This is a genomic window from Paraburkholderia sp. GAS448 (assembly GCF_050435685.1).
Classification (GTDB): domain Bacteria; phylum Pseudomonadota; class Gammaproteobacteria; order Burkholderiales; family Burkholderiaceae; genus Paraburkholderia.
The window spans coordinates 1-56,627 of record NZ_JBNDKT010000023.1 but is presented as its reverse complement, the minus strand read 5'-3'; the positions used below and the strand labels follow the sequence as shown (position 1 = coordinate 56,627).

55 protein-coding genes and 3 pseudogenes (1 of these 58 running past the window's edge) are annotated in these 56,627 nt (G+C 59.1%); 42 read left to right on the top strand and 16 right to left on the bottom strand.

What is annotated here, in order from left to right; genetic code table 11:
• The 5 genes and pseudogenes from P3T23_RS31945 to imuA all read right to left on the bottom strand — a co-directional run.
• A protein-coding gene (locus P3T23_RS31945) for a site-specific integrase (RefSeq protein ID WP_429320074.1) crosses the window boundary here: on the bottom strand, positions 1-53 show its start. It extends 1,666 nt beyond the left edge of the window; the window shows 53 of its 1,719 coding nt (coding positions 1-53); the start codon lies at positions 51-53; its stop codon lies beyond the left edge, outside the window.
• Complete coding sequence (locus tag P3T23_RS31940; protein WP_429320073.1) at positions 46-1,134, bottom strand: site-specific integrase; 1,089 nt, start codon at positions 1,132-1,134, stop codon at positions 46-48. The genes P3T23_RS31945 and P3T23_RS31940 overlap by 8 nt, the downstream gene beginning before the upstream one ends.
• Before the next feature lie 362 nt (positions 1,135-1,496).
• Positions 1,497-2,507: pseudogene (locus P3T23_RS31935) on the bottom strand (PHP domain-containing protein); the annotation flags it as partial.
• 6 nt (positions 2,508-2,513) lie between these two features.
• Positions 2,514-3,983: a Y-family DNA polymerase gene (locus P3T23_RS31930; protein ID WP_429320072.1), complete on the bottom strand. Its 1,470-nt coding sequence runs from the start codon at positions 3,981-3,983 to the stop codon at positions 2,514-2,516.
• Positions 3,904-4,620, bottom strand: coding sequence for a translesion DNA synthesis-associated protein ImuA (gene imuA, locus P3T23_RS31925; RefSeq protein ID WP_429320071.1), 717 nt, complete (start codon positions 4,618-4,620; stop codon positions 3,904-3,906). Before imuA ends, P3T23_RS31930 begins: the two co-directional genes overlap by 80 nt.
• Positions 4,621-4,707: 87 nt before the next feature.
• Here imuA and P3T23_RS31920 point away from each other — a divergent pair, with 87 nt between their 5' ends.
• The 3 genes from P3T23_RS31920 to P3T23_RS31910 all read left to right on the top strand — a co-directional run bounded on the left by P3T23_RS31920 (position 4,708) and on the right by P3T23_RS31910 (position 9,159).
• Positions 4,708-4,992: a hypothetical protein gene (locus P3T23_RS31920; RefSeq protein ID WP_429320070.1), complete on the top strand. Its 285-nt coding sequence runs from the start codon at positions 4,708-4,710 to the stop codon at positions 4,990-4,992.
• Between the two features lie 1,158 nt (positions 4,993-6,150).
• Positions 6,151-8,124 carry a diguanylate cyclase domain-containing protein gene (locus P3T23_RS31915; protein WP_429320069.1) on the top strand — a complete coding sequence of 658 codons (1,974 nt, stop codon included), beginning with the start codon at positions 6,151-6,153 and terminating at the stop codon, positions 8,122-8,124.
• Between the two features lie 12 nt (positions 8,125-8,136).
• Positions 8,137-9,159, top strand: coding sequence for an autoinducer binding domain-containing protein (locus P3T23_RS31910; protein WP_429320068.1), 1,023 nt, complete (start codon positions 8,137-8,139; stop codon positions 9,157-9,159).
• 166 nt (positions 9,160-9,325) lie between these two features.
• Here the strand turns inward: P3T23_RS31910 and P3T23_RS31905 are convergent, their stop codons facing one another.
• Complete coding sequence (locus P3T23_RS31905) at positions 9,326-9,724, bottom strand: helix-turn-helix domain-containing protein (RefSeq protein ID WP_429320067.1); 399 nt, start codon at positions 9,722-9,724, stop codon at positions 9,326-9,328.
• 88 nt (positions 9,725-9,812) lie between these two features.
• Here P3T23_RS31905 and P3T23_RS31900 point away from each other — a divergent pair, with 88 nt between their 5' ends.
• From P3T23_RS31900 to P3T23_RS31775, 26 genes are all read left to right on the top strand, one after another.
• A complete protein-coding gene (locus P3T23_RS31900; protein WP_408373139.1) occupies positions 9,813-10,064 on the top strand; it encodes a DNA-binding protein in 252 nt (83 codons plus the stop codon).
• A 142-nt stretch (positions 10,065-10,206) separates the two neighbouring features.
• Positions 10,207-10,866, top strand: coding sequence for a lytic transglycosylase domain-containing protein (locus P3T23_RS31895; RefSeq protein WP_429320066.1), 660 nt, complete (start codon positions 10,207-10,209; stop codon positions 10,864-10,866).
• Between the two features lie 50 nt (positions 10,867-10,916).
• Entirely contained in the window at positions 10,917-11,282 is a 366-nt protein-coding gene (locus tag P3T23_RS31890) for a hypothetical protein (RefSeq protein ID WP_429320065.1), read from the top strand.
• Between the two features lie 7 nt (positions 11,283-11,289).
• Positions 11,290-11,727, top strand: coding sequence for a VirB3 family type IV secretion system protein (locus tag P3T23_RS31885; RefSeq protein WP_429320064.1), 438 nt, complete (start codon positions 11,290-11,292; stop codon positions 11,725-11,727).
• Positions 11,727-14,297: a VirB4 family type IV secretion system protein gene (locus P3T23_RS31880; protein WP_429320063.1), complete on the top strand. Its 2,571-nt coding sequence runs from the start codon at positions 11,727-11,729 to the stop codon at positions 14,295-14,297. The genes P3T23_RS31885 and P3T23_RS31880 overlap by 1 nt, the downstream gene beginning before the upstream one ends.
• A gap of 25 nt (positions 14,298-14,322) precedes the next feature.
• Entirely contained in the window at positions 14,323-15,096 is a 774-nt protein-coding gene (locus tag P3T23_RS31875) for a type IV secretion system protein (RefSeq protein ID WP_429320062.1), read from the top strand.
• Positions 15,086-15,334, top strand: a complete 249-nt coding sequence (locus P3T23_RS31870; protein ID WP_429320061.1) for a hypothetical protein — start codon at positions 15,086-15,088, stop codon at positions 15,332-15,334. Before P3T23_RS31875 ends, P3T23_RS31870 begins: the two co-directional genes overlap by 11 nt.
• Before the next feature lie 21 nt (positions 15,335-15,355).
• Complete coding sequence (locus tag P3T23_RS31865) at positions 15,356-16,270, top strand: type IV secretion system protein (protein ID WP_429320060.1); 915 nt, start codon at positions 15,356-15,358, stop codon at positions 16,268-16,270.
• Positions 16,271-16,279: 9 nt separating this feature from the next.
• The gene (locus P3T23_RS31860) at positions 16,280-16,405 is read left to right on the top strand and encodes a hypothetical protein (RefSeq protein ID WP_429320059.1); all 126 of its coding nucleotides are present in this window, start codon (positions 16,280-16,282) and stop codon (positions 16,403-16,405) included.
• A 24-nt stretch (positions 16,406-16,429) separates the two neighbouring features.
• Entirely contained in the window at positions 16,430-16,573 is a 144-nt protein-coding gene (locus tag P3T23_RS31855; protein ID WP_429320058.1) for a hypothetical protein, read from the top strand.
• An 8-nt stretch (positions 16,574-16,581) separates the two neighbouring features.
• Entirely contained in the window at positions 16,582-17,424 is an 843-nt protein-coding gene (locus P3T23_RS31850; protein ID WP_429320057.1) for a type IV secretion system protein, read from the top strand.
• Positions 17,421-18,329 carry a TrbG/VirB9 family P-type conjugative transfer protein gene (locus P3T23_RS31845; RefSeq protein WP_429320056.1) on the top strand — a complete coding sequence of 303 codons (909 nt, stop codon included), beginning with the start codon at positions 17,421-17,423 and terminating at the stop codon, positions 18,327-18,329. Before P3T23_RS31850 ends, P3T23_RS31845 begins: the two co-directional genes overlap by 4 nt.
• A gap of 18 nt (positions 18,330-18,347) precedes the next feature.
• A complete protein-coding gene (locus tag P3T23_RS31840) occupies positions 18,348-19,691 on the top strand; it encodes a TrbI/VirB10 family protein (protein ID WP_429320055.1) in 1,344 nt (447 codons plus the stop codon).
• An 11-nt stretch (positions 19,692-19,702) separates the two neighbouring features.
• Entirely contained in the window at positions 19,703-20,365 is a 663-nt protein-coding gene (locus tag P3T23_RS31835) for a hypothetical protein (RefSeq protein ID WP_429320054.1), read from the top strand.
• 54 nt (positions 20,366-20,419) lie between these two features.
• Complete coding sequence (gene virB11 / locus P3T23_RS31830; RefSeq protein WP_429320053.1) at positions 20,420-21,460, top strand: P-type DNA transfer ATPase VirB11; 1,041 nt, start codon at positions 20,420-20,422, stop codon at positions 21,458-21,460.
• Positions 21,457-21,720, top strand: a complete 264-nt coding sequence (locus P3T23_RS31825) for a hypothetical protein (RefSeq protein ID WP_429320052.1) — start codon at positions 21,457-21,459, stop codon at positions 21,718-21,720. The genes virB11 and P3T23_RS31825 overlap by 4 nt, the downstream gene beginning before the upstream one ends.
• On the top strand, positions 21,717-21,944 hold the full coding sequence (locus tag P3T23_RS31820) for a DUF3717 domain-containing protein (RefSeq protein WP_429320051.1): 228 nt from the start codon (positions 21,717-21,719) through the stop codon (positions 21,942-21,944). Before P3T23_RS31825 ends, P3T23_RS31820 begins: the two co-directional genes overlap by 4 nt.
• The gene (locus P3T23_RS31815; protein WP_429320050.1) at positions 21,941-22,231 is read left to right on the top strand and encodes a hypothetical protein; all 291 of its coding nucleotides are present in this window, start codon (positions 21,941-21,943) and stop codon (positions 22,229-22,231) included. Before P3T23_RS31820 ends, P3T23_RS31815 begins: the two co-directional genes overlap by 4 nt.
• 56 nt (positions 22,232-22,287) lie before the next feature.
• Positions 22,288-22,644, top strand: coding sequence for a hypothetical protein (locus P3T23_RS31810; protein WP_408495325.1), 357 nt, complete (start codon positions 22,288-22,290; stop codon positions 22,642-22,644).
• A gap of 2 nt (positions 22,645-22,646) precedes the next feature.
• Positions 22,647-24,428 carry a type IV secretory system conjugative DNA transfer family protein gene (locus P3T23_RS31805; RefSeq protein ID WP_429320049.1) on the top strand — a complete coding sequence of 594 codons (1,782 nt, stop codon included), beginning with the start codon at positions 22,647-22,649 and terminating at the stop codon, positions 24,426-24,428.
• On the top strand, positions 24,425-26,095 hold the full coding sequence (locus tag P3T23_RS31800) for an LPD7 domain-containing protein (RefSeq protein ID WP_429320048.1): 1,671 nt from the start codon (positions 24,425-24,427) through the stop codon (positions 26,093-26,095). The genes P3T23_RS31805 and P3T23_RS31800 overlap by 4 nt, the downstream gene beginning before the upstream one ends.
• Before the next feature lie 76 nt (positions 26,096-26,171).
• Positions 26,172-26,885 (top strand): StbB family protein, encoded by a 714-nt coding sequence (gene stbB, locus P3T23_RS31795; RefSeq protein WP_429320047.1) that lies wholly within the window; start codon positions 26,172-26,174, stop codon positions 26,883-26,885.
• Entirely contained in the window at positions 26,885-27,337 is a 453-nt protein-coding gene (locus P3T23_RS31790) for a hypothetical protein (protein ID WP_429320046.1), read from the top strand. The genes stbB and P3T23_RS31790 overlap by 1 nt, the downstream gene beginning before the upstream one ends.
• A gap of 11 nt (positions 27,338-27,348) precedes the next feature.
• Positions 27,349-27,663 (top strand): TrbM/KikA/MpfK family conjugal transfer protein, encoded by a 315-nt coding sequence (locus P3T23_RS31785; protein WP_429320045.1) that lies wholly within the window; start codon positions 27,349-27,351, stop codon positions 27,661-27,663.
• Positions 27,664-28,241: 578 nt separating this feature from the next.
• Entirely contained in the window at positions 28,242-28,445 is a 204-nt protein-coding gene (locus tag P3T23_RS31780; RefSeq protein ID WP_429320044.1) for a hypothetical protein, read from the top strand.
• A 597-nt stretch (positions 28,446-29,042) separates the two neighbouring features.
• Entirely contained in the window at positions 29,043-31,802 is a 2,760-nt protein-coding gene (locus tag P3T23_RS31775) for a hypothetical protein (protein ID WP_429320043.1), read from the top strand.
• Positions 31,803-31,921: 119 nt separating this feature from the next.
• Here the strand turns inward: P3T23_RS31775 and P3T23_RS31770 are convergent, their stop codons facing one another.
• Positions 31,922-32,290, bottom strand: a complete 369-nt coding sequence (locus P3T23_RS31770; protein ID WP_429320042.1) for a hypothetical protein — start codon at positions 32,288-32,290, stop codon at positions 31,922-31,924.
• Between the two features lie 418 nt (positions 32,291-32,708).
• Positions 32,709-33,526, bottom strand: a protein-coding gene (locus P3T23_RS31765; RefSeq protein ID WP_429320041.1) for an IS5-like element ISRme6 family transposase whose coding sequence is annotated in 2 segments (ribosomal slippage) — positions 32,709-33,178 and positions 33,178-33,526 — 819 coding nt in all. Because the reading frame shifts where the segments join, the coding sequence is not laid out codon by codon here.
• 297 nt (positions 33,527-33,823) lie between these two features.
• On the opposite strand from P3T23_RS31765, the gene P3T23_RS31760 reads away from it, so the two are divergent.
• On the top strand, positions 33,824-34,186 hold the full coding sequence (locus tag P3T23_RS31760) for a hypothetical protein (protein ID WP_429320040.1): 363 nt from the start codon (positions 33,824-33,826) through the stop codon (positions 34,184-34,186).
• A gap of 509 nt (positions 34,187-34,695) precedes the next feature.
• Here P3T23_RS31760 and P3T23_RS31755 read toward each other — a convergent pair.
• Positions 34,696-35,874 carry a restriction endonuclease gene (locus tag P3T23_RS31755; protein WP_429320039.1) on the bottom strand — a complete coding sequence of 393 codons (1,179 nt, stop codon included), beginning with the start codon at positions 35,872-35,874 and terminating at the stop codon, positions 34,696-34,698.
• Between the two features lie 625 nt (positions 35,875-36,499).
• On the opposite strand from P3T23_RS31755, the pseudogene P3T23_RS31750 reads away from it, so the two are divergent.
• Positions 36,500-36,634: pseudogene (locus P3T23_RS31750) on the top strand (IS3 family transposase); the annotation flags it as partial.
• A gap of 37 nt (positions 36,635-36,671) precedes the next feature.
• On the opposite strand, the gene P3T23_RS31745 reads toward P3T23_RS31750, so the two are convergent.
• Positions 36,672-38,486: an Ig-like domain repeat protein gene (locus P3T23_RS31745; protein WP_429320038.1), complete on the bottom strand. Its 1,815-nt coding sequence runs from the start codon at positions 38,484-38,486 to the stop codon at positions 36,672-36,674.
• Positions 38,487-39,062: 576 nt separating this feature from the next.
• Between P3T23_RS31745 and P3T23_RS31740 the strand changes: the two genes are divergently transcribed.
• From P3T23_RS31740 to P3T23_RS31730, 3 genes are all read left to right on the top strand, one after another.
• Complete coding sequence (locus P3T23_RS31740; protein ID WP_429320037.1) at positions 39,063-39,521, top strand: zinc-finger-containing protein; 459 nt, start codon at positions 39,063-39,065, stop codon at positions 39,519-39,521.
• A 117-nt stretch (positions 39,522-39,638) separates the two neighbouring features.
• Positions 39,639-39,986 carry a hypothetical protein gene (locus P3T23_RS31735; RefSeq protein ID WP_429320036.1) on the top strand — a complete coding sequence of 116 codons (348 nt, stop codon included), beginning with the start codon at positions 39,639-39,641 and terminating at the stop codon, positions 39,984-39,986.
• A 102-nt stretch (positions 39,987-40,088) separates the two neighbouring features.
• Entirely contained in the window at positions 40,089-40,466 is a 378-nt protein-coding gene (locus P3T23_RS31730; protein ID WP_429320035.1) for a hypothetical protein, read from the top strand.
• Positions 40,467-41,379: 913 nt separating this feature from the next.
• On the opposite strand, the gene P3T23_RS31725 is transcribed toward P3T23_RS31730, so the two are convergent.
• The 3 genes from P3T23_RS31725 to P3T23_RS31715 form a co-directional block, all read right to left on the bottom strand.
• Positions 41,380-42,060 (bottom strand): alpha/beta hydrolase, encoded by a 681-nt coding sequence (locus P3T23_RS31725; RefSeq protein ID WP_429320034.1) that lies wholly within the window; start codon positions 42,058-42,060, stop codon positions 41,380-41,382.
• 552 nt (positions 42,061-42,612) lie between these two features.
• Positions 42,613-43,227 (bottom strand): HAD family hydrolase, encoded by a 615-nt coding sequence (locus P3T23_RS31720; RefSeq protein WP_429320033.1) that lies wholly within the window; start codon positions 43,225-43,227, stop codon positions 42,613-42,615.
• Between the two features lie 213 nt (positions 43,228-43,440).
• Complete coding sequence (locus P3T23_RS31715; protein WP_429320032.1) at positions 43,441-43,797, bottom strand: hypothetical protein; 357 nt, start codon at positions 43,795-43,797, stop codon at positions 43,441-43,443.
• A 194-nt stretch (positions 43,798-43,991) separates the two neighbouring features.
• Here P3T23_RS31715 and P3T23_RS31710 point away from each other — a divergent pair, with 194 nt between their 5' ends.
• The 6 genes and pseudogenes from P3T23_RS31710 to P3T23_RS31685 all read left to right on the top strand — a co-directional run bounded on the left by P3T23_RS31710 (position 43,992) and on the right by P3T23_RS31685 (position 50,549).
• Positions 43,992-44,459 carry an NUDIX hydrolase gene (locus tag P3T23_RS31710; RefSeq protein ID WP_429320031.1) on the top strand — a complete coding sequence of 156 codons (468 nt, stop codon included), beginning with the start codon at positions 43,992-43,994 and terminating at the stop codon, positions 44,457-44,459.
• Positions 44,460-44,482: 23 nt separating this feature from the next.
• Positions 44,483-45,151 carry an MgtC/SapB family protein gene (locus P3T23_RS31705; protein ID WP_429320030.1) on the top strand — a complete coding sequence of 223 codons (669 nt, stop codon included), beginning with the start codon at positions 44,483-44,485 and terminating at the stop codon, positions 45,149-45,151.
• 930 nt (positions 45,152-46,081) lie between these two features.
• On the top strand, positions 46,082-47,647 hold the full coding sequence (locus P3T23_RS31700) for a methyl-accepting chemotaxis protein (protein ID WP_429320140.1): 1,566 nt from the start codon (positions 46,082-46,084) through the stop codon (positions 47,645-47,647).
• 651 nt (positions 47,648-48,298) lie between these two features.
• The gene (locus tag P3T23_RS31695; RefSeq protein WP_429320029.1) at positions 48,299-48,514 is read left to right on the top strand and encodes a hypothetical protein; all 216 of its coding nucleotides are present in this window, start codon (positions 48,299-48,301) and stop codon (positions 48,512-48,514) included.
• Positions 48,515-49,453: 939 nt separating this feature from the next.
• A pseudogene (locus tag P3T23_RS31690) lies at positions 49,454-49,801 on the top strand (DDE-type integrase/transposase/recombinase); the annotation flags it as partial.
• A 568-nt stretch (positions 49,802-50,369) separates the two neighbouring features.
• Positions 50,370-50,549 (top strand): hypothetical protein, encoded by a 180-nt coding sequence (locus P3T23_RS31685; RefSeq protein WP_429320028.1) that lies wholly within the window; start codon positions 50,370-50,372, stop codon positions 50,547-50,549.
• 65 nt (positions 50,550-50,614) lie between these two features.
• Here P3T23_RS31685 and P3T23_RS31680 read toward each other — a convergent pair whose 3' ends face one another.
• On the bottom strand, positions 50,615-52,735 hold the full coding sequence (locus P3T23_RS31680) for a Na/Pi cotransporter family protein (protein WP_429320027.1): 2,121 nt from the start codon (positions 52,733-52,735) through the stop codon (positions 50,615-50,617).
• Between the two features lie 523 nt (positions 52,736-53,258).
• Between P3T23_RS31680 and P3T23_RS31675 the strand changes: the two genes are divergently transcribed.
• Positions 53,259-53,456, top strand: coding sequence for a hypothetical protein (locus P3T23_RS31675; RefSeq protein ID WP_429320026.1), 198 nt, complete (start codon positions 53,259-53,261; stop codon positions 53,454-53,456).
• A 243-nt stretch (positions 53,457-53,699) separates the two neighbouring features.
• On the top strand, positions 53,700-54,266 hold the full coding sequence (locus tag P3T23_RS31670) for a phasin family protein (protein ID WP_429320025.1): 567 nt from the start codon (positions 53,700-53,702) through the stop codon (positions 54,264-54,266).
• A 153-nt stretch (positions 54,267-54,419) separates the two neighbouring features.
• On the opposite strand, the gene P3T23_RS31665 is transcribed toward P3T23_RS31670, so the two are convergent.
• Entirely contained in the window at positions 54,420-55,094 is a 675-nt protein-coding gene (locus P3T23_RS31665) for a c-type cytochrome (protein ID WP_429320024.1), read from the bottom strand.
• A gap of 26 nt (positions 55,095-55,120) precedes the next feature.
• Positions 55,121-56,311 (bottom strand): cytochrome C, encoded by a 1,191-nt coding sequence (locus P3T23_RS31660; protein ID WP_429320023.1) that lies wholly within the window; start codon positions 56,309-56,311, stop codon positions 55,121-55,123.
• Between the last annotated feature and the right edge of the window lie 316 nt (positions 56,312-56,627).

Below are 56,627 nucleotides of genomic sequence, written 5' to 3'. Positions count from 1 at the left end.
CCGCCGTACCTCACGGTGGGAAATGTTAGATCGGGGATGTGCTGATCAGTCATCTGCTGTGCCTTCGCGACGAGACAGCAATCCAAGAAACTCGCGAGTGAATGCGTTGGCTACATCCTCCTTGGCTGGAGCCTTCTCAACAAACCTGATGTATTTGAGTGAGGTTGCCTCATGCTTGTGCAGTAGGGCTTCCTTGACCATCGCGATTGCGTTGATGGCACCCCCAGCTCTGATGGCGATTCGAGCCAGTTCAGTTGCAAAGGTGCTGCGACTCTGGTGGAAGCGAAAACCGCGCATCGCGGCCAGCCCATTGGCTACGGCCAGTTTCTTGAACGCGTGCATTTCAACATTCATCGCGACGCACTTGTCTGAGCCCCGCTGCGCGTAGGGGTTACCGAATCGTGACAAGAAAACGAGATCCCTATGCTGGGGCATTGCCTTAGCCTCACGCTCCAGGCGACGAACGCTGTGGGCGTACTCTTCGAGCCGATTGAGATGCGTTCGCGTGATCCAGATCTGCCCGGTCACGCCGAATTTGGTTGCGACCGGTGGATCAGCGCCTGGACCAACTGCCAACCTGAAAAGCCCGGCGATCGACGGATCCGGCACTGCGTTGGAAAGAGTCCTCACTTTGAGGTCGGTAAGCGATCCGAGCCGCATGCCGGTGAAGAACCCAAGAGTCAGCATGAGGAAGAGCTCTTCCGATGCATTCTCACGCGCGAAGGCGAGCACAGCATCCCGATCTGCCGCGGTGATCGGAAGCAGGCCATCCTCCAGGCGCTCACCGACCGCTGCACGGTTGGGAATACTTAGATCGGTTGTGTTGACGGCTATGGTGCGCTCGAATCCTATTGGATTCACAAGGCGAATGCCGACGATGCGTTCCTGCCAGGTTGGCAAGGTTGAAGAAAGCAACCCTCTGGCCTTGAGCCATCGATAGAAGCTGACAACCACGCGCATCCGCTGTGAAGCGGTGGATGGAGCCAGTTCTCCGTTGGCCCGGGCTTCGATCAGAGCACCGCGATACCGAACAAGGCAGCGGTCCGCCTTGCGAGGCGGAAAATCCCACCATTCTGTTTCTGTTTCTTCGAGCCACTTCGCATAGGCATACAACGACGTTGCGCTTGTCTGCACGGTCCGGATATCGACGTCTGCGCTAGCCGCTCGCTCCAACGCCCATAAGTTTGCTTCTCGCCATGGCATGCCATTCCCCCAAAATATCTGGGGCAAGGCGTCAATTGCTTTGCCTCGAGTAATTGGCGTCCATTCCACGTGACTGTTTAGTACTGTTGATCGATGTGGAACGAAGCGAATGGACTCAAGTCTTGCCATGACCTTTTCTTCAATTGTCGCGCTTGCGCTGGAGCCAACTCCTCCTCGCGGCCACGCAAGCACGTTTTCAAGATTTCATGAAGGTAATAGGCTACATCGCGTTCGTGACATGTCCATGGCGTGAAGAAGTACTATGCGGCGTCCATAGCTCTATCTAACCCGTACGTCAGAAAGTACGGCTCGTAGCGCAGATCCCCGATCAGCGCGAGTTCATGCTCGATCTGCTGCTGTACCTGATGCGGGATGCCCGCTGGCCAGCGCCGATGCGCACCAATGTAGGTCTCCTGTCTCAGGTAGCTTGTCGGCGTATGGCCGACCGGCACCAGCTCGTCGGGATACTCATAGCGCAGCTCGTCGAGTGAAAACGTGCACAGGCGAGCGATCCGCAGCGTCTCCTCGAGCGTGCGCTGCGAATACAGGTTGGCGAGCCGCAGACGCGATCGCAGGTGCTGCTCGGCGTTGGGCGCGAGATCATAGCCGCATTCGGCGACCGGTCTGCCGACCCGGATCGCCGTCAGCACGTCCTGCAGTGGTTTGCGCGAACGCACGTGCATGACGGGCGCGCCGGTCGCGACAACGGGAATGCCGTGACGCGCCGCGACGTGTTCGACGGCGCCGCGGTGAATATCGTCCATTGCACGCGCGTGCAATGTCAGTGCGACCCACGCGCGATCGCCGAAGGTCTGGACGAACCACTCGACCTGCGTATCCAGTCTGTCTTCATCGGCGGGGTAGTCCGGTGACAGGATCGCGACGCACCCGGGCAGTCCCCGCAGGTGTCCAAAGGGCTTCTCCGGGTGCGCGAGATCCAGCGGCGCGAGCCGGTAACTGCCCTTGTGTGCGCGCATGCGGCCGAGCGTGATCAGCTCGGACAGGTTGCCATAGCCTTCGCGCGTCATCGCCAGTGCGGTGAATGACAGGGCCGGCGAGCCGTCGGCACTGGTCAGGTGGAAGTGCGACCCGACGATGAACGGCAGCCCGGCCTTCTTCGCCTCGACGTGCGCACGCACGACGCCGGCCAGCGAGCATTCGTCCGTGACAGCCAGCGCGGCATACCCGAGCTGTGCGGCGCGTGCGGCGAGATCCTCGGCGTGCGATGCGCCGTGCAGAAAGGAAAAGTTGGACGCGCACTGAAGTTCCGCATAGTCGGGCAGTGCGCCGTAGGTCGGCGCCATGGGCGATCACCCGAACAGGCCGTGCAGGAACCAGCGTGGCTCGCGTTCCTCGACGGCGCTTACGCGCTCCCGGAAGACCCAGTAGTGCACCGCGTCTTCGGACTCCGCGACAAAATAATCTCGCGTCACCGGGTGCCCATCCTGCCAGCCGACCTCGATCCGTTCGCCCGGCGAGACCATGCGTAGCGGCGTGCCGTAGAACGGGCGGTGGCCGCGCATGATGAGTTGCACCGGGTTGTCCAGAAGCCAGGTGGGTCGCGGAAGATTGGGCGGCGGCAACATGGGCCTGGCGGTCTCGCCGATGGGAAGCCAGCGTGCGGCGACTTCCGGGCGGTGGTCGGCAACCGGCGCCGCCTTGAGCACGTTCTGCGCGCCGAGCCGGGCGACGAGCAGCTCCATCAGGCGCGCGTGATCCTGCGGCGAGCCGCCGGGCTCCGGGAACAGTGACTCGCTGGGTGCGTCCGCCTCGCGGACGTCCTTTGCATCGAGGCGAACGGCGATGACCGGCGCGGGCAGTTCGACGCGACCCAGCCGTTCTTTCAGCAGGCGCACGAGGTGTTCCTCGCGTGACGTCGGTTCGCCAAGCGCGATTTCGATTGCCGTCGGCGGCACCGCCGCGCGGCCGCGTTCATGCTCGAGCTCAAGGACAAACCGCGCGATCGCCAGCTGTCGCGCCGACAGCCAGCCGGTCATCTGCAGGATCAGCCGCCGCGCCGCGAACAGCACGGCTTCCGCATGCTCGATCCGGTCGGGCAGCTCGAGCCGCGCGCTGAAGGCGGGGGGCAACTCCAGCCATTCGTACACTTCGGGCGCCGCGCCCGTCGCGCGATCGAGCGCATCCAGCAGCGCCGTGCCGCAGCGCTTCCTGAGGCCTGCGCGGGGTAGTCGCCGGACGTCGTCGACCGTTTCGCATCCCAGTCCGTCGAACCATTCGGCGTAGGGGCGCGCTGGCGGCAGGGCAGGTAACGGGACGCGACGCAGTACGCGGTCGACGGATCGCAGTGAGAGCGCAGTGCCACCCGAGAATCGGGCGAAGAGCCACGCGGCCTGCCCCGTCGGCGCAACGGCGAGTGTCGCGGTCACGCCGAACGCAGTGACCGTTTCGCGCGCCCGTCGGCGCAGTGGCCGGATGCCACCGAAGAGGCGCAGGCTCGCCGAGACGTCGGCCAGCACGACCGATTCCTCCGCCAGCACCACGTGGGGGGTGAACTGCAGCAGGGCGAACGCCACGCCACGAACCAGCTCCGCTTCACGGGTGGGATCGCGTTCCCGGATGACCGCGTCGGGGACGAGCGTCAAGACGCCACCGCGGCGCATGCCGGGCACGATCCCGGCCGAGTGCGCCGCGCGGTCGAGCGCGACAACGCGATCCTTCTCCAGCACGACAAACCCGGCCTCATTGCGTGGCGTCGACCAGCGCGGGAGAAACGACTCGAGGGCGAGGTGCGGCAGATGTACGCCGATCCAGAGTTGCATATCGGCTCAACAGGGCAGGTGAAGGTACGAGAGGAACGAAAACGGGTTCGTCGCGCTGAGGTCCGCGGCGTTTGACGAACGTCACTTCAATACCGCCCCTGGCGGCTCGCAGCGCAAGCCGCAGCGGCGCCGGCGACGTCGCCCGGGCGGCCGCGAGTGGGCGAAACAGGAACAGCAGGGTGTCCGAGGTCTGCGCGGCCAGATGCAGGCGCCGCAGCGCTTCCTGCCGGACTTCGGCCTGCCAGAAGAGCAGGGCGCCGCAGGTGCCGGCACGCAGGATCTGCTCGGCGGCCCACAGCGCATCAGCCGTGCGTGGTGCGCGCAGCACGCAGGCCTGTGCTGCGGGAACGCCCAGCCACGCCAGTCCGGCGGGTTGTAGCCGATGCGGCGGCTGCAGCAGGACCAAGGGGCGTGATCCGACGGTCGCCAGTGCGGGCTGCAGCAGACGCAGTTCACCGCAGCCCGGCTGCGGTGTGAGCAGTTCGGTGAGCGCGCCCGCGGGCCAGCCGCCGCCCGGCAATTCGGCGGCCAGCGCGGCGTGGCCGCACGACACCACCCGATCGAAGCCGGCAGCCAGCTGCGAAGCGCGCCACAGGGACGGGTGGATTGCTTCCGGAATGGGGGACGGGAGAGTCATTGAATTGCGCAAAGACCTGTATGGATGTACAGTATCCTACACGGAAATTCGTGGCGACGAACGGACACTTTATTGGGGAGAGGCGAGATGGATACAGGCGTTCGCAGGGCCGCCAGCCATCCGATGCCGGAAATCGCGGCGTTTGTTGCAGACATGAAAGCAGTGTTCGGCGAGCAGGAAATCGATGAAGCCATCCGCCGCAGCAAGGCGGGGGAACCGACGTTTTACGCGTGCGAAAATGGCCGTACTGTTGGCACCCCTACGCCGACGCAAACCAACGTCTGGCGTGTTGACGGGGCGGTGCGTAACCGTCATTACTGTGCTGGCTGCGACGGTTCATGTGTGGGCACCGCGAAATCGTGCCGGGCGTGAACGGCACCAGAACATACGGAGAGAACATGTTTCGATTTTTGAGCGCGGGTGTAATGCTGCTTGCTGTTGCATCGACCGGAGTCGCAGGCGAACACTACGTTGAAATCTGGAACCCGCCTGAGGCGCGGATGCAGCCGTCCGGAAACGGCAAGCCGAAACTAGGCAAGGTTGCGGTTCTCTCACGTCACACATCCAACGCTACACCGCGCCGGGTCGCAGACCCGCTAGTGAAATCCTTAGCGACCAAGCACGCAGGGAATGGTCTTAAAAAGGTTGCGGTGCCGCGCGCGGCAGACCTTCCCCGAATAATGACGCCCGAAGGCAATGTGCTCCGCGTAAACGACGGGGGAGCGCCGGTCGAGGTAGTTCGATAAAGAAAAAAGTCCGTCTGGGAAGGAACCCAACTCTGAGGTGTCAAGCCGGTCTTCCATTTTCTTTCGCGACAGATGTGGTTACGCATCCGCGATATTCGCCCAAGCCCAGCCGCATCGCAAAGCAGCGTCCACGCCGAATAGGGAATGCCGGCATCCTCGCTAATCCAGCGCCTGATCTGCCGGCCACTTTTGTCTGCCAGTCGAAGGAAAGCGGTGTTGTTCCTTTCCGCAGAGCAAACACCTTTTGGTCGACCGGGGCTCCGATCTCGAGAAGATGATTGGGTCGCAGGCAATATCGGTGCTGTCGATCATCTCGCATATAATCAGGATTCCGAATAAAAGTAGGGGATCTGTAAGCGCGTGTCAGAGTTCAAGTCGGGCGAATCACAGACGGCGATCTTGATCGTTATGGTGCTCGGTCCGAAATCAGTCAACGGCGTCGCGGACCTCATGCAGCGATGCGCGAAAAACTCGCCAGCCACTATGTCCCTGCATATCTCGTACGTAAGGGGGAAGTATGGAGGCGGCCCTTAGTTTGCGTGCTCTCTTTTCGCCGGTGGCCATCCGCATGTTAGCTGTCCGCGATGCGTTCAGAAGCGGTCCTTTCTGTAGGAGAGCTTCGGAAAGCATTGCACGTCGGTTCGTTCGGAGACGCATACCCGCAACGGCGATGAAGCACACATCATCTTTTTCCGCATGCGAGCCGCATAAAAATGATTGCCTAGCATGTAACGTTTTGTAAAAACGTCCTGTCCGATTCGTTAGACGATTTATGGTTATTCGGATGGACATGTACGAACACGAAGCGATAGATCTGTTCCGGGCAACGTTTGAAACGCTGAGTCCCCGCTGGCAGTTATCTCACGATAGCAATGCCCTCGAACTGAGCCCGATTACCGGGCCGGTCGCCGCAGCTGTGAAGCTGTCATCCGAGCAGGCCACACAGATCCGCACACTTGCCGGTGTCACCTCGAGCGTGACTGTCGACGCGCTGCTGTTTGAAAAGAAGTTTCGTCTTCACCTGGTCGGACGGAAAATCGATCGAACGAGGTGGGCCGGAACGGCCTCTCCGAGCATCAATGCTGAAGTTGTCGCGGGTGATCTGGCGCGCGGGCTGTCATTTGCAGAGACGGTCCTGTCGGAAGTCAATTCACTGGTTGTGATCCTGAATCGCGACGGCACTATTCAACGGTTCAACCGGTTCGCCGAAGAACTTTCCGGCCTCAGGGAAGCTGACGTAATCGGGAAGAATGCGTGGGACCTGTTCATGTCCCACGAGGACGGAAGTGAGTCCCGTCAGAACATAGAAAGTTTTTTCCTGCGCGGCGAGGCGTACGAGGTGGAACGGACGGTAAAAACGATCAGGGGTCCGCGACTGTTCCAGTTCCGCAACAAGTTCGCCAAAACGGGAGATCGTCCTGACGAGACGTTTCTGATCTGTTCGGGCATCGACATCACAGAAGAACGACAGGCTCGCGATCGCCTGGCCGAGTTGGCGAATACCGATACGTTGACCGGCTTGAGGAATCGGAACTACCTGATGGATCGCCTCGACCATCTGATGGCGAGTCCGAAATGCGTTGGTCGACTCGCGCTTCTCTTCATCGATCTCGACAACTTCAAGCGAATCAATGACTCCCTCGGACACAGGGACGGGGATCAACTGCTCAAGCAGGTGGCGAAACGCCTGCAGCGCGTCGCCGGAGATGAGCAGCAGGTCATTCGCGTTAGCGGCGACGAATTTGTGATCGTCGTTAGCGGTGACTTTGCGCGCTTCACAGCGCAGGAACTGGCAAACCGCGTCATAGAAGACTTTGAGCTCACCTACGTGCTGCGCGCGAATAGCTATCGGATGCGGGCAAGCATTGGAGTGGTCGAGCACGTGCAGCACGGAGACAACGCGTTCGATCTTCTCACACGTGCTGACCTTGCGATGTATGCGGCCAAAGCAGTTGGTAAAGGCAAGGATATCAGCGCGTGCCATCTATATACGCCAGAACTGTCTGAACTCGCTGAGCGCGGACTGGAGTTCTATCAGGCGCTGCAGTATGGGTTTCTCAGGAAGGAATTCGCGCTGGACTACCGGGACTGCTATACCGTCGACGGAACGGCACGCGGTTTTCTTGCATTGGTGCAGTGGAATCGCGACGGCGTGGCCCCCGTGGAGGGCCGCGAGCTTTTCTCAATGGTCGAGTCGTCCGGCTTCGGCGTCCAACTCGGCGAGTTCCAGTTGACCGAGGCGTGCCGCCAGTTGCAAGAGTGGCGTGCCGCTGGGCAGATTGTTCAGCACGTTACCTTGAATGTGCCGTATGCGCAGCTCATTGACGGTGACCTTGCCGGCTGCGTATCCGAATGTTTGCGTGAGCACGCGATGGAGCCGTCGTCCCTGCGGCTGATTGTCCAGAACCGCCTGGATCAAACCGCAGCACATGTTCTCGACAAGCTGGAGACGATCCGTTCCACAGGCGTGCAGATTCTTGCTGCGCTTACGACCGACTCGGCATTTCCGAATTTGGCGAAGCTGCATGTTGACGGCCTTTGCATCCACGAAGAGCTTGTGGGGCGCGTACCTTCTGAGCCGGTTTCCCGGGCACTCGTTAAAGGCATAGTCGGCGTCTGTAACGAGATGGAATTGAGCGTGCTCGTTCATGGTGTGGACAGCAAGGAGCAGTTCACGTGGCTCACGCAATTCCCCGAAGCTGAGGTTCAAGGTCGGTTTGTTACTGATGCCTTCTCCGCGACGAGTTCATCGATGTAGAGGCGTGCGTCGATGCAGGAGAAAGTGATCGAGCCGACTACACCCGCGCCACTGCATGAAGATGCATACCACATTTTCAATGAGTGCGTGGAACTGAGTCTGTCGCAGGACTCCATCCTGACGCGCAGGTTAATCCGGAGCGACGGCGCGTCATTCAGCCAGCTTGTCGCGATAGATAGCTTGGACGATCTGTCGGACTTTGCGACAGCTGATCCATATGAGACCCGCCTGCATGGGAGTTACGATCGTATTCGGCAGAAGTGCGCCGCAGCCATGGGGGGTGATCGCCCGCGGCAGGTAGAAACCGGCGACCCCGTAAGACTAATTGGCGAGCTTTCAATGTGCGCGACGGAAGGCGCGCTGCTGTCCAAGGTGCGCACCATCATCGCGGGTCTGGGCGGAATGCAGTTCACTTACCAATGGATCCGTTTTGACGGTGCGAATCCTGCCACTGGCGATTCCGTGGAGACACGTTACCTTGTTGGTTGCAGACCTGCCTGGACACAACAGTACATAGCAAGGCTGTGGTACATGAACGATCCCTACGTGACATACGCTAGAGCGAATGTTGCACCTGCGCTTGCGTCGCACGTAAATGTGCATCGGGTCGATCACTGGCTGGTGACAGAGGCGCGCATGCACGGCTTTGCGAGTGGGATCGTTGCCCCGGCACATATCCATGGCCATGGTCTGGTTGGGCTACTACATGTGAGCAATTCAATCCGGGCGCCTGCTGGCGAGGGTGTGCTGTGGGAAAACCGGGTGCTATTCCGCGCCATCTCGTCGGAACTCCTAGACTGGCGCGTGTCGCAAGTACGCCAGAATGCGCTGGCGAAGTATGAGCTCAGCGAACAGGAGACACAGATCCTGCGGATGCTGCGCGATGGCGCAAGCGCATCCCATGTCGCCGATCAACTGGGAATGTCAAAGCATACTGTCTATAAAACAATCTACCAACGGATCACCAGAAAAACGGGCGCAACGAGAATTACAGATGCCGTCGAAAAAGCGGCCGCCCACGGCCTGCTTGACTGAATCTGCTGCCGTACCCCGCAGCATTCATGCCACAACAAAATAATTAGGATAACGTAGTTTCGTGCTTGTGCATACTAATTCGGTGGCTTGAATTCGCCATTGCCGCTGCGTCATAGTGTCACTACCGTTCTAATGCGATAGCGCGGATTGCTGTGTAATTAAATAGTCAGGAAAGAAGGTCGATTGCTTTCTGCGCGACAAGCGGATCCACCTGACCAGTTTCGGAGGCGGTCTGATAGACGAGTGCGAACAGCTTGGCTTTCTTTTCAATGTCCATGGAATGCCCAGCGGCGGAGATACTTGTTTCGATAATGGCGAAAACGCTTCGTATCAATTGCTCATCAACGGCGCCGTAACGCGGAGCTCGTTTCCCGGTCAGCAAGTACGACACGTCAAAGCCGTGCTCAAGCAGGGTCATGAGATAGCCAGCGTCCGGATAGCGCTGTTCTTTTTCGTAGGCAGACTGTGTCTTGCGGTTGATGCCGGTCCATTCGGAAATGTTTCCCTGAGTAAGTCCGAGCCGGTCACGCTCCTCGGCTAGGCGCAAACCAAACTTAGATGGCATATAAATTGGTCTTTTGTGTTGCGAATGGCACAAAAATGTCCCATACTGGTAGCAATTTGTCTTAGCCGATCAGTATACGGTCCACCGCATGGCACTGAAAACATTGGAAGAGGTACGCGCAGAGTTCGACCGGTGTGGAGTCTCCGTTTCGAGCTGGGCAGTAAAACACGGAATCCCCCGCAACATCGTTAACGGCGTGTTGCAGGGAAGGCTGAAGGGCAAGCGCGGTCACGCGCACAACGCGGCAGTCTTGCTGGGACTGAAAGACGGCGTTGTAAATCGTGAAGAGGCGCGCGAGCAGATCTTTGCGATGCACCGCCAGCCAGAGAAGGGTAGGTGAGGGTGTAGGAGCGGTCAGCGTCAATGTTGCGAGCATTGGCGCCGACCTGACCAGTTGTTGGAACCTGAGAGGTGGACAATGGCTAAAGCCATTATATCGTTCGGGCACAGCCGGCGACATAACGTGGGCGAAGGGGGAAGTCATGCTTGATTTCAACTCCCTGGCCCAGCAATGCGCGCCGTACGTCCACCCCACGACGCTTCAGGCGGTCGTGAGGACTGAATCCGGCTTCAACCCGTACGCGATCGGCGTTGTTGGTGGCCACCTTGTTCGGCAGCCGCATGATCGTGCTGAAGCCGTGGCAACGGCAAAGGCGCTCGAAGCGCAAGGCATCAACTTCAGCATGGGTCTTGGACAGGTCAACAAAGCCAATCTCGCCCGCTACGGACTGACCTACGAAACTGCCTTCGATCCGTGCGAAAACCTGCGCGCGGGCAGCGCCATCCTGCACGACTGCTATCAGCGGGCGGTCGCAGCATTGGGGCAAGGCGCATCTGCATTGCGTGCTGCGATCAGCTGCTACTACAGCGGCAATTTCACGCGCGGCGAGTCCGCCGACGCTGGCGGCACCAGTTATGTACAGCGCGTTGTTGCCAACGCCCAGATGGCGGCAGGTTCAAGCGATGTCGTTCCTGCGATTCCTGTTGTGATGGACAGTCAGTCCGGCAGACCAGCACACGCTGCAGCGCCCGATTCCAAAACATCTTCTGCGCGCCGCAGTGGCCCAAAACAACGGCGGCACGCACCGCACCCGTCATGGGATGCATTCGGCGATTCCGCTTGTGACAACGACTGCAACTGACCTGAGCCGCGACGACGCGGCCTGATCTCAACCTCGTGAAAGGAGAAGACATGAATCGCAATACGAAGCTCGCGACCATGAAATTAGTACCACTGAGAGGTTATTCATATCGCATATCAATGCGGCGAATCGCAACCCATATGCGCCAGACGATGGCCCTCGGCGTCGCAATCGGTCCGGAACTTGCGTTCGCGGGTGGTGGGCTCGATTCGGCGACGCAGGGCGCGACCACCTTCAAGATCTGGCTTTATTCGTTCCTTGGCGTCGTCGCGGCCTGCGTGCTTATGTGGAAAGGGGCGGAGTGCTGGGCTGATCGCGCACACTGGAGCGAGTTTGTGACGATGTGCGGCAAGGTGGCGGCGGTGGGCTCGGTGGTCGGCGTGCTCGCACCGTATCTGTGGAACATGTTCAGCTGAGCACGCCATGTCGGACGAAAAAACCCGCTACCCCGGATTCAATGGCCTTGGCCGCACGGCGGCCATCTGGGGCGTTCCCTACATGGCGATGCTGGTTGTCGTCGTCGCGTCGATGTTTATCGGCGTGCTGGTTTCATTCTTCGTCGGGCCCGGCGGCCTGCTGTTCGTTTTTCTTGGCTTTCCGGTGCTGCTGTATTTCAAGAACGTATGCGAAACCGATGACCAGGGCCTTCGGATCATGTGGCTGGAATTCCGTTGCCGCTTCTACTTCTGGCGGCTGCGGGTCCGTGCGCGGGTAAATGCCCGACGGGCCTCCCCGCGCTTCGGCAACACCGCCACGCTCGCGCCATTGCGGTACGGGCGGCAACGCCGCGTCTACCGCGATTTCCTCAAACCGTTGTCCAAGGGCGAGCGCCGGCTGCGCGAACTCGATCCGGAGGCCTGATGCAAAGCAGACCAGCCGTCACCAGCGAAATCCTCGGCGCGATCGGCGCCGTGGAAGACTGGATTCCGAAGTACGGGCATCCGGTCACGAAACACGTACAGCACCTTGAGGGCAACCGGTTCATGGTGACGCTGGCCATGCGCGGCGTGCCGTTCGAGGTGCACGAGAACGTCGCGATGGAGCGCATGTTCGATCGTGATACGGAAGCGTACAGCAAGCTGGGTCGCGACCTGGGTGGCCGCCTTGGCTATCACGCAACGTTCGTGCGACAGCGCGTGAGTTTTGATCGTGTGTACCGGTTCAAGCAACGCTTCCTGCAGTGGTTCGTACGCGAGTACATCGGGCGACGTTTCGGAGACGAAAAGTTCTTCGAGAACCGCTACTACCTGTCGCTGATCCTGAAATACGAGGAGTTCGACGACGGGCTGAAAGAAATCGGGTCTCTCGCACAACAGGCGCTGCTGCAGTTCGCCGAGTATGAAGCCGAGTTGCTTGAAGTGTACGAGCGCAAGCACATGAACGGCACGAAGATGCTGTTCTCGCCCTTGTATGGGCTCGTCAGCTATCTCATCAATGGGAAGACCGGCGATCTGCCGGTCGCAGCGGAACCCGGCACCGATGTCATCCCGTCGAGCCATCTGCATTTTGGGTACAACACGCTCGAGATCGGGGCGAGCGACGTGCCGGCGTACCGGCGCGTTGCAACCTGCCTCGACCTCCGCAGTTGCCCGGAGAAGCCGGGCTGGGGCCAGCTCGACCCGTTGATCACGTTGAACATGGAATTCACGATTACGCATACGTTCAACTGCATGACGGGCTTCGAGTCCAACCGGACCATCGATTCGGCAATCAACAAGCTGGAGTCGGCCGGTGACAAGGCGAGGCATCAGGTCAGGGAATTGCGCGACGCACAGGGGTACGTGAACACGGGTGAACTGTCGTTCGGCGAGTATCACGGCGCGGCGGTTATCTACGGCGAAACAGCGAAAGAAGCGCTGGAGAACGCCGACAGGTTTGCGTCCCGTTCGCGCAACGAGTGTGGAGTTGAATGGTCGCCCGCGACGGGGTCTGCTCCGTTCACGTACTTCTCACAAGTCCCGGGCGCGCGAGTCAAACCGCGACCGAAAGTGCAGTCCTCGCGCAATTTTGCGGCGATGTACACCTGCCATGACTACTCGTCAGGCAAGGCGGAAGGTAACCCGATCGGTGACGGGTCAGCCGTCATCCCGTTTCGCTCGGATTCGGGCGTGTACAACTACAGCTCGCACGCGAGCCGGCTGGGGGACATCAACGTTTCGGAGAAGGTCGCCGGGCATTTTGAAGCGAAAGGCACGACGGGCAGCGGCAAGTCTACGGTCATCGTGGCGGCGACCGGCATGCTCTCCCGCTTCGATCCGATGCTGTATGTGCTGGACAAGGGGCGGGGCTGGGAAGTGTTCATTCGTGCGATGGGTGGCGCCTATGTCTATCTGGAGAAAGGCAAGCCGACCGGGTGGGCGCCGTTCGAACTCGCCGACACGCCAGACAATCGCGAATTCCTCTACGGGCTCGTCGAACTGTGCGGCCGCAAGAACGGTGTCGACCATCAGGGTAAGCCAATCAGGATTGACCTGACGGCCGGCGAGAAGATTCACTGCCGCAACGCAGTCGATGCGGTAATGGGGGTCGATGACGTGCGGCTGCGCCGCTTCAGCCTGCTACTGGACAGCATTCCGGACGAGGGCGACGACGGCCTGCGCGCACGTCTGTCGATCTGGTGCAAGTCGGAGGGTGGCCGGTTCTGGTGGGTGTTCGATAACCCGCCCAATCTCTCATTGAACATGAGCGAGCAACGCTGGATCGGGTTCGATGTTGAGGCGTTTCTTGTCGAGAACTATGAGCCGTCAGAGCCTGCATTTGCCTACCTGTTCCATCTCAAGAAACTGATGCGCCGGGAAGGCACCCTGATGCTGACGGTGATCGAAGAGTACTGGCTGCCGCTGCGCTTTCGCACGATCCGCGAGCAAATCGAGGAAACGCTGGCGAGCGGGCGTAAAGAAGGGGAATTCATGGGACTGATCACGCAACAACCGGAACAGGCACAGCGTGCGGCAGACCTGTTTCCCGCGCTGCGCAGTCTGGTAGCGACGAAGATGTGGCTCGCTGACCCGGCGGCCGAAGAAGAAGCGTATCTGCGCGATGGCATGACCCGCAAGGAGTTCCGGGAGTTCAAAAAGCTCACGCCACAGTCGCGCCGCTTCCTCATCAAGCAGGGCAACCAGTCGGCGTTTGCCAGTTTCGACCTGTCCGGGCTTGAGGACGCGATTGCGGTGTTCTCTGGTGACCGCGAGAACGTGCTGATCTGTGATGCGGTCCGAGCTGAGGTTGGCGACGATCCGGACGTGTGGTTGCCGGTGTATCTGGAGCGCGTGTTCGAACGCAAGCTTCGCACACGGCTCGCGGCGAAGCACGGCGCCGATGAGCGGCTGTGGATCGGGGAGCTACAGCGCGGCCTTGAGCGCAAGCGGGCTGAGCTTGCGCAGATTTATCCACCGGTTAATCAGCAGGTTGATGACGAAGTTTTTGCCTGATGTGCTGCAACCCAAGGAGGGAACGATGAACAGCACCGATGTCTATCCGGCCGTGCGTCGGCCGGTTGACCTAGCGATCCGGAACCTTCGCGAGGCGCTGCGGGCGCGATCAACGCGCGCTGGCATGGGCGCCTTTGCTTATCTGCCGGGAATCACGCTTTGGCCACGCCGCAGTCTGGTCGCGTTGTTGTGCGCGTGTGCGTTTTCACAGGCGCAGGCGCAGGGCGTGCCGACCATCTCGCCGGCAGAGCTCGCGCAACAGATGGTGCAGGTCGAGCAGCTGATGCAGCAGGTCCAGAATCAGGAGGCCCAGTATCAGGCGCTGACCGGCAACAGCAGCTTCGGCACGATCCTGAACAATTCGTCGCTGCGCAACTACCTGCCCGAACAATGGCAGGACATCTACAGTCAGGCAAAGAGCGGCGGCCTGTCGGGAATCAGCTCAACGATGCGTTCGATCGAGCAGCAGGAAAGCATGACCGGCGCGAGCACGACTGGGCAACAACGCTACTACGACACGCTTGCCGCCAACAAGGCGATGAACGAGCAGGCGTATAGCGCGATCATGGCGCGCTTTACCAACATCCAGGCGCTGATGCAGCAGTCGAACATGACGCAGGATCCGGCACAGAAAGCGGATCTTCAGAACCGCATGGCGGCGGAAGAGACGCTGGTCACGAACGATCAGACGCGCCTGCAGCTCACCTCGCAGTTGCAGAAAACAGAACTGCAGCTTGCCGAACAGCAGCGCGATCGCGAATTCAAAAACACTTTCCTCGGAGGTTCCAGTGGCGAATAAAGCACTTCTCTCGACCATCATCAGTCTGCTTGTCGCGATTGCAGGCTACCTCGGCTATCTAGCGTGGGACAGGCATCAACACAACTTGCAGGAAGAAGCTGCACACCAGCGCGAACTTGCGTTCAAGGCTCAGTTCCTGGGTACGACTCCAGAAAAGCTTGAACAGGAAGAAACGCCGGAGCAGCGTGCGCGGAGAAAAGCGGACGAGGAAGAGGCTGCGAAAGCCGTCCGGAAGTAGTGCCTGACACAGGGAACTCCAATGTCCTACACACCGATCACCACGACGATCTTTTCTAGCATGACGTCCGACTTCGACGCGAACGTGGTTTCGACCATCAGTTCGGGTTCGGAGCGAATCATCGGACTGATCTCGCCGCTGATGGCAACGTGTTTCAGCATCTATGTACTGCTGATCCTGTGGTCGTACTGGCAGGGCAGGAACGATGAGCCCATCAACGATTTCCTGATGCGCATGGCAACCTGGGCATTCATCCTGACGTGCGGGATGAATATCCAGTTTTACACCACTTACATCGTACCTGCCTTGAACGGCCTGGGTGAGCAACTGGCCGGTGCGATCACTGGGCAGTCGAATCCGATCTCCGGCCTGGACAATCTGTTGAGTGCATACATCAATGCCTGTGGGCAGATCTACGACAGGGCCGAGGGCTTCCAGATTATTGGAGCTGTGTGGGCGATCACGGTGCTGCTTATCTTCGCGACGCCGTTTATGGGATTGGCCGTTGCATACATCATCCTCGCCAAATTTGCGCTTGGTTTGCTGCTTGCGCTCGGGCCGCTCTTTATCTCAATGGCACTGTTTCCGCCGGTGCGTCAGTTCTTCTGGAACTGGGCGGGCCAGTGTCTTAACTATGCCTTGCTCGTGGCGCTATTTGCAGGCGCCGGCGCGATCGAGGTGGGTTTTGCGCAGAAGATCGCGCCTTCCGGATCGGCTTTCCCATCAATGAAACAGGTGGTTGAAATCGATGTGATGGGCGTGGTGTTCTTCATTGTTGCGCTCAATCTGCCGGGTCTCGCTTCGGCGTTGGCGAGCGGTGTGGGGATTTCCACGATGACCGGCAAGCTCGGTGCGGCCGGTAGGGCCCTCGCGGCGGCGGCGAAGATGGGAGGCGAGGGGAAGCAAAACACGGGCGGATCCGTGTCGAAAGCGTAAGGAGGGTACATGCCAGATATTTTTGCGAAGCTGATCCGCTGGTGGTTGCTCGCTGTCTGCTGGGTCACGTTTGCCGGTTTCGCGCTGGCATTGCTAAATAGCATCGGCACATTCATTTACCACCGTCTGCATTAGATTCAGGTAACAAGGGAAGCGATTATGAAAGGCACATTAACGCTCGCGCTGCTTGCTCTCGCGTTGCAGGCCTGCAGTTCTCCGCCGAAACCACCCGAGCCGACCGGCCAGTGGGTACCCGTCAACCAGCCGTTGGCTCAGCAATCGGGCCATACGGAACCGAAGTGAGGAACAGGATGGCATCGACTATCAGGCAATGGTTTGCGTCGGGAACGAACGCGCGCAAACGTAAGGGAAGCCCGGCCGAGTCGACCACGCGAGCGGACGCGCCTCTGAGCGGTGTTGAGTCTGGTGAGCGCGATTCGGTCAGCTGGTACCTGCAACAGGCGCAGGCCTTCGAGAAGTCGAAGGTCGAAGCAGCGGAAGAGAAAGCCCGTATCGCGGACCGGCGCTCGGTGTTATCGGGCGTTGTTGCTCTCGCCGCTGTTTCTGGCATGGGGGCTTTAGGACTCCTAAAGCGACCGAACCCGCCGGCTGTGCTGCGTGTGAACGACACGACAGGGAAGGTGGATGTGTTGCCGACGACCGCGAACGGACACGTGACGTTTTCCGAGAAGACCGATCGCGCGGATCTGCACCGTTACGTCGAACTGCGCGAGAGCTATGACTGGGAGACGATTTCGGACACGCACGCCGCGGTGATGTTCATGAGCGACGACCACGAGAAGGAAGCCTATGACGGGTTCGTGCGCGGCCCGACGGGCCCACTCAAGCTGCTGAAGGATCAGGCGCGGGTCATTGCACACGTCGGCTCAATTACTTTCGTGGGAACGACGGCACAGGTGTTCTGCTCGCGGCAACTGGTTTGGCTCAACGCGGCCGTAAAGCGTCCGGATCCGACGTACTGGATTGCGACGGTCGCATTCGAACGCGTGAACGTTCCGGAAAAGCAGGATCAGCAGGATCTCAACGCGGACGGTTTTCGCTGCACGAGCTACGAGGTCACGCGAGACTGGACCCGGGCGCCCGCCGATGCTGCGCCGGCGTCGGGCTCTGCGGCAGCCGGAGGTGGAGCATGAAAGGACGAACGATCCGGGTGTCAGCAGGCGCAGCGGCGGTCGCACTAGGCTTCGCGTTGGCGCCGATCCACGCGCGAGCGCTCGAAACGCCGCGCAGCTGCGGTTCAGACCCGCACATCCAGTGCGCGACCTACGATCCGGACCAGGCCTATCGTGTGGCGACCATGCCGGGGCGTGCGGTGATGATCCAGTTCGAGTCAGGCGAACACATCATCAACAGCGGCGAGGGCATCGGAGACGGCAAGGCCTGGCACGTGGCCATCAACGACAGTGGCGCGATGCTCAAACCGGGTGCGCCGCAGCCGGAAACGAATCTTCTGCTCGTCACCAACCGGCGCACGTATCCGCTCTCGCTTGTTGACGTGTCGGCCGCACAGCCGGCGACATGGATACTGCGTTTCGACTATCCGGACACGCGTGCCAAAGCGGCGAGCGCGCAGCTGCGCCGTCAGCAGGCGGTAAGCGTTGCGCTGGGCAGTCAACAGGGTAATGGGCCGGCTATTCCTGCATCGATTGTGAGTGTGGACGCTGCGAAATCCACGCCTGTGGCGTCGGTTCCTGCGGCCAATATCCAGTACATGATGCGCGGCGATCGTGCACTCGCGCCGACCGCGCTGTGGGACGACGGCCGATTCACGTACTTCAAGTACTCAACCGCGCGTGACCTGCCGACGATCTTCACGAAGCTTCCCGACGGTGGCGAGGCGACGGCGAACTTCCATATGGAGGGCGATACGGTCGTCGTGCATGAAGTGTCGAAGTCGTTTGTCATCCGCTACGGCCAGTCGGTGCTGGGTATCCGCAACGACGGCTATTCGCCTGATGGCCATTACAACCGTGCGGGCTCGTCGGTACGGGGCAGTGCGCGCATCGCGCGTGACCATACCGATGCCTCGACGAACTGATCAGGGAGCGAACAGGGTATGACCGAACGAAACGAAATGGAACATGCGGCATCGACCGACGTCGGCCCGCAGCCTTCGCTCGACCTGCCGGGCCGTCGGAAAACGCGCGTGGGCAAGCTGCGTCTGGTGCTGGTCGCGCTCGCCGTTATTGCGCTGGGTGCATCGGGCGTCACGATCTATCTGCAGCGCCTGTTCCAGCAGCATCAGGACGCGAAACAGGCGGCGCTGACAAAACCGAAAGACAGTGGCGCGAGTGACGCCGGTGCGGATCTGGAGACGCAGAAGGAACGTATCAAACGCGCGGAAGATCAGGCCCGTGCAGCGTCGGAGGCTGCGGCCGCCGCTGCCGCGAATTCCCACCTCGCGACGCCGGCCGGCGCGGCATCGCAGACGAACGGACAGGCGGTGGCCGTGAGCAACCAGCCGCGGCCGCTTACGCCGGCCGAGCGCCGCCTGCAGGGCAGCGTGCTCGTCGCGGGTAGGGACAATGAGGGCAACAACGATTCCGGCCAGAGCAAAGATGGTCCCGTGGCATCAAATGAAGCCGCAGGCGACAGCGACAGTGGCAGCACTGGAGCCGTCGGCCACGATGCCAGTGGTCTGGCAGGTCTGGCGAAGTCGATGGGCATGTCAGCGCTGCGCGGTGGCGGTGCGTCCGGCTCAACCAGTAAGGTAGACGCAGGCGACAGCAAGGGCTCGCCGATCGACCAGTCGTTGCAGCCGTCGAAGCTGCAGCCGATGCAAGCCTCGTCCCGGCCCAACCGGCACTACCTGCTTACCCGAAACACGATGATCCGCTGTGGTCAGTCGACGGCGCTCCGTACCGACCGGCCCGGCCTGATCGGATGCCCGATCGCGCAGGACGTGTGGTCCGACGATGGCACGACGCTGCTCGTTCGCAAGGGCGCGATGGCGAAGGGAGAGCAGCGCGATGCGGTCCTGCAGGGGCAGGGCGTGATCGGCGCGATCTGGGATGAGATCGACGACGGCGATGTGCATATTCCGCTGAACTCGCCGGCAACCGATCCGCTCGGCGCAGCGGGCATTCCGGCCTACGTCGACGAGCATTTCTGGCTGCGGTTCAAGGGTGCGCTGATGGTGAGCCTGATCGGCGACTTCGGGCAGGCGCTGGCCAACAAGGCGAGCGGCAGCGGTAGCCAGATCACATTCTCGAACAGTTCGAACGCGACGCAGGACGTAGCCGCCGAGACCTTGCGCAGCACGATCAACATCCCACCGACGGCGTATTCAAACCAGGGCTCGGTAATCAATATCTTTGTCGCGCGTGACATTGACCTGAGCGGCGTGTACGAGAACGTCGACGTGCAAGGCAACCCGGTCGGCCCGAACGGGCAGCAATGAGGAACGGACCCATGAACCTGAAGATCACCTATCCGGACGATTTCCCGCTGCATGGCCTCGATCGCGACATGTTCGAGACGAAGCTGCGCGACGCCCTGCGTTTCTGTTTCTACGGCAACACGATCCGACAGCTGGCCGAGCGGGTCGATGCACGGCGTGTACGCGTGGTTCCCGATGCCTTGCCACTTCGGCAGATCGCCGACGAGCACGCGTTTGATGATTGCATGACTCTCGACGGGTGCCGGATCGACGACATGTCAGCGCCGCTGCGGCGCAGCCTGCTGCGCAATGTCGGGGCGCGTATCGGGCTATCGCTTTCGGAATGGGGCGATAGCGCTTTGCCGTTGCTTGATGAGCCGGTCAATCATGCGGCCCGTCTCGCAACGGAAGCGAGCGCAACTAACCGTCAACCAGCCGGAGTTCCGAAAATTCAAGATCGCCAGGCTCCGCGCACCTCGCGTGTCCTGCTTGCCACGGGACTCTGCGCGGCAGTGGCGATCGGCGGTGCGGCCTGGAAGTTGACCCGGCCGGCTGCGCCCCTAAGCGCAACCGTGGTTTCCACGTCGCCGGCGCAAACCCTTCGCGAGCTGGCCAGCAGCGTGCCGGACGATCGACGCCCATATCGCGTGTCCGTGCAGATCGAGCCGCAGGATACGGGCACCACGCCTCGTTGACCGTGCCCGGCAGGTCGCTGAATTGATGTGGCCCTAACCAACAAAGGAGTACTCATGAGTGCAGTGGTAATTGATGTGATCGAGAAGGGCACGATCGCCCGCAGTTTCCTCAAGCAGATGGGCATCTCAAACTTCTTCGACGGTAGCCTTACCGAAGTTGCGATCAACCGCCCCGGTGAAATCTGGACACAGGGCAGTGCCGGATGGCGCCGGCACGATGCACCGGCCTGCACGTACGACGCCTGCTTCAAGCTCGCGAACGCGCTGACGGTGATGAAGGGCGGCAAGTTCTCGACAAAGGAGCCGATTCATCCGGTGGTGCTGCCGGAGGGCCAGCGCGGGCACGTTCTGATGCAGCCGGCCTGCGAGCAGGACACCATCTCCATCACGATCCGTATTCCGTCGAATGTGCGCTTTACCGTTGACGAATACGAGACCAACGGCTGGTTTGAGGGCTACCGCGACGTCTCGCCTCGTCGTGACATGCCTCCTGGGCTTGATATGCAGCCGTTCGAGCTTGAGATGCTCGATGCGAAATCGCAGCGCAATGTCACTCGCATGCTAGAGCTTGCCGTCGCCAACCGGTTGAATATTGCGCTCGCCGGCGGCACCGGCTCCGGCAAGACGACGCTGAACAAGGCGCTCTCAGACCTCGTGCCGTCCGATGAACGGATCGGCACGATCGAGGACACGCCGGAACTGTCGCTGCCGAACCATCCGAATCGCGTGCACATGTTCTTCAGCGACACGCTGCCGGCGAAGGAACTGGTGCGCTCCACACTGCGCATGAAGTTCGACCGTGTGTTTCTCGCCGAGTGTCGCGGCGACGAAACGTGGGACTACCTGACGCTGCTCAACACGGGCACGCCAGGCGGTATCACGACGGTGCATTGCAACGACGCGCGTTCAGCTCATTCGCGCATCGCGACGCTGATCAAGCAGAGCATCGTCGGCCAGACGCTCGACTGGCAATTCATCATGGACCAGGTGCGGGTAACGGTGGACCTCGTCCTGTTCATGAACTGCGACAAGCGGCTCGCTGAGATCTGGTACGACCCGATCGGCAAGGCTCAACTGCTGGGTTGTGTCTCATGAGCGCCGGTGCCGCGGCACAGATGATCGAACAGATCGCGATCAGCCTGTGCGGTGCGCTCGCCGTGTTTCTGTCGCAGGACCGGCGTGCGCACTGGCGGCGCTGGGCCTGTATCTTTGGGCTGGCCGCGCAGCCGTTCTGGTTCGACATGGCGTGGCGAGCGCATCAGTACGGCGTGCTAGCGCTGTGCTTTATTTATGCGGCGTCGTGGGCGCGGGGTTTCACGGCGCACTGGCTCGTTCGCAGGGAGGACCGTGTATGAACTTCGCGATCAGCGATATCGAGGCGGCGATCGAGGGATGGCGCATGCGTTCGCCGTCCGACGAAGCATTCGCTGCCAGCACAGAGGCCCGCGCGCTGGCGCGGCTCTACGGCGCCGTGATCGTGCACGGCTGCGAGGGTGTCCCCGACGCCGGGCTGGACGACGCGCAGCGCGACGCGCTGCGGATCCTGTCCGCCGATCCACTCGGACAGTTCCCGCAATGAAGGCAGATCTTCCGGTTCCCGCGATTGCCGATGCCGCGGACGCGCACGATGACAGCCAGTGCAAATGGCGGCCGTCCGGCGACTTTGCGCTGGTCCACCCGTCGGGCTGGACGATCGCGCGGTACTCAGTCTATGACGAGTGGCGCTACCTGCTGTGGGAGCCGATCAATCGCTGTACGGCGGACAACAGCAACCAGTTCCACGGACCCTTCGATAACGTGCGCGACGCGATGCGCCTGCATCGCGACCGGACCGCGCATCTGCAACAACAGGAGATGGCCGCATGACAACGCATCTGAAATTCCAGGCCGCTATCGACGCGGCCGCGCGCTGAGGACCGACCATGCCAAAACCGCTTCGAATTCTGATCCCCGTCGTGGTCTTCCTGCTGATCCTGTGCGGCTTCGCGTTCCTCGGGCAGTTCGCCGGCGGCCAGCTTTTCGCGAAGATGCAGAAGCTGCCGGAGGGCAGCGCGGGCATGTTCACGCTGTACGACTACTGGCATGCCTACGGTGACGTGCCTGCGGTGGTGCGCGCGCTCAAGGTGTGCACACTGCTGTCGGTGGTCATCACCGGCCTGCCAGTGGTCGTGATCACGATGGCGCTCGTGTCGGGACGCAAGCGCCTCGCCCAGTTTGGCGAGGCCCGGTTCGCAACCCGTAACGACATTGTGAAAGCCGGTCTGCTGGAAAGGAAATAACCATGACCACTGCACAACATCTGTATCCGCCGTTCATTGTCGGCAAGTACAAAGGTGAATACCTGAAGTATTACGGCCAGGATTTCCTGATGACGGCTGCGGGCACCCGCTCCGGCAAGGGCACGTCGCTTGTGATCCCGAATCTTCTCACCTATCCCGATTCCGTCGTGGTCGAGGACATCAAGGAAGAGAACTACCACTATACGTCCGGCTACCGACGGGCATGCGGCCACGAAACCTACCTGTGGGCGCCTTTCTCGGAAGACGGCCGCTCGCACGCGTACAACCCGCTCGAATACATCGCCAGCCGACCCGCCTATGCGCGCGTTGGCGACGTGATGACGATCGGCGAACACCTGTATCCGTCCAACGTCGACGCGCGCCTGAAGTACTGGAACGACAACGCCCGCAACCTGTTCATCGGGCTCGTCCTGTACCTGCTGGAAACGCCCTCGCTGCCGTGCACGTTCGGCGAGGTGCTGCGGCAGGCTTCGGGCAAGGGCAGGGCGATCCGTGAACACATCTCGTCGATCGTCAGCACGCGCGCCGATGCAGCTCATGCGACTGACGGGCTACCGGCGCTAACCTTCGAATGTCTCGATGCGCTGAACCGTTTCCTGTCGCAATCGAAGGAAGCCTTCGCGAACATCGTATCGACGATGACCGCGCCGCTGAACGTCTTTAGCAATCCAGTGGTCGACGCGGCAACCAGTCGCTCGGACTTCGATCTGGCCGAGGTGCGCAAAAAACGCATGTCGATCTATGTGGGCATCAAGCCGGGCGACCTGAAGGCCGGCGCACTGCTGGTCAATCTCGTTTTCTCCCAGCTGATCGACCTCAACACGCGCGAGCTGCCTGCCGAGAATCCTGCGCTCAAATACCAGTGCGCGCTGATCTTGGACGAGTTTGCAGCGCCCGGCAAGATCGACATCATCGATACGGCCAACCCTTTCATTGCTGGCTACAACCTTCGGCTGATGCTGATCTTTCAGGGCATGTCCCAGATCGAGGATCCGAAGCTGTACGGCAAGCACGGCGCCGAAACACTGGCGATCAACTGCAAGATGCGCAGCCTGTATGCGCCGCGTACGGTCAAGGAATCGGAAGAGTACTCGAAGATGCTGGGGACCTTCACGTACATGGCGCGCTCGCGTAACCGCAGTCGCGGGCGGAGTTCGTCGACGAGCACCAATGAGTCGGAGCACGGCAGGGCACTGATGATGCCGCAGGAGCTGCGGGCGCTGAAGCACAACAAACAGATCATCACGATCGAGGGGTGCGAGCCGATCCTGTGCGAGAAGGCGTTTTTCTATGAAGACGCCGAGCTCGTTGACCGGCTCGTGCGGCAGAGCCCTTACCTGCGGGGTGTGATGGCGAAGCTGGAGAAAACCAATCGCCGGCGCGCCTGGTTCGGTTTCGGTCCGAAGTTTCCCAATGAAGTACAGATGAAACACGCCGCCTTCGTCGCGCGCGAACTGTGCGCACCCGTGCCAAAGATCGACGTCGAGCAGTGGTGGCAGGCGCAGAACACGGCCCGCCGCGCGCAGCAGGCCGCGGCGGCCGCAGACGCAGCCAGACAGTCGGCCAGTCCGGCGCGTGATGTCCGGGAGCACGAGATCGGCGTACTCGCGCCTGTCCATCTGGCTAACCGTAACAGCATCCGCGCATCGCTGTTCCAGTTGATGCCTTATTTGCGAGAAGTCCTGCCGGACGCGGCGGCCGCCGTGTCGGCGCAAACCGCAGTACCTCAATCACAGCCTGAATCGCAAGGAGTGACCGTATGAACGAGATCGAATTTCCCGCCGACCGGATCGACTACCGCGAACGCGACGCGGCAAACGCCGACGATGCGTCGACCATCCGCGCTCGCGTCACGCCGCCGGCGAACGAACCGGACGCGGGCGCCGTGCCCGGCAGTCCGGAAACGCCGGTCGATGACGCAACCGAAGAGCGCCTGACGAAGATTCGCGCGGCAGATCGGGAGAAGGTCGAGAAGCTTTTCAAGCGCGACCCATTGCCCAACACCGCCACTGACGAGTCGGTGAAGCCGGCCGCCGGAACCGGCAAGTCGCTCGGGAAGAAGGGTAACGATGCGGAGAACACCATCCGCCCGAAACCGGTTTTCGAGAAGACCGGCTATGACGTGCCGAAGTCGGTCACTAACCAGTATGTCGCGCATGAAGGCAAGTTTCTCGATCGCAAGAGCGAGACGGTCCACTTCGAGGACAAGGGCCGCTCGCTGTCGACGGCCAGCGAGGACCGCGACGTGATCGCGCACATGGTCGAAGTCGCGAAGGCGAAGAACTGGGGTGAACTGCAGCTCAAGGGCAGCGAGGAATTCCGTCGGCAGGCGTGGATAGCGGCCGAGCTCGCCGGCGTGCCGACACGCGGCTTCAAACCCGCTGCGCAGGATCGAGCGGCATTAACCGCCGCGCGCGAGGCGATGCGTATTGGCGGAGGCGAGAAATCGAATGATGCGGATAAGGCGCGCACGAATGAAATGGAGTCCGCAGATGCCGCAGGGCAAAAGCGGCCAGCTTCGCCGGAGTCGGCGAGAACCAAAAGAGCCACAACAGGGCGTGAAACCGCCTCGACCGGAGGCGACCGGACGAACGCGGCGCAACCGTCTGTGGCTGCGACGGCGAGCCCCGTTCAGGGCACGCCAACGCCGGCCGGTGTCACGGCGGGAGTACTGGTGGCACACGGTCCCGCTCCGTTCAACCACGACGATAAGCAGAACGACAGCTACTACGCGACCGTGCGGACGGAGGATGGCGAGCGCACGGTCTGGGGGCTGGACCTCGAGCGCGCGATCGGCGAAAGCAGTGTGCAGCCGGGTCAGCGGATCGAGCTGGAAAAGGGCGGCAGCAAGACGGTAACGGCGCAGCAGCGCCAGTTCGACGAGAAGGGTACCGAACTCCTTCCGAAGTCAGTCGAGAGCCGGCGCAACGAATGGCTGGTGTTCTCGCCCGACGTGCCGGGCCTGCCCACGCGCGAGCAGCGCAAAGCGCTGGCCAGTGCGCGCCGCGAAGTCGATGAGCGCCGACAGATCAACGAGGCGCGCGAGCGGTTCCTGAGCGGAGACTGGAAATACTCCGAGGAACAGCAGAAGACGCTCGATGAAGCACGAGAGCGCATCAAGGCGCAGGCCGCGCGCGAGGTGCTGCGCGACGAGATCAAAGACCTGCCGGAGCAGCAGCAGGAGAAGTTGATGGGGGAGTTCGAAAGCGCCGTGGCCGAGGCGCGCGCAGCTAACCGGCCACTGGACGTGCCCATGCCCCAGGTAAGCGAAGCAACGATCGAAGCCGTACGCAAGCAGGTCGAGCGGGAGCAACGGGGCCAAACCCACGCTGCACGGCAGACCACCCATCAGGCGACGCCGGAGCGCGGACAGGACCCGCAGTCGCAGACCGCCGAACACGATGGGCCGACGCTCGAAATGGAACCATAAGGCGGCGGACAACGCCGGGCGGCCGCGATCGCCTCGCGACCGTCATCGTCAAATCGAATAACAGGAGCAAACCATCATGAAGATCGCCGTAATCAACTTCTCCGGCAATGTTGGCAAGAGTACCGTTGCACATCACCTTCTCGCGCCACGGCTGGACGGTGCTCAGGTGATTCCTGTCGAGTCGATCAACTCGGACGACAGCGAAAAAGGATCGGCGATGCGCGGAAAGGAGTTTGGCGAACTGCAGGACAAACTGATGACCTTGCGGCATGCCGTAGTCGATATCGGGGCATCGAATGTCGAAGACTTTGTCTCGCTGATGCGTGACTATCACGGTTCTCACGAGGACTTCGATGCCTTCGTCGTACCAACCGTTCCTGCGCTTAAACAACAGGTCGACACAATTTCGACGTTGCGCGCACTCACCAGAGAAATCGGTGTGCCGGCAAACCGCATACGCGTCGTGTTTAACACGGTCACCCCGAAAGACGACGTATCAAAGGTTTTCTCGAAAATTTTCGACTACTACGCGGAAAACCGCAATTTCGTCTTGAATCGCGATGCGGTGATCTATGAGAACCCTATCTACGAAAAGATCAAGGCGTTCGATCGCTCTATCATCGATATTCGCAACGATCCGACCGACTATGTCGCGATGAACGCCGAAGCAATGGAGTGCGGGGAGCCCGAGGAACATCTTGCACAGATTCGCCAACTGGTTGCAATCAAACGTCTGGCCACACGGGTAACAACCGAACTGGACGCAGTCTTCAAACTCGTGGTGCATTGATGGGCGCATCGGACGATTCGATCCGCGAGGAGCTGATCGGCGCAGTACTGGGTGAGCTATCGCTGCTACGACGGGACGTGAAGGGTCTGTCCCAGTTGCTCGATACCACGGGCAAGCAATTCAAGGACGACGGTGAACTTACGCTGCTGCGCTTCACGTCCCGCTACGAGCAGTTCCTCAACCAGTTTGCAGCATCGAGCACCGCTTTGCTGGCCGAAGCGGGGCGGTTTTCAGAGGCCCGCGATCAACTGCTTGGCGAGATCTCGCTCAGGCAGTACGACGAAGCCAACGGACGGAGCCGCGATCTGCTGCGCGAGGTCTTGCGCGAAGAGCGCGGGTGCGGTCGTGGTATCGGCCGAATCGAACTGGCCGCATGGACCGTATGCGCCACGCTTGGCTCCGCGGTGCTCACAGTCGGAGCCCTTGCGGCACTGCGCCTTCTGACCACCTGACAGGAGATCTCATGAAACGACTGATCGCGATATTAATCTGCGCCGCGGTCGCCACCCAGACGGCGGCTCTGGCCGGCGACGACAACCCGTCCGCCTGCGGGGCCGTCTTGTGTCTCGCCGGTCTGATCGCCGGTGGCAGTGCCGGCGGGGACTGCAAAAACTATATGACAGGTTACTTTTCCATCGTGAAATTCCGCCACGGTCACTTCGATGAGACAGGCACTTCGAATGCCCGTAGCGATTTCACGAACCAGTGCCGTAGCGTTGGACCGGATACGAAAAAAGGTGTGAACGACCGGTACGGAAACGTTCAATCTGGTCCGTGACGCGTAGCCGCTCTCTCAGGTCCTGCCAATATTTTGCCCTCGGAAGTCAGAACTTTTTACGGTGCGGGCTACGGCCCGCAGTCGACAGCACGCGGTAGCAGGCTTCCGGGTTCGGCCATGAAGCGCCATTCGGCACGGCCCTTAGCAAGACCTTCGGACGTCCGGTTGCCACCACAAAACCGCCGTTCCAATGCCGAATATACCGTCGCATCATCGGCCAGTGCGCGGATCTGCCTCTGTCCGCACGCGGTCTTTTGGTCGCACCAGGTGAAAGTCGTAAATCTCTGCTATTGACACAGCGGGGCCATGGCGTCAACCGTTCGGTGACAAGAAACGCACCTGGCGGGCCGGGCGGTGATATTGGCCGATCCGTATTATATTTGGCGGTCGACGAGCGGATCGTCGCAGACTACCTTGCTTTGTGCCACACGCGAAAATCTTGCTTGCAGTGCCTATACACAAACGTGGCCTTTGAAAACAAAAGTTCCCGATCTAGTTCGCAACTGCATGCGCTGCTCATCGCTTCCGTACAACAGTTAAGTACGCGGATCCGCATACATAGTACTCAAGGAGTGTTCATGAACCGAGCATTGAGCGACCAAGAAAAGAGGGAAAAGGCCGAGAATTTTTTCGCTAACGGACCATGGTATGCCGCATGCTCGACCGCGGATAATTACGTTGGCCCCAATCGTGATACATTCGACGCCGCGCAGAAAGACGCCGATGACCATGATAATGAGAAACACGGCGGCGAAAATCTGTGCGCAGTGCTTGACTCATAGGCCGACAGACGTCCATTAGGACGGGGCCATAGTACTTCGGCGCACAGACCGCCGGTGACCTCCTAAACATTAAAAGGCAAACGCAAACGGAGGCCAACTGCGCAATCGCGTGCGTGATGTTGCCTGTCGACGCGCACGTCGACAACGTCGAGGTTCAAGCAACTTACCATGATGTTCCGCCGAATACACAATGGTCAGCGTTTGTGGTCGGCCGTTGGGGCGCTGGGCCTTTGACAGACTTTATTTTGAGCCAAACTTCTACCAAAAAAATCGTCAACGTCGAAAATAGAGCAGGTCAAGCAAGCAATTGCTCGTAGTTAGACTAAGTTTATGTTCAGGGGGCGCGTCCGAATGGCTTGTCACGGCGCTGGATAAGCTGGGTAGCAAGTCACCGATTTAAGGGCACTTAGGCTCAAACTGGGCATATACGAGGGAGACGACATGCGCGTGGACCATCGTGACGCGTCGTGGGCTCCAATTGAATCCTCCCAGGAGTTTCGACAGGAACCGGGGGGGCCGCGTCGGGACAGCAAGCGCGCAACGCTTCGGAGACAAGGGCGCTGGCTTCTCGGGCGATTCCAAGCCTTCGCTCTGTTCATGACCATGCTTCTGACAGCGTCGCCGTCGTTGTGCTCGGCTTCCTATACAGGGGTTGGCAACCCGGCCCACGAGACGCTGTGGTGTGCCGAGGCAGTCGATTTTTTTCGAACCAACCCGGATCAATTCAGCATCTACGCCGCTGCCTATTTCGGCATGTCTCGCAAAACTCGGATCGAGGTGCCTGACCGATTCGCGAAGATGATTCCTGATTTCGATCCGGTCGCTGCGGCTTACCTAAGGATGCAGCAACTCCCTGGCGATACGCCAAAGCCAGCGCGCCAAGTCGCTCTGTCGGGTAGTGATGAGGCACTGAGTAGGCTGGCCCACGCGCTTTACATGGCTGTTATTCACCCTGACGGCACCCTCCAATCGATGAGGCTTCGCGCAGTTCCCCTATCAAAAGGCCTGGCAAGCCCGACGACCCCCTTGGCGACCTTGATTAGAGACCTCCGGAGTATCCAACCTTTAAAGGCGGTCCCGACCAAGTTCGCTCTCCTGAGTCAGCACGAAGCCGACGCCACGCTTCGCGACCCGGCAAAGCTGAGATCATTCCTCCAGGACGCCACCGGTGGCACGACAACCTTGAAACGCGCTATCGCGCAGACTACCCTGACGGTCCAAACTGACTTCACCGCGGTCCTCCAAGTCAGTTCAGACGCCGTGGCTGCCGCCGGACCCAAGTCCACGAGTGACGAACTGAAGAATGCTCAGGCGGTCAAGTCCGCAGGCGTAGCCGTCCTCAGCCTCTTCGATTCACCGGGCTCAAAGCAGATTGACTCATTCGTTACCCCCGCGTTGTCTGGGACATCCGCGCTGATGGATCTCGCCCAGAATGGCTTCTCGGCTATCGCCACCGGAAACGTCGTAACATCGGCTGTGGCGTTGGTGAAATTCATTCAAAATACCCCGGATCCAGCGGCTTTGGCTCAGCAGGACATTCTAAAAGACCTAAGGAAAATCCAGCGATCGCTCGACATCATCAACCATAGGCTTGACGTGATGAATGGAAAGCTCGACGCGATCTCCACGAAGCTGGATGACATCGTCACAAATCAGAACGTCAACACACAGGAGGTCCTCACTCAGCTTGCCCAGATTTCCGATCAAGTCACATCGACGCAAACCCTCCAATGGCAAGCCTACAGTGCGAGCCTGCAACAGCGAAATGATCAGGAATTCGAGACCTGTCGCAGTTCTTTCGCAACCCACAGCCCGATGGTTTCCGCCGCTGTCAACGACCCCAGCAACCTCGCATACGCGGGCTGCCTCGGGACCTTCTTAAGCGAAGCGGTTCACACTTCCGCGGCTGGTCCGGCGCTCTCGACGACCATCGACTTCAATCGCGCTGATTTGCTAAGACTTGTTTCCCAGCATGGCGATCCAGAGAGCGCGCTTTCGCTGATTCCCTACATGGCGGCGTCGGCCCAATCGCCCGTCGCAGTCGTCCAGGTCTCACCAGATTCGACAATCACGACGCCGCCCCTCGACCCGGACACGTGGGCCGACGGCGTCAAACGATACCTGCAAATTCGATATTGGGTTCCCGAACTACCCGATAAAACCGGCGCCCTCGACGAACTCGCGAATCCCGCGGAGAGATTTAAGACGAACTTCGCTCCGATTTTGGCGCGTCAGTTGCCGAAGGCCGCCGTCAACCGATACTTCGGAGTTGTAGGCCTGCTGAATACTTTTCTCGAAACGGAAGCCCAGCCGCTTTTTAAGGCGCGCGCCGTCAAGAGCGGCAATGACCTCGTCGGGACCACCAGGCCAGCGATCTACCACGAAATCAACGTTTTCGCGCCCTCCGACGCGCTGCAAGGTCAAGTTCTCAGCGCTATTCTCCAGCTGGGGCTTGCAAAGGAGGTGGATACGGTTCGAGGCGACGGGGCATTTGTCATTTGGGAATATCGCGGGCCAACTCATACTTTCGGCTGGAACCGGGAATGGTTCAATGGCTGCATAGTCACCGACATTTCAGCGAGCATGTCCGACGGCAGTGGCTCGATGGGACCCATCTCGGTGCGATACTGCTCTCCGCCCTTGCAGCCGGGGGTTAGGCCCCCTATCGAGCGCTTCTGTCAGCACTTCGACGGTGCGCCGCCCAAATGCCAACACGGGCTCACCTTCCAGCAAGCGATGTACTTCGACCAGGTTTTCGACGGCGGCCAAGTGTTTAGAGGAATGGAGGCCTCGGCGCAGGATACTGTTCGGGCGCGGTGGCCAGCGTTCGTCAGCAACTTTAGGCAAGCAACGGACTGGCCGGCCTGGGAGGCATCTCTGCCCCGTGCAGACGGTTTCACACCGACGATGTCAGGTGCTTTTTTTGCACAACAACGAGCCAAGATCGAAGCCGCGCTTGCGGCTCAACGGGCTCAAGTCGCGAGCTTCATGGCTCAACGAGTGCATGCCACGGACAACACGGCGGAAGAGGAACAGGCGAAACTGAAATTCATGAGCCTTATCGAGGAGATCAACAGGTCCTATGTAGCAGCGGTGGGGCTGATGATACTTTCCTACGGCGAATGCATCCCCTACAACACCTACTCTGATTGGCCATCGTCGGGCACTTATGCTTTGACATCAGGCACTGCAATTCAGCTAAATCTTTTGAAAGGTATCCTTCCTTCCGTCGGCTCGCTGAACGCGCAGTCCTTTCCAGTGCTAGTTGAGGTAAGTGGGACGACACGATGCAGGACGTTTCCAAAATCGATACTGGACGGCGAGGACTGGCTCTCTGGCTATAAGCAATTGCATTGACCCGCTCGCTTCGGCGCCCAAAACACACGAGGCCCCTCCGTGAAGGGCCCTGCGTTCCGCATGCCGACGGGCATGGCGTGGTCGCCGTCCACCGGAACCGACCTCGATCCGGGACTCTTTCAAGTCAGCGCGACGACCACCGATCGCATGTTGGCGAATGCGTGTGCACACACGACGGTCAGCGCAAACGCCGCAAGGATACGGGCTCGGTCATCCGACGCGGCATCCCGGTCCGCACCTTCGCCGACTGGCGCGATCCGCCACCGTGCTTCTTCGAGATCGACATGGTCGGACACTGTGGCGGCCGGAAGACCGACGGTGACTGCGTCCACAGGGTGACGTTGGCCGACACCGCCAGCGGCTGGACAGAATGCGTGGCCATGCGTACGCGCAACCAGATGCTGGCGATGGAAGCGTTCGACAAGGTGACCGCCGATCTTCCGTTCGCGATGCTTCGATGGATGAGCGACCCTTTGGTCCACATGCATGCGAGAAATCGTTGGTTGAAATCGTTGGTGGAGCGTGTCTCGACTCAAGGCACAGCTCGCGTGGATCTGTCGGTTGCTGCGGGTTAGGGCAACGGACTTGTCGACATCGATGTCGAATATCAGCTACCACTGCGGCTCCCCACCATTACCAAGAAATCAGCTACCGCCCTCAGCCTGTTCTCACAATAGGTAGGGCGGGTCGCTCGCAGTAACGAATCACGCTAGGATTGGCCCCAAGGCGTGAACCACAGAAGTCGTTACCAGAGGGCGGGACGGCCGATGACTTCCCGGCTGGGCTGAAGGGATGAATGACCGTTGCCACCGATGAGCGGACCGCTGCAAGTTCGAGGGACGAGCGTCTCAGAAGGGTCGAGTGCAACCGATCACCTGTTCATGAGTTTCGAGCTAAGAGGCCAGTTCAAAAAGGCTGCTCCGTACGCCTGAAGATGTTCCAGCAGACGAGGGCGCAGCCGAATTTCAAGAATGCTTCGTGAATTTCAGCTCGACGATCGAAGCGTATGCGAAGACGACGGAAGTTGTGGAGCCACGAGTGAGTCCGTTCAACGACCCAACGGAATTTGCCCAGACCACTGCCATGTTCAGTGCGGCGCCTTGCGATCACCGGTTTGATGCCGCGTTCGCGCAATCGTTGACGATGCGGATCGGAATCGTAACCACGATCGGCATAGATGACCTTGGGTCTCTGAAGTGGTCGGCCGCGCGCGCCACGGATCGGCGGAATCGCGTCGACGAGCGGCAGCAACTGGGTGACGTCGTTGCGGTTCGCGCCGGTCAGGATGGCGCTGATGGGAACGCCATTGGCGTCTACGAGGATGTGGTGCTTGGAACCGGGTCGAGAGCGATCCGTGGGGTTCGGGCCAGTTTTTCGCCCGCCCCAACGGCTCGTACCGACGAGGAATCGACGGCAGCGTATGAAAGATCGATCTGCCCGGCCTCGCGCAACTTGTCGAGCAACAGTTCGTGCAGTCGATCCCATACTCCTGCTTTGCGCCAGTCGTTCAGTCGTCGCCAGCAGGTCGCGCCGGAGCCAAAGCCCAATACGGTCGGCAGGTGGTTCCATCGCAGACCGGTTTTCAACACGAACAGGATGCCATTCAATGCCGCCCGATCCGATACGCGTGGGCGACCAGGATGCTCTTTGCGCCGGGGCTTGGGCGGCGGCAGTAACGGTTCGATCAGTGTCCACAATTCGTCATCAATGATCGGCGCTTCCATCCCTTGGGTTCCGTTGTTCAGACATCCAAGGTTAACAGCTTGCCGAGAAAGTAAACAGCCCCCTCAGGGGTTTTTGAACTGGCCTCTAAGTATGCTCATCACATGAGACAGCATCCGGCCAGTTTCACTCATACGGCCGCTGCAAGGAAACGTCAAACGAACGGCCGGTTGTTCCCAGTAAGCGGTCTTTGCGCGTCTTTCCTTTCGCGGTTCGTAGGACCAAACTGTAGACGCTGCGGAACGTTACTATGTAGGCCGCCTCAATCGGTTGACGCGGGCAAGGTATAAGGGGGAGGGATGCAACAGAACACGGCAGGTATATACGCCTTGATGATTAGCGAAGCGGCTAACCGGCTTGCCGCCACCACTACCTTCTTGGAGCCGTTCAAGGACGGTAAGGGCGTTGCCTATCTAGAAGCGTCCGCGCTGCAATTGCGAAAGGGGCTAGAGGCAATCGCCCTTTCTGGTATCGCTCCGAATCAATCGGCATACGCGGCGCATCGCGCGAAGGCGGAGAAGAATCAGGACTTCACCAAGGACTATCACGCGAAGCGGATAGTCAACGATCTCGGCAAGAACAACCCGGATTTCTACCCGTTACCTGTTTTGCCCGGGCAAAATATTGCTCCCGAGGGTTCGCCTAACAATCATTTTCATTAGGAGCACAAAGAATCGGGCTACCTTACCAAAGCCGAATTTACCGACGTTTATGACCGCCTCGGGAAGCATCTGCGCGCCCGTAATCCATGGGGTGCCCGGGCCTCGCTGGAGGGTCTTCCTAAAATGGTTGCCAAGACTGTAGACGCCGCACATGGGCTTATTGAATTGCACGTGGCATTTATCCGCACCCCTCAATTCTCGGGAGTATGGCTGGTCGAGATACCGCGAGGTTCGCTAGTGCGTAAAATGATATTTGCCCAAGCGGAGGGACCTTATGCGATACGGAGTAAAAAATAACTAGAAATTCAAATGTATGCATCGAATTCTTTCGATTTTCGCATCAAGCCGACTTAACATGGAACCCTCGATCAGAAATGGTCGATTAAGCGGTACTCCGTGCTTGGATCTACGTGTCGCATTGGCACTAGCAGCAGCCTTTCTCGGTTTGGATTCGAAAGTAGTCTCTGGCAATGCCTGATTTTTGCCAATTGACACTAAACGAACGTCAGTTAAACCGAATCGCCGCGATAGAGCGCTTGCAACCATGCACGGTGAGTATCTGAAACTCCGGCGAAGTCGGGTGAGGAATTCTTGGAGCGTGCTGCTCTATAACGAGCCACAGACGGATATTGCAGCAAAATCACAGCCTTCTCGCGACCAATTCTTCCCTCTTCGACTGCACGACTGAGATAAGCGTCTGTAAGACTCGGGACGTCACGAATTTGATCGATCTCTCTCAGTTGCCCGTTTCTTTGCAGCTCGAAGGAGGACACGCACTCCACCGGCTGTATTAGTCCATCTGCGATATACGAATAGAAAACTCTAATGTCTCCGCAATCACACTCCCCTGCAATGTCCCCTGCCAACGGTGGGTAACATTTTTTTCTCGAATAGATCAGATTGGACCCGTTTTCAATCAGAATTGGGCGCGAAAGATGATCGTCGTCGTTGCTGATTTCAGTGGCAATACCGTCCACTTTAAGGGACGGCGAGCCGCCAGCGCAAATTAGTCCATTTGCATAATAGTTTATACTAAAGCCGAGCAGTTTTATCGACGACCCTGTGCAACTCGCATGGAACGAGAAGGTAAACGTGAAATTCGAATCAGGCAGGTATTTATTGTCATCAAACGACAAGCCGTTGAGTTTTCCTCGTGGGGATATTTTCATATCTACAATCAACTGAGTGACAGTTTTCTGCGCAGCTTGCACCCACCGTTGAAACGATAGCGGCATGTATCTCACGGCAAGCGCTCGCCCCTCCGGTGAGTCGAGCAACTTTTGTTCGATCGCCTCTTTGTCAAGGACCACAAGGTCGTATTTCGGTCGCAAAGCCTCGAGATGAGTTGAAAGAGAGCTGCTTGGAAGGGTGGAGTAGAACGCGATGAATCCATTGCAACCATGCGTTTCGAGACGATCGCGAATGTTCGTCTCATCCATGTGACTGACCGCGTTTCCGGACTGGACCTTGTGCTTGCAGCTTACGAGCCAACGAACTTCCGTTTGCCCCCCTGGACCACTCCTCAGCTCCTTCACAACTAGGTCGCGGCCAGCATCAGGACCGCGATCAGGCCGAGTCACTATGACGAAGCCCTCAGCTTTCAGAAAGTCGCGCGCAAACAGCTCGAACTGGTCGCGGTCCGTCCCACTGTGGGCAAGTGCTATCTCGCCGAAATCGAGTATTGGCAAAATATGCCCCCGCAGAGCGAAAAAATTAATAATACATTACGGAGGTTCGCATCCGAGATCCCGGCGAAACCTGGTACTGGCGGAAGCCGGCATGCGAATGTCGAAAGCGTCTCGTTGAACGTCAGTAAGCCGAGCACTTGTCGCCCGACCTTCCCGCGCCGATGGCACTTGTAGCGTGCAACCAGCCGTTGAGTTCGCGCCCGGTTGAAGGACTGTAGTGAGTCGGGGCCAGCCGACCGCGTCGGGCAGCAGCCGGCCATGAAGAGTCGTTCGATGGCGTCGTGGACCTGACGTTCAGGTGTCGGCTTCGTTCAGTTTCCGGCCGTTCGCAGTATGACGATGCACGTCGCCCCATCGGCCTTTATAGCCCACGTTTACGTGTCGCCGTTCAACGACGCAGCTTGAGGTTCTTTAATGCCATTCGGACCATTGCGACACACGAGAGCCTGGACATTCTGGCGGACGCAACGTTTAACGGTAGGCGTTTGCGCTCGCTGACCGATGCGCCGAACCGGCATGGCAATCGATGTAGACCCCACGTTGCGATGTGGAGACGTAGTAGCCGCACTGGATCGGATTGCTGCGGCCCGGCGTCTACGGCGCTTCGTCACGGCAGACAATAGGAGGCAGCGAATTCATCTCCCAAGCGCTCGACCGGTTGGCGCACGAGAACGGCGTCGAGATAGACTTCTCACGCCGAGGCAAACCAACCGATAAAGCGAAGAACGAGTCGTTCGACGGGACTCGGGCGCGGTGTCTGCAAAATGAAAACGGCACCGCGAAGCCAATAAAAAAATTTATTGACTTGGCGTCCCAAAGTTCTCCACATTTTGCCCGTTGTCTTGACCAAGTGAGTCAAAGTAAATTAAGGCAGGGGGGATTGGTGCGCCGCTGCTGCTGAATTCGTCGACTTCGTAATGAGCATTTGCTTCTGGTCCACCATTCCCAGTGTATGTGAAGGTCGCCGTATATAGTGTTCCTAGTTGCAAAGCAATCTTGACCGGGCCGATTGTTTGATCGTATAGCTGAGCCATGTTTGGGCCGCACTGCTGCCCCACTGGCGAAGAGGTTGCGCCAGCTGCCAACGCCTGGCTGCCACCATTTATGGCCAAAGAGACGGTTTCGCTAGTTCCACACATGATATTTTGAAAGACGAAATAATAAACGAAATAGTTTGACGTAGAACTAGAGGTGATGCTGATTTTCGCCGTGCCGGAAGCGGCGGAATAATGCGAATCTCCGTTATAGTTTGCCGTGATCGTGTCCGAAGACGTCGATGAACTAATCGTCGCAGTGCATCTGGCAGTTCCAGTCGAATCCATAGCGACCGAAGAACATAGCGTTGCTCCAGACTGGTCAATGAAGGTCACGTTTCCAGTTGGTGTCGGGGTTCCGGTTGGAACGACCAATGTTGCTGTCAGTGTATCGGATCCTCCAGATTGGATCGATGTTGGGCTCGCGGCTAATGACAATGTCCCATTAAGCTTGGGCACCATTCGCAAGACTGCGACGATCGGCCCTAGCCCTTTAGGAGGCGCGGCACTCAATACCTTCGCCTGAAGTGATCGCGGTCCACGCGGTGGAACGATGTTCTTCGCACAATTTGAATTTCCAGTGCCGCCTGTCGATGAAATCACATTGGCGGAATCCGTTGATCCGGATGTCTCTGCTATGCCGATGTGTCCATTCCAGGCGACGAGGTCTCCCGATTGGATAGTGCCATCAGTCACGAGCTGCATCTTGAGCTGCCAGTCGTTGGGAAGGCTCCACGCACTAGCACTGGACTGTGCTACTGATCCCGCTGGCGCGGTGATTCCCGCCGAAGCCGCAATGTTCGCGATCAGACCGGAGCAGTCCATGCCATAGGTCTGCTGTTTGCACCCGTCGTCGGGCAGCGTGCGAACCGTTGGGGTCTTCCCGCCGTGTACGTATGTGAGACCCATTTGGCCGGGCTTTATAACTGGATTGGACGGATCGGGCGTGTAGTCCCAAGTGGTGCACCGATTCGTGGATAGCCGTCCACAAGCATAGAGCCGCGCCTGCAGCAGAAGCTTTGCGACCACATCGTTTTTCTTCTGGTCGGGGCTCGCGGCGAAGGGCAGCGCTGCCGTCGCTTTGGCAACAGCTAGGGCTGAAATGGACTGTGAAGGAAGATCCGCGCTGATGCCTCTCGATACAGCGTACGACTCCAGTGACATCCCGTTCGGAAGCATAAGTTGGTCTGCGGCGAGGGAGCTTTCCGATTGCTGATCGAGCTGTTGAATAGTCGCGTCGCTCAGTCCTTCCGTCGGCTCTTCGCGCGCGATGTTCGGCGCAACTGCGTTGGCCCCTGAGATGGTCACGCTTAGCGAGCCTGGTGCAAATACCGACTCGTCCTGCGTTGGTGTGATGGAATATTGTCCATTCGGAAGGCCATCTACTGAATATGCCCCGTTGGCGTCTGTAGTTGTCGTTTTGCTGACGGGACCATCGACCTGTATCAAAACACCCGACGAAGCATTCGAAACCGAGCCAGATACTGCATAAGTATGATTCAATCCTCCTCCGCAACCCACGGCGAAAGCGATGAAAGGAATCGTGAGAAAAGCGGCAAACACTTTGATCTTGGACATGGCATTGTCCCCGCCGAAGGATGCTTATTGCAATCACGAGAAGGCGGACCCGCGCCGGTCGCCGACTCGTCGCGAGCGGGACTAGATTCGAACGATCAGAAGAGTGTCGCGTTATGCATATTTCGCCGCTGACATAAGAATGTATGGCGGAGGGAAAGAATTCAAGCCCGCCAGCGTTAGTGCCGGGAAAGTGCTATAGAAAGGCTGGCAAGAGAGCACTCGCCAACCTTTCTTTTTGCATTCCGTGTGCGCAGGCCCTGGTTCGCGATCGGGGCGTTGCCAAGTAGCGGCGGCGCTCGCGTCGTTGAGAACGGGCGCGAAAAGACCTCCACGACGATATGTTTCATTTCCGAATGACCGGACCATTCGTTATCTGCCCCTGGATCACTGACAACGCGGTCGTCGGCGTCGGGTCGACAAGAGGCGGTCGAACCTGCTCGGCCGCGGCCATTCACCGAGCTTGCGCTGGGCGAGGGACGCACGGTCTCAGTTACAAATGATCGCGACAATCGTACAGCTTTCGCTTCCCGACGATCGCGGATAATGTGATCTGAATTCAGAGAGAAGGAGTGTCCGGTGCGTGTAGGTCGCCCGATCAAGGCATTACCCCAGCCCTTGTGCGATTACTGCGGCGCTCACGCCGCGTTCGTGAAATACGGTGAAGCGTCGTATCCCTACCGCGACGACCACGGCGCGCTCTGGGTCTGCACAGCGTGTCAGGCGTGGATCGGCATCCACTCGCGCAGCACACGGAACGTGCCGCTGGGACGTCTCGCCGACGGCGCGTTGCGCGACGCGAAGAGCCGCCTGCACGACGCGCTCGAGCCACTGGTCTCGGCCAAGGTCAGGCGTGATCACGTCAATCCGTTCGAGGCCCGCGCGAAAGCGATCCGCTGGGTCGCATCTGAACTCGGCTTCGATCCGGTGCCGGCGTCCATCCACAACCTGTCACTCGATCAGTGCGGACAGGCGATCCGGCATGTCGAAGCATTCATCGCACATCGCGGGGCCGCTTCGTCAGAAGGCAACGTTTAAGCAACTTCCGCCCGTGGCCGCTATCCCCGTTCAAGAGATCACCAATGAACCCTGATGCCCAAAACTCTCCGATTCGTTCGCAACCCCGACTCGGCACGAGCACGACGTGCCAAAACGATGCTGTTGCCGATGCCGCGCGCTACTGCCGACGAGCTCGCGCTGCGGGTACACCTTGCGCTCGCAACGATGCGGGCCGGTGTCGGCAGCGTGCGTAACGCACAGACCCTTCCCCAGACCATGATCCTGACGGGTCTTATCGCCGAGGCAGGCTACGGCGCGGCCACGTACGAGCAACTCGTCGTCGCGGAAGCCGCCATTTCGGCCGGTTTCGACCGCGGCCGGGACACGGGCGAATGGCGACTGGATGAGGGCACATCAACCGTAGCCGGGGATCAGGCAGAAATCGGGTCGAACTCGGCCCTTGATTGTCGTCGCGGCCGTATCTCTGATATGGCTTCGCCATAATCAATCGCTTCCCGACGTCGCAATGTCGAAAAAATGTCTTCCAGGCGAAACAGGTCCCCCGGCCGAGCCCGCAGGCCGCTGACGAAAGCACTTCTATTGCCGATGAATCTCGCCTCCGCCAGAGAACGGTCGCTGTCCTGTCATCTTGCGCTGGTCGCATGCCGCGACGGACATGGCAACAGCCATCTGGTCAATGAACTTATGCGCGCGGTGTACCTGAACTGGTATCTGCAGCGCGCTGGTTATGGCAACCAACCGGTGGAGCAGTTCAAGATCGCCGAATACGCGGTCGAGAACACCCTGGCGCACGCTCATGAGACGCGGGAGTGGCGGCTCGCGTCTGAGGTAATCTGCGACTTTGAAGCGCTGCTGACGCTGTATGACGCCCAGCTCGCAAGGGCTCCTCTTCACGAAGTATTCGAAGCGGAGCGGCAGTTGAAGGTTTTTCTGACGGGAACGGACCATTTCCCGATCCCGTAATCGACGTATCGGCAAGCCTTGGCAGATTGCGATTCAGCTGAAGCACTTGCCGAAGAGGTCGCTGCATTATTGATTTCGTCTGCCGATAAATTTCGGAATCCTACATTTTACATAAAAGAAATTATCACTTTCATTGGTATGTTTGGAACTGTTGCGTTTTTCAGGCATCCGGCGACAGTAGTTCAAGGCTTCCAGCCGGATTCTACGCAACAGAAACGGCCACGCATGCGACGCAACGGTTCCTGCTGCTTTTTCCTTGCAAAACTTCACACAGGCGTCGACAAACACTGACATTGGCCATTCCCTTTGTCGCGCAACACCGCGCCGCAGGTGCCAAGAAGCAACAAAGCGGACATTTAAATCTGGCCTCGACACGGTCGCTCTTTTTAATCCAGCTTGCGCACGATGGACCGCGATTTGAGACAGGTCAATACAGTTTCGAATTGCCTGTGCGCGAAGCGCCGGCTGGCTAACCTCTGGTAACGAAGTCATGACTGGTTAGGCGAACGGGTTGGCCCGACCGAGCCCGCATTTTCCTCTCCGCGACCGCGGCGATACGATTTCGACCGTCGTCGAACGCTTTGAGCGTGCGGACTTCGTCGGCTCATGGCGGCAGCCAGAAATGCGCTTCAAGTGCCTCACGGGAGATTGCACACTCAGCCGAGTCGGTCCGTTCAGACAACCGGAAGGCAATTCTGCTTCCGTCTGGCGACAGGCTTGGCGCGAAATCAAGAACATCCATGACACATCTCGTAAATTCACCGGCGAGCTTTTGAGTTGCTGCCGCTCGCTCGAAAATTTACCAGAACACACCTGGCAGCCAGTTGCGATTGCCACCACCTACTGCGGATTGAGGTGCGCGCTGGTGGAGATCAGGCCTCGGCCCCTTAAAGACTTGGTTTTGACCTTTGCTTCAGGAAGATGCTGCGAGACGCGTGCCGAGCCAAGCACGCAGCGCAAGTATTTCTTCCTCGCACACTGAATGCGGCATCGGATACGCGCTCCAGTCGACCTTGCAACCTCGCGTGATCGCAAAGTCGCGTGCGGCCTCCCCTAACTGAATCGGCAATACGTCGTCGTATATGCCGTGCGCACCGAAGATCGGCGTGCTACGGTTCGACGCGCTAAAGCGGCTGTCAATAAAGCCCGGCGACGGTACATAACCTGACATGACGATCAAACCGGCAAGTGCTTCGGGGTGCGTCAGTCCGGCTGAATAGGTCATCGCCGCGCCTTGCGAAAAACCCGCGAGAAAGATGTTCGAAGTCGGAATGCCGCGCCGATTCTGTGCTTCGATTAGTTGCCGCACAGTTGCGCAAGACGATTCGATACCCGCGTCGTCAACTTGCTGATTAATGCTCTGAAACGAGCGGATGTCATACCACGCACGCATCACGTAGCCGTTGTTTGCGGTAACGGCAATCTCTGGCGCATTGGGAAACACGAAGCGCACGGCGGGCGCATCGGTGAAACGCAGCTCGGGGACGAGCGACGCGAAGTCGTTGGCGTCGGCGCCAAGACCGTGCATCAGGATCACCGCGAACCCGGGATTCGGCGCACTTTCAATTTCAATGATGCGTGGTTGCTCGATCATGTATTGCGGCTACTCGGTTTCAGGAAACGTTCAGAGGATCGGCATGAGTACAAGCAGGATACCGCCGAGCGAAAAAAGCCACGTCAGTCGTCTCGACTGTCATCGTGTTCAGTCGTCAAGGTCGCGCGCGAGGGCGGCTTGTTGAGTCGTGAATCGTCACGCGGCCACATCATGCCATCAAAGGTGCGTCACGAATTCAGCATACCGGTTCCCAAACACGCTCCCTACAGTCCGACCGGGCGTCCCCATACGTCGCAGCGTCCTGCGTCGCGGTCAGGCTTTCGGCCAACGGCCGCTGTCACAGATGAGCAACCCATTCCCCAGTTTTAGGTCGCACGGCAAATGTCGATCGAAGCAGTCGTTCCGCCAAGCATGACAGATATTGCTGCGAACGGCCGCTATAGAAAAAGTCGACCGGCTCTTGTCCCATTTCAACCGATCGGCCCACTGCCACAGTCGTCCGATCTCCGTTCAACATGAGACGCTCACAGTTTAAGCGCGCCCTCCTTCGGCTCGGCACTCTGGACGCTTACTGGCACGATTGCACCCCAACTACAGCAACTTGCGACGCTCCAGCTCTTCTGATAATAACCCTGCGCCGGTGAACAAGTGCCCGTGAAGACCTGCGTTGATTGCACCCTCCACGTTTACCTCAAGGTCGTCAATAAACAGAGTCTCGGCCGCGCTAACACCGAGGACATCAAGGCAGCGAAGATATGAATGAGCTGCCGGCTTGGCCGCACCGAATGAGGCCGATGCGTATATGTGAGGGCCAAAGAGTTCAGCCACCGCAGGATTGAGATACTGGATGTTTTCGGTCACCAGCCGACAATTGTTGGTTAGAACGGCTACGCGGTATCGCACGGACAGTTTTCTAACAAGCGCGAGCACTTCGAAATTGGGCGACATCGATGCGCGGCGTGCGACCAGCCAATCATCGCGCGTGACGTGACAACCCAGGATTTCTCCCATCGCCGTCAGATACTCTTCGTCGCTTATCAAGCCGGCGTCTGCACTAGCTTCCAACCCGGATTCCCAAATGGCCTCACGGACAGTTTCATATGTTCGGCCTGATACCACTGAGAGGTGATGGACCCGTGCTGAGCGGTCGTAGTGAGACAGGACGTCGTCCATATCAAACAGGACAAGAGATATCAATGCTGTCATTCGGTAAGTTCGTACGCTAGACGCAAAAATTAAAGCGCCGTTTGGCAATGCGCCTTCGGATGGCTGGGGCTCGTATTGTGCGTTGGTGAATCACCAGTTCGACAGATACAGTTGATCACTCCCGGATCTGAACAGCCGTTGCGAACGGTCGAAACGGGGAGCCTTGTGCCCCACCATCGAACGATGTTTGCTCCGACCGCTCTGGTCGCGCGTTCATTCACATTCGTCGTTTGACCGGTGGTCCAACGGGGTATCCGGCCCTTTACCCCGAGATTTCTTCGTTCGACGCAGCGCCGCTCCGATCTGACCGGCGATGTCTCGGATCGACGAGCGCATGTACCAGGGCCACCACGCCAGGTGATAGAACCACACGAACGCTGCGCGATATCCCTGGAGCCACTCCCGGCGGATACCGGTTGAAGGAAAGCTCTCAAGGGGGCGGTGTCCGAGCGCCATCACGCCGATCGTCATCCAGACAACCGCCACCACGAAAGTGGGAAGGGACAGCAAGCAGGCTGCAATAAACAACGCGAGCGGCAGGCAGAGGATAATTGGCGAGCGATTTTTCATGTCGTTTTCGCGCCAGCATAATCATTACGATTTTTCAGCTTATAGCATTTCGCGTGGTGCAACCGACGAGGTTTTCTGTCATTTTTGCACCGCCAATTGCGGATGTTCCTGGTGGGCTATTCTGCAGGTTGAAAACCCCAAGCTGATTCACCTCACCTCTATACACGCAAACATCACCTCGTAGACTGAAGAGCATGAAAGATCGATCCACAATCGTATGCGTACGCGATGGCAAGGTGCTTCTGGTCGCCCGCGCGCGCTCACGATGGTCGCTTCCCGGCGGTACGATAAAACGGTCCGAGTCGCCGCTGGACGCCGCCCTGCGTGAACTGGAAGAAGAGACTTCGCTCGTTGGAATGGAACTTACGTACCTGTTCCAGTTTGGCGGCCTCAGCAAACACCACCACGTTTTCCGCGCCGATATTCGTCAGGACGTGTCCGCCGAAGCGCGTAGCGAGATTTCGCGTTGCCGGTGGTTCAACCCGGGCAAAATCTCAACGCTCGTCACGAGCATACCGACCCGGGAAATCGTCCAACTTTTCTGCACGCACGAAAATCGTGCCGAGCTGCCGCCGGCCGTCATAGAAAAGCCGGATGAACTCGTCCACCGGACGGCCCAACCATTTGTCAACGTGGCCGGTACGGCTTCGCAGCAGACTTAACGCATCACTATCAAAGAAAAATTGTGATAGGTAATATCGGGCTGTTGTCGCGCCACGTCCTGGCAGCTCTACTTGGAAGTGTCATCGCCTTTGAGCGCGAAAGATTGAATTGGGCGGCGGGTTCGCGGACGCACATGCTTGTATGCGTCGGTTCGTCGTTGATCATGCTGGTATCAGCCTTCGGATTTGCCGATGTGCTGGGCGAAAAGAACGTCGTCCTCGATCCTTCCCGGGTTGCCGCACAGGTAGTGTCAGGCATTGGTTTCCTGGGTGCGGGGTCGATCCTGTTGCGCGGGGAGATAGTGCGTGGACTGACAACTGCCGCGAGTCTCTTGTCCGTGGCGGGAATCGGTCTGGCAGTCGGCGGCGGGATGTGCACGGCTGCCATCGGCGCGACGATTATTATTCTGGTCGGTGTGAAGCCGCTAGAACGTCGCTTTATTTCGGTCAAACAACAGCGCAACATAACCCTGCTGGTCAAACGCGGCAATGTATCGCTTGACAGTGTTCACAACGCACTGGGAACGGGAAGTGTCCGGGTGAAGCAGTTCATCGTCCAGCAATCGGAAGACGACCCTGAACTCGACGAAGTGCAGATTGGGCTATCGCGCGCGACGGCCAGCGAGTTCGCGACGATCTGTGCGCGCCTGGCAGCAATGTCGGGTGTCCGTGAGTGCCGGGATGGCAGATGAAAGTGGAACAGCCCATGACGCGTACGTATGAATATCACGGGTCACCCCCATGGTGGCCGTCGAATCCGACATTAGCTCGCAGCTTGGCGGCGGCGCTGCTGCGCGCGTCGGTTACGTGGCGATCGTCAGGATCCTTCAGGCGGACAATGCGGTCGCCATGTTTCGCCGCTACGCTTCGCGGAGGCCGGCGGTCTTCCGTTTGTGACGGAAGCAGATGCCTTGATGGGCGGTTACAGCGCAGCACGGCGAATTGTCGATGATCTTTTTAGTCACGAGAGGCATTAGCGCTCGGCCTCTCACTGGCCGGCGACTTTTAGACGTGGGCGGATCGAATGACAGGTGCTCGCGTCAACCTGACATGAGCAACCGCCACTGGGCAATCCTGATACTCGCCGACGGCGTATCGGTCTCGCTCCCCTTAACGCGACCGTGTACGGGGCGGCTACGGTTACATACAGAGGGGCGCGAAACGCATCTTTCTTGATCCACCAATGCCTGCCAGTCAAACGCCTGTTTTTCACCGACCCGGCTTCTTTACCTGCCTGGCCACCTGTCAGGGGCAACGTCGACTCACATCCAGAATCTCCAGCCTGTTTGTCTTCTGCGTTGTCTAAGGGACGTGAGGCGGCTCGTATCGAAAATGCGAGCGGAAACTTCTGCGTACTTGCCTGATGGGCAATTCGGCAACCTCATAACCAGGACGGGGGTTTCTTCGATTGTCAGGAAAATCTGACAAAAAAATCATCCATTCGAAAACCTTTGCCAGTGGTCTCTAGGGACTCCCATATCTCAAGGCTGTGCGGAAATATGCCGTAATGCATGGTGTGTGGCACGCCGCCGAAATCCGCTTTGAGTCTGATCGATTCGATGAGATCAACGGCGACTCATCCGAAAAATCTTCGATTCTCACGGCCGGGAGATGGACAAATCATGACAGGTAGTTTCCTTCGTTTCAGAAATCTCCGCATCGGGGTGCGTCTCGCAGTTGCATTCGCCCTCGCGGCCTTGCTCACCGTGGTGCTCGGCGCGACGGCATTCGTCAAGCTCACGAGAATTACAAATGAATGGACCGATTTTGAATCGGTCACCCTCGCCAGGCTACAGGTTCTGCAGCACGCTAAAGGCACTTTCGGCGACGCTGTTCATAACTACAAGGACTATGTGCTTCGTGGGGGCGACTACAAGGCGAAGTTTCTGGCAAATCTGGACGACATTGACGCTGCTGTCAAAACGGTCGAAACCGGAGGACATCTCGGCCAAGCTGAACAGAGGGCAAGTTCGGCGCTCTTTGACGCAACGGCAGTGTATCGGGTGTCGATGGACCGACTGTCTCCGCTTGTTGAGTCAGGGGCGGCGATTGATGTTCGGGACAGAAGTGTTGCCGGCGCAGACAAGCCCATTGGAATAGCGCTGGATGCACTGATTCAGATCGTCATGCAGCGCACGAAGGAACAGGGCGCAACGATTACGGAGTTGGCGCAAGTCGCAGAAGTCGCTGTCGTGGTGGTCACGATTGCCGCACTGATTGCCGCGACGCTGCTTGCCTTCTTTATGACCCGAAGCATCACCCGCCCCATCGGAGCCGCCGTGAGCGTTGCCAGGGCGGTCGCGAACGGCGATCTTACGAGCGAAATCATCGTCGACCGAACCGACGAAACCGGACAACTGCTGGATGCCTTGCGCAGCATGAATGAACGGGTCTCCGACGTCGTCCGTCACGTTCACCAGACCGCCGAATCGGTCGCGACGGCATCGGCGCAGATCTCAGCCGGCAACGACGACCTGTCGCGGCGAACAGAGCAGCAGGCTGCGTCCCTGGAAGAAACGGCAGCAAGCATGGAGCAACTGACGGCCACCGTTAAACACACTGCAGAGAACGCCATGCAGGCGAGCGCGTTGGCGAATGCCGCCTCCGAAGCGACGGGCGGTAGTAGCGCAGAGGTAAGCCGTGTTGCCGGGACGATGAATCAACTGGCGACCGGCGCCCAGCAAATGAGCAGCATCATTGGTGTCATCGAGGGAATAGCGTTTCAGACCAACATACTGGCGCTGAACGCGGCTGTTGAGGCCGCACGTGCGGGAGAACAGGGGCGTGGCTTCGCAGTGGTCGCGTCAGAGGTCCGCATGCTGGCGCAACGCAGCGCAGCGGCAGCGAAAGAAATCAAGGACCTCATCCTGACTTCTAATGAACGGGTTACGAGCGGTGCGTCGCTCGCCCAGGGGGCGGGCGACTCCATGCGCCACGTAAGCACAGCCGTCGCGCGGGTTACTGCGCTCATGGGCGAAATATCAGGCGCATCCCGCGAGCAAAGTACGGGTATCGAGCAGGTCAATCAGGCAGTTACGCTTATGGATGAGGCCACGCAGCAGAACGCAGCCCTCGTCGAACAGGCGTCTGCCGCGGCAGCGTCACTGGTTCGGCAGACGGCCGAGTTGAAAAAACGGATTTCCTTTTTCAAAGTGGGCCCGCCAGCCGTATCGCTGCGAGGTACTTGATCGGACCTTCCGGAAACGAATGCATGCGCGAAATCCTTGTCGAGGCTATCCGTAACCTGGCCGCCCGACGGTGTTTTTTTGGCCGCGTCCGAGAGCCTGCTTTGGGACGGCCCTAACATGATCAACACCCGCAGGCTGATTCGGCCGCGAAAGCGGCCGTTCGAGCATTGGGGTGACCATCTCTTCGTGGCCGGCTACTGCCTGATGCGGAACTTCCCCAAAGCGAACATTCATAGGCAATACCACGCAGCGACGAGCGGCCGATTAGGAATCGCCAAGGTCCTGCCAGACTGCACCTGCGGCCCGATCGCATGTCCCCGCTTCCCCTGTCCGTGCCCGCCTTGCTGGGCTTTGCCACAACGACGGGCGTTATCGCGCTCCCTCGATCGCGATCGCCGCCTGGACATCTGAATCTGGGTGACACGTCGTCGCTTGAGCGAAAACTTTAATTATGAAAACTACAGTAGTCCTAGATATATTTCCGCACGGAAAGCCACTCACCAGAGCCTCGATTAAGGCGACATCGAAATCGGGGAGTCGCTCTTCCCCGTCAGAAAACACCTCAGCTGTCGCTCGGCTTCCAGGACCTCATGCAGTCGTGCGCTTGCGAGCTGGGCGTCATAGAGCGAAAGCAGCGTTTCGAAATCATTGATGACATCAGACGCAATTCGCCATTTACCGGTCACATGCGCGCGCCAGCGTGTTCTCAACGGCATATTCGGCGATCTTGAACTGCTCGGCCGGCAGATTTCCATGACCGGCGCGCTGCAGGTACCAGCTCAGGTACACCGCATGCATGAGCTCGTTGATCTGGTGGCTATTGCCATGGTCGTCACGACAAGCAGCCAGTGCAAGATGACACGATAGCGAACGTTTACTGGCAGAGGACCGGTCCATCGGCAACAGAAGCGTTTTCGTCAGAGGCTTGCGGGCTTGGCCGCCGCGAGACTTGCTTTGCCTGGGGGACATTTTTGACGTTATGGCTGGGGAAGCGCGAAATTATAGCGAACCTCTGTCCGCAATTGTCCGTAGCCACCCTCAACAGCCTTTCGGCCATTTTGGACAATTGACCGTGAGTGGCCCTAAAGCGGACGCGTCCGTTCCCCCGTCCTACTTGACGCCGGCCTAGACGTTGTCGAGACCATGCAGATCAGTGGCCTTGGGCGGTGCTGACAGAGCAAACGGACTTCGCGAGTGTTAGCGGGAAGCGCGCCTCAACGACGTACGCGCGCCAGCCTGCCGGGCAGAGCGACCTGATCGGAAACATCCATAGTCCTGACTCCTGACCGGCGATCCTACCGACGATTGTGCCAAAGTTCGCGCCCCGCGTAGACGGCCAAAAACAGACCAATAAGCATCGCCGCTACGGCCAACGATTGATCTTGCCGTCCCGGGGGTACCGACAACGTCGCATAAAACCAGAGGCCTATGCCGATTGCCGTCATGAACATGCCAAAGATAAGCCCCCACACCGGTCCCGCCGTATCGGAGCTTCCTAATCTGTGAGACATTTTCATCGCTATACCCCCCGTCCCGCACCGACGTTTCCTGATTGCCGCAGCCTGCGAGTTCCGCATTCGCACGGTCTGCCGGTAGCTTACGCGGCCAAAAAGACGCCATCAATAAGCTAAATTATCACTCGTTTGTGGCGGATGCTGGAACAGGTGGGAGGAGAAGTCATCGCCGGCCGTTCATAGCCGCGCAGAGTCCGACGACGACCGATCCACCTCGATCCGTTGCCGACCTCCGTCCTGCGCCCTTGAATATCTAAAACTTGGCGCATACCGGACATATGTTGAAACCTGGCCGCGCAAGATCGTGACCGACCAACTCCGTAGCTACCTGGCGGCAAAGACTCAGATCCCCGAACTGGCCAACGTCAAACACGTCTTCGTCAGAGCCAGTGCCAGTGCCAGGGTGAACAACCGGGTCGAGAACAGTCATCAACCTACGCGTGAACGCGAGCGCCGCATGCGAGGCGTTCGAGATCCCGAACGCACGCAGGCGTTCTTATCGAGCTTCGGTCCGATCCGACAGCACTTTGCGCAAAAGCGGCATTTGCTGCGCGCTTCGCTCTATCGCAAACAACTCGGCGCACGCTTCGTCGCCTGGCATCGCTTCACTGATTTCATCCAGAATCCGTCCGAATTCTGAGGAAGAGGTCGCCCCCCGCAATTCTACGTCGCGGACAATTTAACGTGACAACGCCCGGTGTACGTGAGTGCCGGCGCGGCTAGCTATTTTGGGTGGTTGAATGATACGGACCTCTCAGTACAAGGGTTTCACGATAGAGGTCGCCATGGAGTCCAGTTTCAATTCGCCCTGACCGGGTCAGCGAGCGTCGATCCCAGCCTATGTCGCAGCCGTAAGGATTGAACGAACCGGGACATCGCTCGCGATTTTGTCGCCGCCACGTCCCGGGGATTCCAGTGGCGAGTCCTCTTCGACTGAAGGGAAGGCGTTACTGACCGGCTACAGCGCCGCGCGGCGCATCGTTGACGTATCTTTTATGCGCGGAACCCCTCGGATGATTTCACCGGTTTGCGTTCGCAACGACGAGCGCCGCTGAAGTCGACGATCGTCTTTTCTTCGAGCAGCCTGCTCGCTCGCAACGGCTCGCCTGACGTTACAACGCGTTAATTCGCAGGCGCTTCGCTCGCCCACGCCGCGGCTGTCCCAACTGGCCCTTCGGCGGGCGGGCTGCCGCACGGCGATGCTGTACATGGTGAAATTGCCGGCAGTCCGATTTAATCCCGTCGTCTATGCCTTCTGTCACCGCCTCATCGCCATCGGAGATCTCCGGAAAGTTGCCCTGGCCGCCTGCATGCGAAAGCCGCTTGCCATCCTCAACCTCAACGCAAAAACAGGAAAGCCGCGCGGTGAATCCATCCACACGGCTTGACTGGTAATACAGTTGCTCATTAGGGGGTTTCCTGAACGACTACGCGGTGCGGGACACCCACTCGATCATCGGTTTTTAAATGCGAAAGCGATAACCAGGATGGCGATAAGCGCTCCAAGCCATTTCAGGCTGGCGACCAGCTTGCTTAGCTTCTCCGCCAATGCGCCAATGGCATGTGCCTCGGTCATGTTTGTCCGCCCCTGATGCGGCAGACCCTCGTGCGTGCTGTCGTTTTGTTCGCGCCGCCGAAGGCTGACTTTTGCGCGATCGAGCGTGAGATGAACAACGTATCCGCTTGGGATTTCCGGCGATTCCATGATGTTGCCGCTCTTGCCCGGTCTGAGGAACAGACACGGCTCCTCGGGAAAATCGGCGCCAGCGTGGCCGGACATGTAAACGTTCTTCAGGCATAGCCCGACCTTCACAGCAGTGATCCGGCCGGCCTCAACACCCTCGCAAAGCGCCCGCATGCTGCTTTCTGGCACGTGGAACGACGCCCACCACTGATCAGGTACCTGCATCTCACGGTCTGGGCGGTTATAGCCCAGCCTTGCGGTGCCAAGCGGAACGTTGGCGAAGGTTGTGCCGACCTCGTCCTGCCATTCGCGAAGGCCTTGCTGGTCTGCCATGGCGATTTCCCGAGCCGCAAACGAGACCTGGATCGTACGTGTATCGTTCCCGGATTCACCAATGATGGACAGGCGATAGTCGTCCAAGCACGCGGTCCCGTGGATATAGGTAGCAAGCATGGATTGCGTTTCTCCCCCTGCAGGCTCCAGCTGTTGAACGACCTGGAGATCCTGCAGGGTGAGCCAAAGTGACCTTGCAGGGTAATACGTCTGCGTCTTCCCGTCAGCGCCGACGTGTTCGAGCGAGTGGCCACTGCTTTCCCGTATCTCGATTGCATCGCTCTCCTCGCGATACGCCACGAGTTCTCCCTCATTCAGACGCCGATGGCCATGATCCGCAGGCGGCTCGGGATCAGGCGGCGTCAGGTAAGTCCTGGTCGCGCTATTCAGGCTGTCCAGAATATCGTCGCGCCGACGGATGTCCGCGACCAGTTTTCGGTCGCGTTCAACCGACGCGGCGCGGGTGCTCGACAGCATCCCGCCGAGGACATCTGCGAACCGAAGTGCCGTGCGTGCCGCGTCGCCGGGCGCCTCGATAGGGATCTGCCTTGCGGCGGGATCGCGGAAGGGCTGCCGCGGCGGGTCGGTGACCGCCACGAGCGGCGGCAGTAGTCGGCTTAAAAGATTCGCATAGTGGGAAACGAACGGCAGGAACACGCAGGCGAGAACCAGGTTGAACAGCGTATGAAAATCCGCAACCACTCGCGCATTGTCTGGCTCGATGGTGACCATGAAGCGGCCGATTGGCCCGAGCGCTGCGAGCGCCACCACAACGCCGACTGCCCTTGTGAGCAGATTACCAACCGCCAGTCGCTTCGATATGAGATCGTTTGACGCGCCCCCTTCCAGCACGGGTTTGATTGCAGTGCCGAGGTTCGCACCCAACACCAGTGCAAAAGCTGTATCAGGCGGAACCACGTTCTGCGCGCAAAGCGACACGATGAGCAGAACGGCCGCAACGTTCGAATCCGCCGCCCAGGTCAAGCCGGCAGCCAGCAGAACATCGACCAGCGGTACGGTGGACGCGTCGCCCAGCAGCATGCGAAGACTGGGGGCATCCTCGTAGTCCGTCATCAACGCGAGCAACTGGTGCAGCGCAAGCAGCATCATGCCCAGACCGATGAACATACGGCCCAGATCGTGTGCACGTGTGTTCGATACCTTGCGGAACATCAGCGCGCCCACCAGGATCAGGGCCGGTGAGAGGGTCAGTGAGAGGGTCGGCGAGACGGTCGCGGCGTCAAACGACATCACTTGCACGATCAATGTCGCGCCGACGTTCGCGCCGAGCATGACGGCAAGGGCGGGGACAAGGTCGACGAGCCCCTCGGCAGCGAAGACGGCAGTCATGAGTCCGATCGCGGTAGTGCTTTGCAAGACCGCCGTCACGCTCATTCCGGCGAGGAAGGCGCAGAGTCGTCCGCCCAGCGTCCGACCCAGCAGTGACCGAAGGTCGGCGCCGAACGCGCGCTGCATGCCGGTCTGGACCATCTGGGTGCCCAGCAGCAGCAGGGCAATAGAGCCAGCGAGATCGATCAGCGTGAACGTAGTTATCATGATCCAGATCCCCGGCGCAAAATCGTTGCCTATGTGACTCTCACCACTGGCCTGCCGCGTTTTGACGGCCAGACGTCATCGCGCCCAAGCACCGGCCGCTCAAATCTTCTTGGGGTCGGCAGGCACCCAAGATCCCCTGCGGTTTTTCTCTGCGGAAACGTGCGCCAGCAGAACGAGCGCGCGATCGTACAGTGTGGCCAGTCTAACGCGACTTCCTCCAGATAGTTGGAGTGGAAAGACACGATGAGAGATCGTTTGCACAGAGCACGGCCTGCCCCAACATCGGCGACGTTCCATGTTTACCCGGACCTACCTCCGGCGAACACGGCCATCTCAAAAAAATTCATACCATATATTGATCATTGGCCGGAGACAGCATAAAGTGAATTCCTCTGGGTGCGACACGTACCCAGTCAGCGCAGACGTCCCGCATCCGTGATCGATGGAGTGATCCGGATCCCAGTGGGACTGGCGACAGATCAGGTTCCCAGCGAATGCAGCCCCTACAAGCCAAGGGACGAAGATGCCGAGTCCTCATGAATTCGCAACCCTGATGCTGCTCAAGGACGCTCCAGACTCGATCGACCTGGACCGTGCGGATCTCGAAGCCCTTGTCGAACGTCAACTCGTCACGCTGGAACAGCTCGCGCACGGGCAACAGCGGCCTTTGATCACCATCAACGGTCACTCGGTTCTCAAGGCTGCCGCGCGGATCCGATAAGTGACACTTGCGTCAATCGCTTTGCCGTCCGATCCCTTCATTATGCGCGGTTCGATCGGCGCCTGATCGAACGCCACGTCGCAAAGGCAAGCAAAGTCCTGCTTCATACGCCGCACTAAGGTTCCATAACGACGGGTTTCGATGCAACACACATCGGGCCTGCCCGCTCAACGCCATTTTGCCGCGCGAACCTGTTCATCCTGTTGTCTGGCGAGCGTTGCAGCACTTCTCAGGAGTACATCAATGAATCTGTTGTCACCCGAACAACTCGCGTCAACGCAAAAGGCCAGCCTCGATACGATGTTCGTCCTAGCCTGCAAGACCTTTGACGGATGGCAGAAGCTGGTCGAGCTGAATCTCCGGACCACCCGATCGACGTTAACTGATGCGCAGGAACACGCACTGAAGGCACTGCCGTCCAGCGACCCGCAAACAGCGCTTGCGTTGCAGATGAGTCTTGTCGGACCCATCGCTGAAAAGGTCCAGACATACAACCGTGATCTGTACGGTATTATCGCGTCCACGCTGGTGGATTTTGCTGCGGCTGTGGGCACACAATACGAAACGCACAACCTAAACGTCCAGACGATTGCCGAAGGTTTTCTGGAAAGTGCGCCGGCAGGTTCGGAGGCAGTCGTCGCTGCGGTGGAGTCGACCATCAGCGCCACCAATACGCTTTACGACACCATGCACAACACCGTCCAGCAAGCGATCGAAGTCGCCGGAAGTAGCATCGAGGCTACGCTGAACGGCACATCGGTGACCGGCAGGCAAGCGGGCGGGCAGACACCACGCACCGCGAAACCGTGATGATCGCTTGCCGAGGCCGGTGATCCACGTCGCAACGCGGCGGGCGGTGATGGCCGGTCAGAACAGACGTGGCACAGACAATGGTATCGAACCGCACGGCCTGTAGTCTGAATCGCCACGTCCACGGGCGCAGCGACACGTAAGGCAACTTGCTCATTGATCGGCCGGCGGGTTGGCCGCTGCCTCGGTCTCTGGCGGAAACGCTTCCACGAAGGCAGCTACGGCGCGCATATCCTGCTCCGACATATTGCCGCAGACCGCCTTCATGACCTCACCGCGAGGTCTTTCTGCGGTGTCGCGCTGGAAAACCAATAGCTGCTTGACGATGTAGTCCGCGTGTTGACCGGCGAGCCGCGGAAACTGATTCATTCCCTCGCCATGCTGGCCGTGACACGAAACGCATGCTGCGACGCCCTTGTCCGGCAACCCGGACACAAAAATCGCTTTGCCTTCGCCAATCAGCGATTGGTCGCCAGATTCACCCAGAGCCGGCCTCTGACTGGAAAAATACGTGGCAAGTTCGTCGATTTGCGCCTCGCTCAGGTGCGTAAAGCCCCACATGAACCTCTTGGCGTTCGGGTCTGATCGGGCATGCGTCTTGAAGTCCGTCAATTGATCGACAATGTATTCCCTTCGTTGCCCCGCCAGCTTGGGAAAGGCCGGCGATACCGAAACGCCGTTCACGCCATGACAGTTCGAGCAGACCTGCAGAGCAATGGTCTTGCCGGCGACGGCCGGGTTATCGACCGCCCTTGACCGGTCCAATTCGTGACAGCCCGATCCTGCAAGCAGCATCCCAAGGGAGATGATTTGCGCCAACGTTTTCATTTCACGAACCTCCTTACCGCTGAATGTCACCAATACGCGGCCCATAAATAGACGAACAACGTGTCGTTGTCCGACGCGTTGCGTCCGTTACCGTCGTAGTTGGATCGGGATCCAAGGTACTTAGTGAAGTGCGTGTATTGCAGGCCGACCCGGATGTTCTGCACCGGAATCCAGAAGATCTCGGGTATCCATCCCTGCGTGGCAGGCGAAAAGTTCGCGCTGCTGGCATAAGCCACGCTGTCGGTGCTACCCGTCACATTGAAGAAAGCGAGGCTCACGCCGTACTTGGCCTGATAGATGTACGACACTTTCAGCAGCATCGATTTTAGATTTGCCGACTGGCTGTCGCCCAAAACGAAATTATTCGGATCACTGATGTTTTCATGCGTGTAGCGTGCCTGTGCGGTAATCGTATGCGGCTCCAGAAGGTATTGATACTGCGCGTCCACACCGATATCGCGATAGCGGGTCACACCCTGCGTGAAGATCGGGAAAGCGTTTGGATCGTTGGGATAGACATCGGCAAGCAAGCCGAACGTCCCCACCATGATGTTGTGCGGACCCCATTCGCGCGTCAGCGCAACGCGCCAATACGGGTTGTAGCCTTTCAGATAGGTCTGCGGGTGGGCCAGGTCTCCGGCCTTGCTGCCATGGCTCAGAAACGACCAGATTCCGTCGGCGGTGCTGTACGCGGTCAGTTCCGCGTATACCATCTTGTTCCAGTACAGGTAGCCGCCAATGCCGACGACCTGCTGCGCCAATGCTCCCTCGATGAGAGGCGTGAACACCGGAGACCCAACCGCGCTCGTCGACGAAGAAAGGTAGGGGTAGCTCCATGCAGGCGCGGTGTTAAAGACGTCCTGCACAGTCGGGTTGTTGTGCAACGTTACGCCCAGTATGAAGTCGCTCGCTTCGCCGATGATCCGTTCCACGTAACGGACATCGGTGTTGTCCGATGCCCACTTACCGATCCACCTGCCGTCGCCATTCTGGTGATCGTAGTTCGTGTAGGTATATTGAGCGAACGCGCCGATCTTGTCGGTGATCTTCCCGGCGAGGAAAATGCTGGCCGCATCCCATGTCAGATTGCCGTCTTTGGGCGAGATGGGATTCCCGTTAGCATCGTTGTTATGCCGGGTCTTGGTCGCATCGACTGTTCCCATCACGGCGAGCGGGATGGTGCGTTCGCCGAGCGTATATCCGTTGAGCTTGAACATGCGCCCATACGGCGTGAGCTCGGGAAACTGACCACCGGCATGACACGCTACGCAGCTTTGTCCTGTTTGACGTGCGAATATAGGCAGAGCGTGTGCGATAGACGCCTGGAACAGACAAAGCGCCACGACGACTGCCGTCCAACCACAGCGAAGCATCCGATGAAATGCAGGAATACTGACAATAGTCTTTGCCATGGCTATATCTCCCTGCGCCGTGCTTCACATACTGACAGGTGCACCAAATAGTGCCTTGCGCGTTATACAGGTATGAAGACGAAAAATGATGGCCGAAAACTGGATCAGGCGACGCAGGCCC

What these genes read in the sequence shown, in the direction of transcription:
- P3T23_RS31930 (WP_429320072.1), bottom strand. Translation starts at nt 3,983, where the DNA reads ATGCAACTCTGGATCGGCGTACATCTGCCGCACCTCGCCCTCGAGTCG.
- imuA (WP_429320071.1), bottom strand. Translation starts at nt 4,620, where the DNA reads ATGACTCTCCCGTCCCCCATTCCGGAAGCAATCCACCCGTCCCTGTGG.
- P3T23_RS31920 (WP_429320070.1), top strand. Translation starts at nt 4,708, where the DNA reads ATGGATACAGGCGTTCGCAGGGCCGCCAGCCATCCGATGCCGGAAATC.
- P3T23_RS31915 (WP_429320069.1), top strand. Translation starts at nt 6,151, where the DNA reads ATGGACATGTACGAACACGAAGCGATAGATCTGTTCCGGGCAACGTTT.
- P3T23_RS31910 (WP_429320068.1), top strand. Translation starts at nt 8,137, where the DNA reads ATGCAGGAGAAAGTGATCGAGCCGACTACACCCGCGCCACTGCATGAA.
- P3T23_RS31905 (WP_429320067.1), bottom strand. Translation starts at nt 9,724, where the DNA reads ATGCCATCTAAGTTTGGTTTGCGCCTAGCCGAGGAGCGTGACCGGCTC.
- P3T23_RS31900 (WP_408373139.1), top strand. Translation starts at nt 9,813, where the DNA reads ATGGCACTGAAAACATTGGAAGAGGTACGCGCAGAGTTCGACCGGTGT.
- P3T23_RS31895 (WP_429320066.1), top strand. Translation starts at nt 10,207, where the DNA reads ATGCTTGATTTCAACTCCCTGGCCCAGCAATGCGCGCCGTACGTCCAC.
- P3T23_RS31890 (WP_429320065.1), top strand. Translation starts at nt 10,917, where the DNA reads ATGAATCGCAATACGAAGCTCGCGACCATGAAATTAGTACCACTGAGA.
- P3T23_RS31885 (WP_429320064.1), top strand. Translation starts at nt 11,290, where the DNA reads ATGTCGGACGAAAAAACCCGCTACCCCGGATTCAATGGCCTTGGCCGC.
- P3T23_RS31880 (WP_429320063.1), top strand. Translation starts at nt 11,727, where the DNA reads ATGCAAAGCAGACCAGCCGTCACCAGCGAAATCCTCGGCGCGATCGGC.
- P3T23_RS31875 (WP_429320062.1), top strand. Translation starts at nt 14,323, where the DNA reads ATGAACAGCACCGATGTCTATCCGGCCGTGCGTCGGCCGGTTGACCTA.
- P3T23_RS31865 (WP_429320060.1), top strand. Translation starts at nt 15,356, where the DNA reads ATGTCCTACACACCGATCACCACGACGATCTTTTCTAGCATGACGTCC.
- P3T23_RS31860 (WP_429320059.1), top strand. Translation starts at nt 16,280, where the DNA reads ATGCCAGATATTTTTGCGAAGCTGATCCGCTGGTGGTTGCTCGCTGTC.
- P3T23_RS31855 (WP_429320058.1), top strand. Translation starts at nt 16,430, where the DNA reads ATGAAAGGCACATTAACGCTCGCGCTGCTTGCTCTCGCGTTGCAGGCC.
- P3T23_RS31850 (WP_429320057.1), top strand. Translation starts at nt 16,582, where the DNA reads ATGGCATCGACTATCAGGCAATGGTTTGCGTCGGGAACGAACGCGCGC.
- P3T23_RS31845 (WP_429320056.1), top strand. Translation starts at nt 17,421, where the DNA reads ATGAAAGGACGAACGATCCGGGTGTCAGCAGGCGCAGCGGCGGTCGCA.
- P3T23_RS31840 (WP_429320055.1), top strand. Translation starts at nt 18,348, where the DNA reads ATGACCGAACGAAACGAAATGGAACATGCGGCATCGACCGACGTCGGC.
- P3T23_RS31835 (WP_429320054.1), top strand. Translation starts at nt 19,703, where the DNA reads ATGAACCTGAAGATCACCTATCCGGACGATTTCCCGCTGCATGGCCTC.
- virB11 (WP_429320053.1), top strand. Translation starts at nt 20,420, where the DNA reads ATGAGTGCAGTGGTAATTGATGTGATCGAGAAGGGCACGATCGCCCGC.
- P3T23_RS31825 (WP_429320052.1), top strand. Translation starts at nt 21,457, where the DNA reads ATGAGCGCCGGTGCCGCGGCACAGATGATCGAACAGATCGCGATCAGC.
- P3T23_RS31820 (WP_429320051.1), top strand. Translation starts at nt 21,717, where the DNA reads ATGAACTTCGCGATCAGCGATATCGAGGCGGCGATCGAGGGATGGCGC.
- P3T23_RS31815 (WP_429320050.1), top strand. Translation starts at nt 21,941, where the DNA reads ATGAAGGCAGATCTTCCGGTTCCCGCGATTGCCGATGCCGCGGACGCG.
- P3T23_RS31810 (WP_408495325.1), top strand. Translation starts at nt 22,288, where the DNA reads ATGCCAAAACCGCTTCGAATTCTGATCCCCGTCGTGGTCTTCCTGCTG.
- P3T23_RS31805 (WP_429320049.1), top strand. Translation starts at nt 22,647, where the DNA reads ATGACCACTGCACAACATCTGTATCCGCCGTTCATTGTCGGCAAGTAC.
- P3T23_RS31800 (WP_429320048.1), top strand. Translation starts at nt 24,425, where the DNA reads ATGAACGAGATCGAATTTCCCGCCGACCGGATCGACTACCGCGAACGC.
- stbB (WP_429320047.1), top strand. Translation starts at nt 26,172, where the DNA reads ATGAAGATCGCCGTAATCAACTTCTCCGGCAATGTTGGCAAGAGTACC.
- P3T23_RS31790 (WP_429320046.1), top strand. Translation starts at nt 26,885, where the DNA reads ATGGGCGCATCGGACGATTCGATCCGCGAGGAGCTGATCGGCGCAGTA.
- P3T23_RS31785 (WP_429320045.1), top strand. Translation starts at nt 27,349, where the DNA reads ATGAAACGACTGATCGCGATATTAATCTGCGCCGCGGTCGCCACCCAG.
- P3T23_RS31780 (WP_429320044.1), top strand. Translation starts at nt 28,242, where the DNA reads ATGAACCGAGCATTGAGCGACCAAGAAAAGAGGGAAAAGGCCGAGAAT.
- P3T23_RS31775 (WP_429320043.1), top strand. Translation starts at nt 29,043, where the DNA reads ATGACCATGCTTCTGACAGCGTCGCCGTCGTTGTGCTCGGCTTCCTAT.
- P3T23_RS31770 (WP_429320042.1), bottom strand. Translation starts at nt 32,290, where the DNA reads ATGCATGTGGACCAAAGGGTCGCTCATCCATCGAAGCATCGCGAACGG.
- P3T23_RS31760 (WP_429320040.1), top strand. Translation starts at nt 33,824, where the DNA reads ATGCAACAGAACACGGCAGGTATATACGCCTTGATGATTAGCGAAGCG.
- P3T23_RS31745 (WP_429320038.1), bottom strand. Translation starts at nt 38,486, where the DNA reads ATGTCCAAGATCAAAGTGTTTGCCGCTTTTCTCACGATTCCTTTCATC.
- P3T23_RS31735 (WP_429320036.1), top strand. Translation starts at nt 39,639, where the DNA reads ATGCTGTTGCCGATGCCGCGCGCTACTGCCGACGAGCTCGCGCTGCGG.
- P3T23_RS31730 (WP_429320035.1), top strand. Translation starts at nt 40,089, where the DNA reads ATGAATCTCGCCTCCGCCAGAGAACGGTCGCTGTCCTGTCATCTTGCG.
- P3T23_RS31725 (WP_429320034.1), bottom strand. Translation starts at nt 42,060, where the DNA reads ATGATCGAGCAACCACGCATCATTGAAATTGAAAGTGCGCCGAATCCC.
- P3T23_RS31720 (WP_429320033.1), bottom strand. Translation starts at nt 43,227, where the DNA reads ATGACAGCATTGATATCTCTTGTCCTGTTTGATATGGACGACGTCCTG.
- P3T23_RS31715 (WP_429320032.1), bottom strand. Translation starts at nt 43,797, where the DNA reads ATGAAAAATCGCTCGCCAATTATCCTCTGCCTGCCGCTCGCGTTGTTT.
- P3T23_RS31710 (WP_429320031.1), top strand. Translation starts at nt 43,992, where the DNA reads ATGAAAGATCGATCCACAATCGTATGCGTACGCGATGGCAAGGTGCTT.
- P3T23_RS31700 (WP_429320140.1), top strand. Translation starts at nt 46,082, where the DNA reads ATGACAGGTAGTTTCCTTCGTTTCAGAAATCTCCGCATCGGGGTGCGT.
- P3T23_RS31695 (WP_429320029.1), top strand. Translation starts at nt 48,299, where the DNA reads ATGACATCAGACGCAATTCGCCATTTACCGGTCACATGCGCGCGCCAG.
- P3T23_RS31685 (WP_429320028.1), top strand. Translation starts at nt 50,370, where the DNA reads ATGGTGAAATTGCCGGCAGTCCGATTTAATCCCGTCGTCTATGCCTTC.
- P3T23_RS31680 (WP_429320027.1), bottom strand. Translation starts at nt 52,735, where the DNA reads ATGATAACTACGTTCACGCTGATCGATCTCGCTGGCTCTATTGCCCTG.
- P3T23_RS31675 (WP_429320026.1), top strand. Translation starts at nt 53,259, where the DNA reads ATGCCGAGTCCTCATGAATTCGCAACCCTGATGCTGCTCAAGGACGCT.
- P3T23_RS31670 (WP_429320025.1), top strand. Translation starts at nt 53,700, where the DNA reads ATGAATCTGTTGTCACCCGAACAACTCGCGTCAACGCAAAAGGCCAGC.
- P3T23_RS31665 (WP_429320024.1), bottom strand. Translation starts at nt 55,094, where the DNA reads ATGAAAACGTTGGCGCAAATCATCTCCCTTGGGATGCTGCTTGCAGGA.
- P3T23_RS31660 (WP_429320023.1), bottom strand. Translation starts at nt 56,311, where the DNA reads ATGTTCAAGCTCAACGGATATACGCTCGGCGAACGCACCATCCCGCTC.